50 protein-coding genes, 1 tRNA gene and 1 pseudogene (1 of these 52 running past the window's edge) are annotated in these 46,918 nt (G+C 65.1%); 29 read left to right on the top strand and 23 right to left on the bottom strand.

Going from position 1 to position 46,918, the window contains the following annotated elements:
* Both HV773_RS24130 and hisC read left to right on the top strand, forming a co-directional pair.
* Positions 1-312: the final stretch of an aldehyde dehydrogenase family protein gene (locus tag HV773_RS24130; protein ID WP_129563767.1), read on the top strand. It extends 1,122 nt beyond the left edge of the window; 312 of the gene's 1,434 nt are visible here — the last part of the coding sequence; the start codon falls outside the window, past its left edge; the stop codon is at positions 310-312.
* Positions 305-1,417 (top strand): histidinol-phosphate transaminase, encoded by a 1,113-nt coding sequence (gene hisC / locus HV773_RS24135; RefSeq protein WP_129563766.1) that lies wholly within the window; start codon positions 305-307, stop codon positions 1,415-1,417. Before HV773_RS24130 ends, hisC begins: the two co-directional genes overlap by 8 nt.
* Positions 1,418-1,493: 76 nt before the next feature.
* Here the strand turns inward: hisC and HV773_RS36965 are convergent.
* Positions 1,494-1,664: pseudogene (locus HV773_RS36965) on the bottom strand (homoprotocatechuate degradation operon regulator HpaR); the annotation flags it as partial.
* Positions 1,665-1,853: 189 nt separating this feature from the next.
* On the opposite strand from HV773_RS36965, the gene HV773_RS24140 reads away from it, so the two are divergent.
* Genes HV773_RS24140 through hpaI form a run of 7 tightly spaced genes read left to right on the top strand, consistent with a single transcriptional unit; the run spans position 1,854 to position 7,852 of the window.
* Positions 1,854-2,639 carry a fumarylacetoacetate hydrolase family protein gene (locus HV773_RS24140; protein ID WP_129563765.1) on the top strand — a complete coding sequence of 262 codons (786 nt, stop codon included), beginning with the start codon at positions 1,854-1,856 and terminating at the stop codon, positions 2,637-2,639.
* On the top strand, positions 2,636-3,424 hold the full coding sequence (locus tag HV773_RS24145) for a fumarylacetoacetate hydrolase family protein (RefSeq protein WP_129563764.1): 789 nt from the start codon (positions 2,636-2,638) through the stop codon (positions 3,422-3,424). The genes HV773_RS24140 and HV773_RS24145 overlap by 4 nt, the downstream gene beginning before the upstream one ends.
* 11 nt (positions 3,425-3,435) lie before the next feature.
* On the top strand, positions 3,436-4,893 hold the full coding sequence (gene hpaE / locus HV773_RS24150; protein WP_129563763.1) for a 5-carboxymethyl-2-hydroxymuconate semialdehyde dehydrogenase: 1,458 nt from the start codon (positions 3,436-3,438) through the stop codon (positions 4,891-4,893).
* 21 nt (positions 4,894-4,914) lie between these two features.
* Positions 4,915-5,778 carry a 3,4-dihydroxyphenylacetate 2,3-dioxygenase gene (gene hpaD, locus HV773_RS24155; protein ID WP_129563762.1) on the top strand — a complete coding sequence of 288 codons (864 nt, stop codon included), beginning with the start codon at positions 4,915-4,917 and terminating at the stop codon, positions 5,776-5,778.
* Between the two features lie 28 nt (positions 5,779-5,806).
* Complete coding sequence (locus HV773_RS24160; RefSeq protein WP_129563761.1) at positions 5,807-6,208, top strand: 5-carboxymethyl-2-hydroxymuconate Delta-isomerase; 402 nt, start codon at positions 5,807-5,809, stop codon at positions 6,206-6,208.
* Between the two features lie 21 nt (positions 6,209-6,229).
* Positions 6,230-7,033 (top strand): 2-oxo-hept-4-ene-1,7-dioate hydratase, encoded by an 804-nt coding sequence (gene hpaH / locus HV773_RS24165; protein ID WP_129563760.1) that lies wholly within the window; start codon positions 6,230-6,232, stop codon positions 7,031-7,033.
* Between the two features lie 42 nt (positions 7,034-7,075).
* Positions 7,076-7,852 carry a 4-hydroxy-2-oxoheptanedioate aldolase gene (hpaI, locus tag HV773_RS24170; protein WP_129563759.1) on the top strand — a complete coding sequence of 259 codons (777 nt, stop codon included), beginning with the start codon at positions 7,076-7,078 and terminating at the stop codon, positions 7,850-7,852.
* Between the two features lie 182 nt (positions 7,853-8,034).
* Here the strand turns inward: hpaI and HV773_RS24175 are convergent, their stop codons facing one another.
* From HV773_RS24175 to HV773_RS24185, 3 genes are all read right to left on the bottom strand, one after another.
* Positions 8,035-8,958 carry a dihydrodipicolinate synthase family protein gene (locus tag HV773_RS24175; protein ID WP_174220094.1) on the bottom strand — a complete coding sequence of 308 codons (924 nt, stop codon included), beginning with the start codon at positions 8,956-8,958 and terminating at the stop codon, positions 8,035-8,037.
* A gap of 14 nt (positions 8,959-8,972) precedes the next feature.
* On the bottom strand, positions 8,973-10,700 hold the full coding sequence (locus HV773_RS24180; protein WP_129563758.1) for an IlvD/Edd family dehydratase: 1,728 nt from the start codon (positions 10,698-10,700) through the stop codon (positions 8,973-8,975).
* A 109-nt stretch (positions 10,701-10,809) separates the two neighbouring features.
* Positions 10,810-11,541 (bottom strand): YceH family protein, encoded by a 732-nt coding sequence (locus tag HV773_RS24185; protein ID WP_129563757.1) that lies wholly within the window; start codon positions 11,539-11,541, stop codon positions 10,810-10,812.
* Between the two features lie 299 nt (positions 11,542-11,840).
* Between HV773_RS24185 and HV773_RS24190 the strand changes: the two genes are divergently transcribed.
* Both HV773_RS24190 and HV773_RS24195 read left to right on the top strand, forming a co-directional pair.
* Complete coding sequence (locus HV773_RS24190) at positions 11,841-12,065, top strand: hypothetical protein (RefSeq protein ID WP_129563756.1); 225 nt, start codon at positions 11,841-11,843, stop codon at positions 12,063-12,065.
* 149 nt (positions 12,066-12,214) lie between these two features.
* A complete protein-coding gene (locus tag HV773_RS24195; RefSeq protein ID WP_129563755.1) occupies positions 12,215-12,463 on the top strand; it encodes a hypothetical protein in 249 nt (82 codons plus the stop codon).
* Positions 12,464-12,534: 71 nt separating this feature from the next.
* Here HV773_RS24195 and HV773_RS24200 read toward each other — a convergent pair whose 3' ends face one another.
* Positions 12,535-13,359, bottom strand: a complete 825-nt coding sequence (locus HV773_RS24200) for a DUF2182 domain-containing protein (RefSeq protein WP_129563754.1) — start codon at positions 13,357-13,359, stop codon at positions 12,535-12,537.
* Between the two features lie 16 nt (positions 13,360-13,375).
* The gene (locus tag HV773_RS24205) at positions 13,376-14,140 is read right to left on the bottom strand and encodes a DUF899 domain-containing protein (RefSeq protein WP_129563753.1); all 765 of its coding nucleotides are present in this window, start codon (positions 14,138-14,140) and stop codon (positions 13,376-13,378) included.
* A gap of 138 nt (positions 14,141-14,278) precedes the next feature.
* Here HV773_RS24205 and HV773_RS24210 point away from each other — a divergent pair, with 138 nt between their 5' ends.
* On the top strand, positions 14,279-15,499 hold the full coding sequence (locus HV773_RS24210; protein ID WP_129563752.1) for a helix-turn-helix domain-containing protein: 1,221 nt from the start codon (positions 14,279-14,281) through the stop codon (positions 15,497-15,499).
* Between the two features lie 38 nt (positions 15,500-15,537).
* Complete coding sequence (locus HV773_RS24215) at positions 15,538-16,209, top strand: Vgb family protein (protein ID WP_129563751.1); 672 nt, start codon at positions 15,538-15,540, stop codon at positions 16,207-16,209.
* A 40-nt stretch (positions 16,210-16,249) separates the two neighbouring features.
* Here HV773_RS24215 and HV773_RS24220 read toward each other — a convergent pair whose 3' ends face one another.
* Complete coding sequence (locus HV773_RS24220) at positions 16,250-16,717, bottom strand: nucleoside deaminase (RefSeq protein WP_129563750.1); 468 nt, start codon at positions 16,715-16,717, stop codon at positions 16,250-16,252.
* A 305-nt stretch (positions 16,718-17,022) separates the two neighbouring features.
* Here HV773_RS24220 and HV773_RS24225 point away from each other — a divergent pair, with 305 nt between their 5' ends.
* From HV773_RS24225 to HV773_RS24245, 5 genes are all read left to right on the top strand, one after another.
* Positions 17,023-17,856, top strand: a complete 834-nt coding sequence (locus HV773_RS24225; RefSeq protein ID WP_129563749.1) for an ABC transporter substrate-binding protein — start codon at positions 17,023-17,025, stop codon at positions 17,854-17,856.
* Positions 17,857-17,943: 87 nt separating this feature from the next.
* The gene (locus tag HV773_RS24230) at positions 17,944-18,660 is read left to right on the top strand and encodes an amino acid ABC transporter permease (RefSeq protein ID WP_129563748.1); all 717 of its coding nucleotides are present in this window, start codon (positions 17,944-17,946) and stop codon (positions 18,658-18,660) included.
* A 19-nt stretch (positions 18,661-18,679) separates the two neighbouring features.
* On the top strand, positions 18,680-19,327 hold the full coding sequence (locus tag HV773_RS24235) for an amino acid ABC transporter permease (protein ID WP_129563747.1): 648 nt from the start codon (positions 18,680-18,682) through the stop codon (positions 19,325-19,327).
* Positions 19,324-20,094: an amino acid ABC transporter ATP-binding protein gene (locus HV773_RS24240; protein WP_129563746.1), complete on the top strand. Its 771-nt coding sequence runs from the start codon at positions 19,324-19,326 to the stop codon at positions 20,092-20,094. Before HV773_RS24235 ends, HV773_RS24240 begins: the two co-directional genes overlap by 4 nt.
* Positions 20,095-20,191: 97 nt before the next feature.
* Entirely contained in the window at positions 20,192-20,941 is a 750-nt protein-coding gene (locus HV773_RS24245) for an IclR family transcriptional regulator (RefSeq protein ID WP_129563745.1), read from the top strand.
* 14 nt (positions 20,942-20,955) lie between these two features.
* Here the strand turns inward: HV773_RS24245 and HV773_RS24250 are convergent, their stop codons facing one another.
* The 5 genes from HV773_RS24250 to HV773_RS24270 all read right to left on the bottom strand — a co-directional run bounded on the left by HV773_RS24250 (position 20,956) and on the right by HV773_RS24270 (position 28,299).
* Positions 20,956-22,038 (bottom strand): GGDEF domain-containing protein, encoded by a 1,083-nt coding sequence (locus HV773_RS24250; RefSeq protein WP_129563744.1) that lies wholly within the window; start codon positions 22,036-22,038, stop codon positions 20,956-20,958.
* Positions 22,039-22,166: 128 nt separating this feature from the next.
* The gene (locus tag HV773_RS24255) at positions 22,167-23,537 is read right to left on the bottom strand and encodes an MFS transporter (protein WP_129563743.1); all 1,371 of its coding nucleotides are present in this window, start codon (positions 23,535-23,537) and stop codon (positions 22,167-22,169) included.
* A 255-nt stretch (positions 23,538-23,792) separates the two neighbouring features.
* Entirely contained in the window at positions 23,793-25,367 is a 1,575-nt protein-coding gene (locus HV773_RS24260) for a hypothetical protein (protein ID WP_129563742.1), read from the bottom strand.
* A 238-nt stretch (positions 25,368-25,605) separates the two neighbouring features.
* Positions 25,606-27,483 carry a methyl-accepting chemotaxis protein gene (locus HV773_RS24265; protein WP_129563741.1) on the bottom strand — a complete coding sequence of 626 codons (1,878 nt, stop codon included), beginning with the start codon at positions 27,481-27,483 and terminating at the stop codon, positions 25,606-25,608.
* Between the two features lie 105 nt (positions 27,484-27,588).
* On the bottom strand, positions 27,589-28,299 hold the full coding sequence (locus HV773_RS24270) for a GGDEF domain-containing protein (RefSeq protein WP_129563740.1): 711 nt from the start codon (positions 28,297-28,299) through the stop codon (positions 27,589-27,591).
* Between the two features lie 236 nt (positions 28,300-28,535).
* On the opposite strand from HV773_RS24270, the gene HV773_RS24275 reads away from it, so the two are divergent.
* The 3 genes from HV773_RS24275 (at position 28,536) to HV773_RS24285 (ending at position 30,685) form a co-directional block, all read left to right on the top strand.
* Positions 28,536-29,378 (top strand): alpha/beta fold hydrolase, encoded by an 843-nt coding sequence (locus HV773_RS24275; RefSeq protein ID WP_129563739.1) that lies wholly within the window; start codon positions 28,536-28,538, stop codon positions 29,376-29,378.
* A 104-nt stretch (positions 29,379-29,482) separates the two neighbouring features.
* Positions 29,483-29,567 (top strand) — tRNA-Leu (locus HV773_RS24280).
* A gap of 428 nt (positions 29,568-29,995) precedes the next feature.
* Positions 29,996-30,685, top strand: a complete 690-nt coding sequence (locus HV773_RS24285) for a CBS domain-containing protein (RefSeq protein WP_129563738.1) — start codon at positions 29,996-29,998, stop codon at positions 30,683-30,685.
* A 37-nt stretch (positions 30,686-30,722) separates the two neighbouring features.
* On the opposite strand, the gene HV773_RS24290 is transcribed toward HV773_RS24285, so the two are convergent.
* Complete coding sequence (locus HV773_RS24290) at positions 30,723-31,163, bottom strand: lysylphosphatidylglycerol synthase transmembrane domain-containing protein (RefSeq protein WP_175197015.1); 441 nt, start codon at positions 31,161-31,163, stop codon at positions 30,723-30,725.
* Positions 31,164-31,485: 322 nt separating this feature from the next.
* Here HV773_RS24290 and HV773_RS24295 point away from each other — a divergent pair, with 322 nt between their 5' ends.
* On the top strand, positions 31,486-32,472 hold the full coding sequence (locus HV773_RS24295) for a zinc-dependent alcohol dehydrogenase family protein (protein ID WP_129563737.1): 987 nt from the start codon (positions 31,486-31,488) through the stop codon (positions 32,470-32,472).
* Between the two features lie 61 nt (positions 32,473-32,533).
* Here the strand turns inward: HV773_RS24295 and HV773_RS24300 are convergent, their stop codons facing one another.
* A complete protein-coding gene (locus HV773_RS24300) occupies positions 32,534-33,034 on the bottom strand; it encodes a universal stress protein (RefSeq protein WP_129563736.1) in 501 nt (166 codons plus the stop codon).
* 55 nt (positions 33,035-33,089) lie between these two features.
* Positions 33,090-33,929, bottom strand: coding sequence for a universal stress protein (locus tag HV773_RS24305; protein WP_175197016.1), 840 nt, complete (start codon positions 33,927-33,929; stop codon positions 33,090-33,092).
* Between the two features lie 328 nt (positions 33,930-34,257).
* On the opposite strand from HV773_RS24305, the gene HV773_RS24310 reads away from it, so the two are divergent.
* The 4 genes from HV773_RS24310 (at position 34,258) to HV773_RS24325 (ending at position 35,893) form a co-directional block, all read left to right on the top strand.
* The gene (locus HV773_RS24310) at positions 34,258-34,692 is read left to right on the top strand and encodes an Hsp20/alpha crystallin family protein (protein ID WP_129563734.1); all 435 of its coding nucleotides are present in this window, start codon (positions 34,258-34,260) and stop codon (positions 34,690-34,692) included.
* A 224-nt stretch (positions 34,693-34,916) separates the two neighbouring features.
* Positions 34,917-35,195 carry a DUF1488 family protein gene (locus HV773_RS24315; protein ID WP_129563733.1) on the top strand — a complete coding sequence of 93 codons (279 nt, stop codon included), beginning with the start codon at positions 34,917-34,919 and terminating at the stop codon, positions 35,193-35,195.
* A gap of 62 nt (positions 35,196-35,257) precedes the next feature.
* On the top strand, positions 35,258-35,497 hold the full coding sequence (locus tag HV773_RS24320) for a hypothetical protein (RefSeq protein WP_129564440.1): 240 nt from the start codon (positions 35,258-35,260) through the stop codon (positions 35,495-35,497).
* A 54-nt stretch (positions 35,498-35,551) separates the two neighbouring features.
* Positions 35,552-35,893 carry a hypothetical protein gene (locus HV773_RS24325; RefSeq protein ID WP_129563732.1) on the top strand — a complete coding sequence of 114 codons (342 nt, stop codon included), beginning with the start codon at positions 35,552-35,554 and terminating at the stop codon, positions 35,891-35,893.
* Positions 35,894-35,974: 81 nt separating this feature from the next.
* Here HV773_RS24325 and HV773_RS24330 read toward each other — a convergent pair whose 3' ends face one another.
* The 5 genes from HV773_RS24330 to HV773_RS24350 all read right to left on the bottom strand — a co-directional run bounded on the left by HV773_RS24330 (position 35,975) and on the right by HV773_RS24350 (position 41,898).
* Positions 35,975-36,295: a c-type cytochrome gene (locus HV773_RS24330; RefSeq protein ID WP_129564439.1), complete on the bottom strand. Its 321-nt coding sequence runs from the start codon at positions 36,293-36,295 to the stop codon at positions 35,975-35,977.
* A 188-nt stretch (positions 36,296-36,483) separates the two neighbouring features.
* On the bottom strand, positions 36,484-37,224 hold the full coding sequence (locus tag HV773_RS24335) for a helix-turn-helix domain-containing protein (protein ID WP_227875548.1): 741 nt from the start codon (positions 37,222-37,224) through the stop codon (positions 36,484-36,486).
* A gap of 266 nt (positions 37,225-37,490) precedes the next feature.
* Complete coding sequence (locus HV773_RS24340) at positions 37,491-38,138, bottom strand: response regulator (protein ID WP_129563731.1); 648 nt, start codon at positions 38,136-38,138, stop codon at positions 37,491-37,493.
* Positions 38,135-40,249: a PAS domain-containing sensor histidine kinase gene (locus HV773_RS24345; RefSeq protein WP_129563730.1), complete on the bottom strand. Its 2,115-nt coding sequence runs from the start codon at positions 40,247-40,249 to the stop codon at positions 38,135-38,137. The genes HV773_RS24340 and HV773_RS24345 overlap by 4 nt, the downstream gene beginning before the upstream one ends.
* A gap of 224 nt (positions 40,250-40,473) precedes the next feature.
* On the bottom strand, positions 40,474-41,898 hold the full coding sequence (locus tag HV773_RS24350) for an MBL fold metallo-hydrolase RNA specificity domain-containing protein (protein WP_129564437.1): 1,425 nt from the start codon (positions 41,896-41,898) through the stop codon (positions 40,474-40,476).
* A 211-nt stretch (positions 41,899-42,109) separates the two neighbouring features.
* Here HV773_RS24350 and HV773_RS24355 point away from each other — a divergent pair, with 211 nt between their 5' ends.
* Positions 42,110-42,571 (top strand): hypothetical protein, encoded by a 462-nt coding sequence (locus tag HV773_RS24355; protein WP_129563729.1) that lies wholly within the window; start codon positions 42,110-42,112, stop codon positions 42,569-42,571.
* Between the two features lie 77 nt (positions 42,572-42,648).
* On the opposite strand, the gene HV773_RS24360 is transcribed toward HV773_RS24355, so the two are convergent.
* From HV773_RS24360 to HV773_RS24370, 3 genes are all read right to left on the bottom strand, one after another.
* Positions 42,649-43,698, bottom strand: coding sequence for an Acg family FMN-binding oxidoreductase (locus HV773_RS24360; protein WP_129563728.1), 1,050 nt, complete (start codon positions 43,696-43,698; stop codon positions 42,649-42,651).
* A gap of 62 nt (positions 43,699-43,760) precedes the next feature.
* Entirely contained in the window at positions 43,761-44,573 is an 813-nt protein-coding gene (locus tag HV773_RS24365) for a universal stress protein (protein ID WP_129563727.1), read from the bottom strand.
* Positions 44,574-44,624: 51 nt separating this feature from the next.
* Positions 44,625-45,455 carry a universal stress protein gene (locus tag HV773_RS24370; RefSeq protein ID WP_129563726.1) on the bottom strand — a complete coding sequence of 277 codons (831 nt, stop codon included), beginning with the start codon at positions 45,453-45,455 and terminating at the stop codon, positions 44,625-44,627.
* Positions 45,456-45,635: 180 nt separating this feature from the next.
* Here HV773_RS24370 and phbB point away from each other — a divergent pair, with 180 nt between their 5' ends.
* Both phbB and HV773_RS24380 read left to right on the top strand, forming a co-directional pair.
* A complete protein-coding gene (phbB, locus tag HV773_RS24375) occupies positions 45,636-46,382 on the top strand; it encodes an acetoacetyl-CoA reductase (protein WP_129563725.1) in 747 nt (248 codons plus the stop codon).
* A gap of 157 nt (positions 46,383-46,539) precedes the next feature.
* Positions 46,540-46,830, top strand: a complete 291-nt coding sequence (locus HV773_RS24380; protein WP_129563724.1) for a BON domain-containing protein — start codon at positions 46,540-46,542, stop codon at positions 46,828-46,830.
* Positions 46,831-46,918 lie beyond the last annotated feature (88 nt).

The following is a 46,918-nucleotide window of genomic DNA, read 5'->3' on the forward strand; positions in this document are numbered from 1 at the left end:
CTCGCGCGCGAGGAGGTCTTCGGCCCTGTGCTGGCGCTCATGGCCTACGACGACGAAGACGAGGCCGTGGCCATCGCCAACGGCACGCCTTATGGTTTGTCGGGAGGCGTCTGGAGCGCCGACGCCGCGCGCGCGCTGGCCGTCGCGCGGCGCTTGCGCACCGGACAGGTGGTGATCAATGGCGCGCCGCAGAACCTTGCCGCACCGTTCGGCGGCTACCGGCAATCGGGCATCGGGCGTGAAAACGGGCGCTACGGCGTCGAGGAATTTTTTGAATTGAAGGCCATCCAGGGAGGTTGTACCCATGACTGATACCAACGACTTGACGCTGCGGCTGCCGGCACACATTCTGGAGTCCAGACCTTATCAGCCCGGCAAGCCGATCGACGCACTCGCACGCGAAATTGGCGTGGATCCGGACGCGATCGTCAAGCTCGCGTCGAATGAGAATCCGCTTGGCATGAGCGAGGCGGCACGGGCCGCGCTCGCCCAGGCCGCACACGGAGCCGCGCGCTATCCCGACAACGACTGCCACGCGCTCGTTCAAGCGCTATCGCGCAAGCTCGATGTGCCGGCCAACTGGCTGGTGCTGGGCAATGGCTCGGAGTGCGTGCTGGGGCTCGCCGCGACCGCGTTTCTCGAACCCGGCCGCCACGCGCTCTACGCGCAGTACTCGTTCCAGGCATTCATCAACGCCGTGCAGCGCACTGGCGCGCAGCACAAGGTTGTTGCGGCGCGCGAGCATGGCTGCGATCTGGATGCCATGCTCGGGGCGATCGACAGCGACACGTCGCTCGTCTATATCGCCAATCCCGGCAACCCCACGGGCTCGTTCGTGCCGGGCGCGGCGCTCGAGCGCTTCATCGCCCGCGTGCCGCGTGACGTGCCGGTTTTGCTCGACGAAGCGTATTACGAGTACTTGCCCGACGCCGACCACTACGACAGCCTCGCATGGGTGCGCCGCTTTCCGAACCTGATCGTGACGCGCACCTTTTCCAAGGCCTATGGGCTGGCAGGGCTGCGCGTGGGCTACGGCATTGCTCAGGCGCCGCTGGCCGCGTTGCTCAACCGTATTCGGCCGGCGTTCGTGGTGACGGAGCAGGCCGAACGCGCGGCCGTGGCCGCACTCGACGACGAGGCATTCCTCGCGCGCAGCCGCATGGCGAATGAGCGTGGGCTCGCGCAGTGGTATGCGGGGCTCGACGCGCTAGGTCTGCCGTACTTGCGCTCGCGAGGGAACTTCGTGCTCGCTCAGGTAGGCGATGCCGCCGCGATCAACACGAGGCTATTGCGTCAGGGCGTCATCGTGCGGCCGGTAGGCGTCTATGGGCTGCCCCAATGGCTGCGGATTTCGGTTGGCACCGAAGAGGAGAACGTGCGCTGTCTGGCTGCATTGAAGTCGGCGATGGAGCCGTGAGCGGCAGGCGCGAAGGCTGAACGTGTTGGCGGTCAGCTACCGACGTGTTGCTCACCCGTGGGCGCGGCGCTGGTAACGCTGCGCTCGGGCCCGAAATCGTGCACAGATCGGAGATCTGGCGCGGCTCCAGCGGCCCGCCCTTGTTGAGCGCGCGAATCACGCGCCATTGCTGCTTCGTGAGCCCATGCGCCGTGATCAATGGACGGAATCGCGCCATCATCTTTTCGCGCGCGTGCAAAAGACGCATGGGCAGGTTGCGGTGTGCAACGCGGGTGGACGCGCGGGAGGAATCGGACACGGCGGCTTCGTTCAATACGCGGCTGCCCGGGGCCGGGACCAGGGGAAACCCGCAAAATCTTCATCGATGGTTGACGCTCGATCATCGCAAGCGCAGAATCACTCACATATTAGTGTTTTCGGGAAGGCGAACCACACCATGTTTTCACTGGCCGACCATCTGCTGCATCTCGAAGGCGAGGCCCTGCCGCGCGACGTGAGCGCCGGCGCGACGCGCGCGCTGCTTGCGGGTGGCGCCCGTTGCCGCGCGCCCGTGTCCGGTGCCGTGTACGGGACGCTGCTCAACGACCGCGCCGCGCTGGAAGCCTTGGGCGACGCCGTGAATGCCGCGCCCTACAAAGCGCCGCCGCGCGCGCCCATCCTCTATCTGAAGCCGCGCAATACGCTCGCCGGCCATGGCGCGCGCGTGAGCGTGCCGGGCGCGGAAGGCGTTCAGGTGGGCGCGTCGCTCGGCATCGTGATCGGCCGCACTGCTGTGCGCGTCAAGGCGCATGAAGCGTTCGATTACATCGCGGGCTACACGCTGGTCGCCGACCTCAGCGTGCCGCACGAGAGCGTCTATCGTCCGTCCGTGCGCTTTCGCGCTCGCGACGGCTTTTGCGTGATCGGTCCCACGGTGCAGGCGCGCAGGCATGTCGCCGATCCGGACCGGCTCGCGATCCATGTCGATATCGAGGGCAAGCCGCGCTTCAGCGCGAATACGTCCTCGTGCGTGCGCGGCGTCGCGCAACTGCTTGCGGACGTGACCGACTTCATGACGCTTTCAGCAGGCGATGTGCTCACGCTAGGCATGCCGCACGGCGCGCCCATCGCGCATGCCGGTGCGCGCGCAACGATTTCCATTGCCGACTGGCCCGCGCTCGCCATCGAATTCATCGCGCCGCAAACGGCAGCACACACCGCCACGCAAGGAGCACCAGCATGATGCGAGGACGCGTTGCCTACGCAGGCGCCATCCACGAAGCAAGACCTGAAGGTCCCCTGGAAAACGCGCGCGTGCGCCTTGCCGACGGCCGCGTGCGCGAAGAGCACGAAGTGGTCTGGCTCGCGCCGTTCGAGCCCGGCACGATCTTCGCACTCGGCCTGAACTACGCCGAGCATGCCAAGGAACTGCAATTCACGAAGCAGGAAGAGCCGCTAGTGTTCCTCAAGGGGCCGGGCAGCGTGATCGGGCATCGCGGCGTCACGCGCCGCCCCGCCGACGTTACGTTCATGCACTACGAGTGCGAGCTGGCGGTCGTGATCGGCCGCACGGCGCAGAACGTGAAGCGCGAAGACGCCATGCAGCACGTCGCGGGCTACACCATCGCCAACGACTACGCGATCCGCGACTATCTGGAGAACTACTATCGCCCGAACCTGCGCGTGAAGAACCGCGATGGCGGCACCGTGCTCGGGCCGTGGTTCGTCGACGCCGCCGATATCGCCGACGTCAACGCGCTCGAACTGCGCACCTGGGTGAACGGCGAACTGAAGCAGCACGGCAACACGCGCGACCTCGTCACCGGCATTGCCGAACTGATCGAGTATTTGAGCGGCTTCATGACGCTCGCGCCCGGCGACGTGATTCTCACGGGCACGCCCGAAGGCGTCGTCAACGTGAATGCCGGCGACGAAGTGATTTGCGAAATCGACGGCCTCGGCCGCCTTGTCAACACGATCGCGTCCGACGCCGAGTTCGGCCGCGCTCCCCAGACGCAACAGACGTAAGCGAGAACGCTATGCGCATCGAACACCTGATCGACGGCCGCGCCCATACGGGCCGCGACTACTTCGAAACCGTGAATCCCGCGAACCAGGAAGTGCTCGCGGAGGTCGCGCGCGGCGGCGCGGAAGAGATCGACCTTGCCGTGCGCGCCGCGAAAGGCGCCTTTCCCGCGTGGGCCGCGAAGCCGGCGGCGGAGCGCGCGAAACTCGTGCGCAAGCTGGGCGAGCTGATTGCGAAGAACGTGCCAGAGATCGCGCTGACCGAGACGAAGGACACGGGCCAGACCATTTCGCAAACGGGCAAGCAGCTCGTGCCGCGCGCCGCCGACAACTTCACCTACTTCGCCGAAATGTGCACGGCGGTGGACGGCCACACTTACCCAACCAGCACGCATTTGAACTACACGCTGTTTCATCCCGTGGGCGTGTGCGCACTCATCTCGCCCTGGAACGTGCCGTTCATGACGGCCACCTGGAAAGTGGCGCCCTGTCTTGCGTTCGGCAACACCGCGGTGCTCAAGATGAGCGAGCTTTCGCCGCTCACGGCTTCTATGCTCGGCCAGCTTGCGCTCGAAGCGGGTATTCCATCAGGCGTGCTGAACGTCGTGCACGGCTTCGGCCAGGAGACGGGCGAGCCGCTCGTCGCGCACCCCGACGTGCGCGCGGTCTCGTTCACGGGCTCGACGGCCACGGGCAACCGCATCGTGCAGACCGCTGGCCTCAAGAAGTTTTCGATGGAGCTGGGCGGCAAGTCGCCGTTCGTGATCTTCGACGACGCCGACTTCGAGCGCGCGCTCGATGCCGCCGTGTTCATGATCTTCTCGAACAATGGTGAGCGCTGCACGGCGGGCTCGCGCATTCTCGTGCAGCGCTCGATCTACGCGAAGTTCGCCGCGCGCTTTGTCGAGCGTGCGAAACGCATCACCGTGGGCGATCCGCTCGACGAAAAAACCGTGGTCGGCCCGATGATCAGCCAGGGCCATCTCGCCAAGGTGCGCAGCTATATCGAACTCGGGCCGAAGGAAGGCGCAACGCTCGCGTGCGGCGGGCTCGATGCGCCCGCGCTGCCCGATGCCCTGAAACAGGGCAATTTCGTGCAACCCACGGTGTTCGTCGATGTCGATAACCGCATGCGCATCGCGCAGGAGGAGATCTTCGGGCCGGTCGCGTGCCTGATCCCTTTCGACGACGAAGCCGACGCCATCCGCATCTCGAACGACATCGCCTACGGCCTGTCGAGCTACGTGTGGACCGAGAACACGGGGCGCGCACTGCGCGTGGCCGCTGCCGTCGAAGCGGGCATGTGCTTCGTGAACAGCCAGAACGTGCGCGATCTGCGCCAGCCGTTCGGCGGCTCGAAGGCTTCGGGCGTGGGCCGCGAAGGCGGCACCTGGAGCTACGAGGTGTTTCTCGAACCGAAGAACGTCTGCGTGTCGATGGGCTCGCATCACATTCCGCGCTGGGGCGCCTGAGCCACACTGGAGGAGACCACAATGGGCAAACTCGCGCTGGCGGCCAAAATTACGCATGTGCCGTCGATGTACCTTTCCGAACTCGACGGGCCGCACAAGGGTTGCCGCCAGGCCGCCATCGACGGCCACCGCGAAATCGGCCGGCGCTGCCGCGAACTGGGCGTGGACACGATCGTCGTGTTCGACGTGCACTGGCTCGTGAACAGCGAATATCACATCAACTGCGCGTCGCATTTCGAAGGCAATTACACGAGCAACGAGCTGCCGCATTTCATCAAGAACATGCCGTACGCGTACCCGGGCAATCCCGCGCTAGGCCATCTGATTGCCGATGTCGCCAACGAAATGGGCGTGAAGAGCCGCGCGCATAGCGAGACCACGCTCGAACTCGAATACGGCACGCTCGTGCCGATGCGCTACATGAACGCCGACCAGCACTTCAAAACGGTGTCCGTCGCAGGCTGGTGCGTGTGGCACGACCTCGCCACGAGCGTGCGTTTCGGGCTCGCGGTGCGCAAGGCGATCGAAGAGCGCTACGACGGCACCGTCGCGATTCTCGCGAGCGGCTCGCTGAGCCATCACTTCGCGAATAACGGCACGGCCGAGCAGTTCATGCACAAGGTCTGGGACCCGTTCCTGGAAGAGACGGACCGCCATGTGGTCTCGCTCTGGGAGCGCGGCGACTGGAAGACCTTTTGCGGAATGCTGCCGCTCTACGCCGAAAAGTGCTGGGGTGAAGGCGGCATGCACGATACCGCGATGCTGCTGGGCGCGCTCGGCTGGGACCGCTACGAAGGCCGCGCCGAAGTCGTCACGCCGTATTTCGGCAGCTCCGGCACCGGGCAGATCAACGCGATTTTTCCGGTCACGCCGCTGCCCGCCTGATCCCGTCTAAATTTCGAAGGAGCGCCTCGTGCCGCATCTCACCCTCGAATACAGCGCCAATCTCGCCGACGAGGCGAGCATCGGCGCACTGTGCGCCACGCTCGCGCAGGTGCTCGACGCCCAGCGCGACGCGAGCGGCGCACGCGTGTACCCGCGCGGCGGCATCCGCACGCGCGCACTGCGTTGCGAGCAGTACTTCGTCGCCGACGGCGACCCGCACCACGCCTTCCTGCACGGCTGCCTGAAGATCGGCGCGGGCCGCTCGCCCGAAGTGCGCCGCGCCACCGGCGACGCGCTCTTCGAAGCCATCAAGCAGCACTTTGCCGTGGCGTTCGACGCGCACGGGCTCGCGCTCTCGCTGGAGATCGTCGAGTTCAGCGAAGAGGGCGCGTGGAAGCACAACAACCTGCACGCCCGCCTCAAGACCTGAACGCCAACCACGGAATTCGACATGCTAGATCCGCAACTCATTCGCGAGCTGGCCGCGCAGCTCGACGAAGCCGAACGCACGCGCACCCAACTGCGCCACTTCTCGCGCACCCATCCGTCGATGACGATCGACGACGGTTATGCGATCCAGCGCGAGTGGGTCAAGCTCAAGCTCGCGGCGGGCCACACGATCAAGGGCCGCAAGATCGGTCTCACGTCGCGCGCGATGCAACGCGCCTCGCAAATCGACGAACCCGATTACGCGCCGCTGCTTGACAGCATGTTCATCGAAGCCGGCAGCGACATTCGCGCCGATCGCTTCATCGCGCCGCGCGTGGAGGTGGAGCTCGCCTTCGTGCTGAGCCGCCCGCTGCAAGGCCCCAACGTCACGCTGTTCGACGTGCTCGACGCCACCGCTTACGTCACGCCCGCGATCGAAATCATCGACGCGCGCATCGAGCAGTTCGACCGCGAAACGAAGGCGCCGCGCAAGGTGTTCGACACGATCTCCGACTTCGCCGCGAATGCGGGCGTGGTGCTGGGCGGCCGCCCGGTGAAGCCGCTCGACGTCGACCTGCGCTGGGTAGGCGCGCTGCTCTACAAGAACGGCGCGGTCGAGGAAAGCGGGCTCGCCGCGGCCGTGCTCAATCATCCGGCCACGGGCGTGGCCTGGCTCGCGAACAAGATCGCGCGCCATGACGAACGCCTCGAAGCCGGCGACGTGATTCTGAGCGGCTCGTTCACCGCGCCCATTACCGCACGCGCGGGCGACACCTTCCATGCAGACTACGGGCCGCTTGGTGGCATCGGCTTTAATTTCGTCTGATCGTAGCGTTTTGCCTTTCACGCAGAATCAGTAAGGATTCCCATGCAAACACTTGACAATCCGTTCAAGCGCGCACTCTCGCAAGGGCGCCCGCAAATCGGCCTGTGGGCCGCGCTCGCCGACTCGTACGTCACCGAGCTGCTCGCGAGCACGGGCTTCGACTGGCTGTTGATCGACGGCGAGCACGCGCCCAACGACCTGCGCAGCACACTCGCGCAATTGCAGGCGGCGGCCCCGTATCCCACGCACCCGATCGTGCGACCGGTACGCAACGACGCGGCCGTCATCAAGCAGTTGCTCGACATCGGCACACAAACGTTGCTCGTGCCCATGATCGAAAACGCCGACGACGCGCGCACCGCTGTCGCCGCCACGCGCTATCCGCCGCTCGGCATTCGCGGCGTGGGCAGCGCGCTCGCGCGCGCGTCGCGCTGGAACGGCGCCGCCGATTATCTGCATCGCGCCGGGGATGGGCTCTGCCTGCTGGTGCAGGTGGAGGCGGCCAATGCGCTTGCGCAGCTCGACGAGATTGCCGCGGTAGACGGCGTGGACGGCGTGTTCTTCGGCCCGGCGGACCTGAGCGCTTCGATGGGCCTGCTCGGGCAACCCGGCGCCCCCGCGGTGCGCGAAGCGATCGTCGCAGGCATCCACGCCGTGCGCGCGCATGGCAAAGCCGCAGGCGTGCTGGCCGCCGACCGCGCGATCGCTCACGAATATTTGCAGGCTGGTGCAACCTTCGTCGCAGTAGGCAGCGACGTTGCGCTGCTTGCGCGCAGCGCGAGCGAACTGGCCGCGGCGTTCCGCGAGCCTGCCGCCTGACCGTGCCAGCGAGAGCGTCGCGCACGGCGTCCTGCCCGGCCGCTCATGGGCTGCTCCGGCCCGCCGGATTCCGCGTTTTAATCGAGCGTGAGCCGCTCAATAATGGGCGTTTTGGCACTTTCGTACCGACTTCAAAAGTCTCGCTCCTCCGTGTGCGTTTCTGACAGTTTTTATTTTTGCCATCAAAGTGGGCCTAGTCGCTGCGCGAAGCGCCAGGCCGCCTCGATGCCGAAGCGGCTTGGCGCGAGCTTCACGTCGCGCTCGTGCTCGACCTCGATGCCCATGCGCCACGCGGCAATGCGCTTGCCGTAGCAGATCAGCGTATCGAGCGACTGCATGACGAACACGATCGCGGGCAGCACCTGGCGGTACAGGTCTTCCGCGAGATCGACGTCACCCGCACGGAACGCCTGGTAGATGCGCTGCTGCCAATCGGAGCAGTCGGGCGCGACGATCATGCCCGCGCAGCCCGCGCGCAGGTTGTCGAGCAGTTCCATGCCGCCACGGCCGTTGAACACGGGCATGAGATCGCCCACTTGCGAGACCGTCTCCTGAATCGTGACCGAGGGTCCTTCGCCTTTGAGCACACGAAAGTTCGGGCACTGCGCCGCAAGCGCGCGCAAACGCGCCGGCGAGAGGCCGACGCCCAGATACTCGGGCGCGTTCTGGATGCCGACCGGCACGGTCAGGCCCGCCATCACCTCCGCGAAGAAGTCGAAATAGAACGATTCGGGCCGCGTGGGCTCACCGGGTGGAAGCACGGGCGGCTGCAGGATCAGCCATGCCGCGCCGCGCTCGATGGCGTGCTGCGCGAAGTCGCGCTGGGCCTCGACCGTCGGGCCGCTGATCGTGACCGCGAGCGGCAACGCGCCGCCGCTATCTTCGCGCGCCCAGTCGAGCACTTGTTCGCGTTCGGCGCGCGAGAGCTTGTTGACCTCCGTGGCGAGTCCCAGCATGGCGATGCCGGGCGCGCCGGCGCGCACAACGGCTTCGACCTGGCGGCGCATGGCCGCGCGGTCGAGCCGGTTTTCGCGATCGAAAAACGCGTAGAGGATTGGGTAGATGCCAGCTAACCCGATCTTTGGGTGGGGATGCGCGTTTGCCATCGACGCCGCGCTCATCAGTGCGAATCGCGCGGAACCGCTGCGCCGCTCGCGCCCACGAGGAAATCGAGATCCGCGCCCTGGTCGGCCTGCAGCACGTGCTCGACATAGAGCCGGTAGTAGCCGCGCTCAGGCAGCGGCGGCGCTTTCCATTCGGCCTTGCGGCGCGCGAGTTCTTCATCGGAAACGTCGAGATGCAGGCGGCGCGCCGCGACGTCGAGCTCGATCATGTCGCCCGTTTGCACCAGCGCGAGCGGACCGCCCGCCGCCGCTTCGGGCGACACGTGCAGCACCACCGCGCCATACGCGGTGCCGCTCATGCGGCCGTCCGAGATGCGCACCATGTCGGTGATGCCTTTTTGCAGCACCTTCTTCGGCAGCGGCATGTTGCCGACCTCGGCGAACCCGGGGTAGCCCTTCGGCCCCGCGCCCTTGAGGACCATGACGCAGTACTCGTCGATATCGAGCGACTCGTCGTCGATCTTCTCGTGCAGTTCCTCCACGTTCTCGAACACCACCGCGCGCCCGCGATGGCTGAGCAGCCCGGGCGTCGCCGCCGAGGGCTTGATGACGGCGCCATCGGGCGCGAGGTTGCCCCGCAGCACCGCGATGCCGGCCTTCGGCTTGAACGGCTGGTCGAGCGGCGTAATGACCTCGTGGTTGTAGTTCGGCGCGTCCTCGACGTTTTGCCAGATCGTCTTGCCGTTGACCGTGAGCGCCTGGCGATGGAGCAGGCCGTGCTCGCCCAGTTGCCGCAGCACCGCGGGCAGGCCGCCCGCGTAGTAAAAATCTTCCATCAGGTGCTGGCCCGAGGGCTGGAGATTCACGAGGCAGGGCACGTCCGAGCCGAGCTCCCAGTCGTCGAGCGAGAGCGGCACGCCAATGCGCCGCGCCAGCGCGATCAGGTGGACCACCGCGTTGGTCGAACCGCCAATCGCGGCGTTGGTGCGGATGGCGTTTTCGAACGCCTCGCGCGTGAGGATCTTCGACATCGTGAGGTCTTCGCGCACCATATCGACGATGCGCCGGCCCGCGAGCTGCGCGAGCACCTGGCGGCGCGCGTCGACGGCGGGAATCGCCGCGTTGTGCGGCAGCCCCATGCCGAGCGCCTCGACCATCGACGCCATCGTGGACGCCGTGCCCATGGTCATGCAATGGCCGCGCGAGCGGTTCATGCACGACTCCGCCTCGATAAACTCCGCCTGCGTCATGGTGCCGGCGCGCACTTCCTCGGACATTTGCCACACGCCCGTTCCCGAGCCGATCTCGCGCCCCCGGAAGCGCCCGTTCAGCATCGGCCCGCCCGAGACGGCGAGCGCGGGCAGGTTGCACGACGCCGCGCCCATCAGCAAGGCCGGCGTGGTCTTGTCGCAGCCGACGAGCAGAATCACGCCGTCGATCGGGTTGCCGCGAATCGACTCCTCGACATCCATCGACGCGAGATTGCGAAACAGCATCGCGGTGGGGCGCAAATTCGATTCGCCGAGCGACATCACGGGGAATTCGAACGGCACGCCGCCGGCTTCGTAGACGCCTTTCTTCACGTACTCGGCGAGTTCGCGGAAATGCGCGTTGCAGGGCGTGAGTTCCGACCACGTGTTGCAGATGCCGATCACCGGGCGGCCATCGAACGCATCGTGCGGGATGCCCTGGTTTTTCATCCAGGAACGGTGGATGAAGCCGTCCTTGTCGGCTTTGCCGAACCAGGCCTGGCTTCGCAGGGGCTTGGGAGGGGTATCGTTCATGCCGCGCCTGTCCGTGTGGTTGCGTTGCCGGACGATCATAGAAACGGCGCTATCGCGCGTCAATATTTGGTCCGGCATTCCCCTATGTGGGAAACCAGGCGCTGCGTTATTACTCCTCGCTTGAGCGCTTTTCTATCGAGATGCCCAGTTCCCCGGCCATGCGCTCGACCAGCATCCGCAGATCCGCGACCTCATCGGCGAGGCGCTGCTGCTCGGCCTTGAGCGCCTCGTATTCGTCGAGCGATACGCCGCCCGCCTCATTGCCCATCACGCGCTCGCCCGCTTGCGCGTCGGCCTGCGAGTAAGCGCTTACACTTACCTCGCCGCACAGCAGGTGCATCCAGCGGCTTTCGCGCTCGCCGGGCGCGCGCGGCAGCTTCACCACGAGCGGCGGCTCGCGCTCGGCCAGCTCGCTCAGAAAGGCCTCGACCGACGACACATCGGCGAAACCGTGGAGGCGCGCGGAATTCAGGCGCAGTTCGGCGGCGGTTTGCGCGCCGCGCAGCATGAGCACCGTAAGCAGCGCAACGGCCTGCGCCGGCACGCCAAGCACGCGGTTCAGGTTGTGCTCGAAACGCGGCACGCGGCTGCTGCTGCCTTCGAACACGAGACTCAGCCGCTTGAGATCTTCGATGGCGCTCAGCACCTCGGCCTCGCTCGCGTTCATGACGGGCGTGCGCGCGGTCTTCTGATTGCAGCCCGAGGTGAGCGCATTCAGCGAGAGCGGGTAGGTGTCCGGCACGGTGTGCTGCTTCTCGATCAGCACGCCGACGATGCGCGCTTCAAGCGGCGTGAGCGCACGCAGCGTGCGCGGCGGCGAAGCATCGGCAGGAGTGTTCATAAGCGGGGTCCGGCAGGGAATTATTTAACGGGATTCGATCATACCTGCTCGGCTTGCCCTTGCGTATCGCCGCCATGGCCCCCATATCAGTGGTTTGGCGTTGTACGCGGTGTAATTTTTATTTCATTTTGCAACGCGATGTGGCGATGGCTTTTCTCGAAGTCCCAATATCCGGACCAACAAGCGTGCAGTGGCGCAAATAGTCGGTAACAATCCTTATTGCAGCGCAGCAAAATGATGCCTACACTGATCAAATCCGCTCACGACGTGGAAAGTCATCGAAAGGAGGGCGTGCCAACATGACGTCCGAAACGCCAACACAGTATTCATCCTCAAAGCTGCATGTCTTCGAACAGGAAGGCGGCTGGCATTGGGGCATCACCATCCCGAGGGCCGGTGGCAGCGGTTTCAAGGTCATCGCATACAGCGAGACCACGTTCACGCACGAAACCGAAGCCTGGCGCGACGGCGATCGCGCCCTTGGCGATCTTCGCGAGGGTTCGCTCGCCGTTCTCACCTCGTAAAAAATAGGGTGCGGACCCGCGAGGTTCTGCGCCCCTGCCTGCCATTTGCCGATGCGGCGGCCACGCTGAAATTCGGTCCCTGCTGAACAAACTTTCTGGTCTACTCGGCCTTCTGTCTTGCAAGTCACGCAACCGGAAAAGGTCTGACGATGATCACGCACCCCGAGATCGAGACGCGGCGCAAGCGTTACGCCATGCATCGCCTGAGCCTGGCGATGAAGCGTCTGATTCAGATCGATGCAGATGCCAGCCACGAGCGCGTCATGGCGACGCGCTGGGTGGTCGCGTGGGGCGCCGCCGTGGGCGAGCGGCGTTTTGCGGGGCTGTCGCATGGCGGCGGCGGTCATGCCGCGGGGTCGAGAACCCAGTCCCGGAGCGTTACAGGCTGGTCGCAATAGCGCGGGCAGCGGCTTTCTTCGCTGCATCGGATTTTTAGAGGTTTGCCTCAGGTGCGCCGGTCTTTGCGGCGTCACAGACCGTGCGCCATCGTCGCCACGCCGGCCATAAAGCCGGCTAGCCCAATGATGCGCGCCACGCGCACATGACACGGCGCGATGCGCTCGACAGCGATGACTGCCGTGATAACGGCCATCGCGCGCGGATCCATCACGCCAACCACCAGCAGCACCGCCATCCAGTTGCCGCAGCAGAGCCCGCATTGCAGGCCGAGGCGCAGTCCGCGGTGCAGCGCCATGCGCGCGCTATTGGGCGTACGGGGCGCGTGCGACGCGCATCGGCGCATTGCGCGGCAGCACGCAAGCCGCTGCGCTTTCCATGACGTGAACTGAAGCAGGCTGGCGAGCACGACGAGCGCGCCCGCACTGGCGGGCGCGGCGTGAGCGAGCGTGGGCACGCGTATCGCGATGGCGGCCAGTGCGCTGCCCAGTGGAAATACCGCGAAGCCGGCCAGCATCCAGAACATGAAATAGCCCGCAACGATCCATATAGTTAGCAATCCGGATTGAAGGCTCGACGAATCGCGCCACATTTCGCGCTCGCGCAACACCATCGGCACGAGCACCGGCAGCATCATCGCGGGCATCATCACCGCCCACATGGAGGCAAACGAGGCGGCGGCCTGCCACCACGTTTGCCCGCACATCGGCGTCCAGATGGCCGAGAGCATCCAGCGTCCCGCCATCGGCGTGCCGCTCATCGCCGTCATGTACGCGTAGCGCCGCAGCGTCGCGGCCGCGCTCGCCGCGAACAGCAGCGCCGCCGCGCCGATCAGCATGCGATTCGACGCCGTGCGCTGGGAGACTCTGGACACGCGCGTCATGTCGACGATGTTCATGGCCAACTCCGGGGTTTCAGAGACGGGTGTATTCGTCGTGCCGCTTCCACCAGATGCCCGCTTCGTTGCGCCCGCTGGGCGCGCGGTCGAGCCACTGGTACATGCTCCACAAGCCGTCGAGGCCGCGCGCGTAGGTCGAATACGTGTGGTAGACCACGCCGTCTTCGAGCACGAATGCGCTCATGCCGGGGCGGTCGCGCGTATAGCTGGCGGCGTCGGTGCCGCAGCTCGCCGCGAACTGCGCGACCGGCGCGGGCGGCGGGTCCATGTCCATTGCGTGGCCGCTGCGCACGTAGTTGTATTCGATGCTGCCTTCGCGCTGCTGCTCGGCCGTGAACGAGACGTTGAAGTCGAAGTTGAAGTCGTTGCCGCGCGACGATGCCCACGCGAAGGTCCAGCCCATGCGCTGCCGGTAGGCCAGCAGCTTCGCGAGCGGCGCGCGCGAAACGGCCATGAGCGTCACGTCGTGATTCGCGAGATGGGCGACGCTGCCGGCGAAGCCATCGGCGAGCGCCGAGCATGACGGGCAGCCCGCCGCGTAGTCGGGGCCGAACATGAAGTGATAGACGAGCAGTTGCGAGCGCCCCGCGAAGAGGTCGGGCAGCGTGGCCTGACCCTGTTCGGTTTCGAACGCGTAGGTCTTGTCCACGCGCACCCATGGCAGCGCTTGGCGCTGCTGCGCGAGCGCATCGCTGCGCCGGGTGAGTTCCTTTTCGGCTGCGAGCAATTCGAGCCTTGCCGCGAGCCATTGCTCGCGCGTTCCAGTCGTGTGCGTTGCCATCGTTGCCTCCTGTGTCAATGTCGGCCTGAGCGGACCTCAGTGGACATCAGTGCGTAAAAAAACGCCTGAATGCCGTGGTAGATTAGGTCCGGCCTTGGTACGGGAGGGAGTGACAAGTGTGTCGGGATTCCGATGAGCATGGACTCGTTGATCACAGCGGCGGCGCGCGCGCTCGCCGCCGGTGACCCGCTCGGCGCGCTCAATCGCGTCGCGTTGCGCGACGACGCGCCTGCGCTTGCGCTGCGTGGCATCGCCATGGCGCAGCTCGGCGATCTGGCGCGCGCAAAAGTGCTGCTGCGCCGTGCGGCGCGCGCGTTCGGCGCTAGAGAAGCGGTGGCCCGCGCACGCTGCATCGTCGCGCAAGCGGAAATCGCACTGGCCTCGCGCGATCTCGGCTGGCCCGTGGCTTCGCTCGATGCGGCGCGGGACACACTCGAAGCGCACGGCGACCGCTTGAACGCAGCGCATGCGCGTTATCTGGAGATTCGCCGGCTGCTGCTGATCGGCCGGCTCGACGACGCACAGAGCCTGCTCGCCGACATCGATCCCGCACCGTTGCCGCCCGCGTTGCGCGCGGCACACGCGCTGATTGCGGCGGGCATCGCGATGCGGCGCATCCAGACCCAGGCGGCGCGCGAGGCGTTGGCCGCTGCCGCGCAGGCGGCGCGTCTTGCGCGCATCGCGCCGCTACTCGCGGAGGTCGAGAGCGCGGCGCAACTGCTCGAAGCGCCCGCCGCGCGACTCGTCGCGCGGGGCGAGGCGCGTGCGCTGCTGCTCGAAGAAGTCGAAGCGTTGCTGGCTTCGCCGGCATTGGTGATCGACGCGTGCCGTTATGTCGTGCGCCAGGGCGCGGTGCGGGTGCCGCTCGCGCGGCGGCCCGTGCTGTTCGTGTTGGCCCGTGCGCTGGCCGAAGCGTGGCCCGGCGACGTGCCGCGCGACGCGCTCATCGCGCATGCTTTTCGTATGAAGCACGCCGACGAAACGCACCGCGCGCGGCTGCGCGTCGAGATCGGGCGGCTGCGCGGCTTGCTCAAAGGCGTGGCCGATATCGACGCCACTCAGCAGGGTTTCGCGCTCGCGCCCAATCATGCGCGCGAGGTGGTCGTGCTGGCGCGGCCCGTCGAGGAGCAGCACGCAGCGGTGCTTGCTCTGCTCGCGGATGGAGAGTCGTGGTCGAGTTCGGCGCTCGCGCTTGCGCTGGGCGCGAGCCAGCGCACCGTGCAGCGCGCGCTCGATGCGCTGGCGGCGGGGCGCAAGGTGCAGGCGTTCGGCCAGGGGCGCGCGCGCCGCTGGACCATGCCGCCCGCGCCCGGATTCGCGACCAGCTTGTTACTCCCCGCGCCGCTGCCAGGCGACTAGGATGAACGCATAGACCCCCAGACCGACAGGAGCAAACGATGAAGCGAGCCAATGCCACCATCATTCGCGAGTACGGCCCTTTTCCTGGCGTCGAGCAGGTGAACGGCGTCAGCTGGGACGGCAGCCAGGTCTGGTTCGCGACCGGCGACCGGCTCTCGGCGCTCGATCCGCAGAGCGGCGAGCCGCAGCGCTCGCTCGACGTGGCGGCGCACGCGGGCACGGCTTTCGATGGTCAGCACCTGTACCAGATCGCCGAGGCGCGCATCCAGAAGATCGATCCGCAGACGGGCCGCGTGCTCGCGACACTGCCCGCGCCGGGCAAAGGCGGCGATTCGGGGCTCGCATGGGCCGACGGCACGCTCTGGGTGGGCGAGTACCGCGAGCGCAAGATCCACCAGATCGATCCGCAGACCGGCGAGATCCTGCGCACGATCGAATCAAACCGCTTCGTCACGGGCGTGACGTGGGTGGACGGCGAGCTATGGCACGCCACCTGGGAAGGCGACGAGAGCGAATTGCGGCACATCGACCCGAACACGGGCAAGGTGCTCGAACGGCTCGACATGCCGCCGGGGATCGGGATTTCCGGGCTGGAGTCGGATGGTGGCGAGCAGTTCTTCTGCGGCGGCGGCAACAGCGGCAAAATCCGCGCGGTGCGCCGGCCCAGGCGCGATGCCGCCCATCATGAGGACGATGAAGCGGCTGCCTGAGCGAAGCTTCTACCGATGACTACGCGATGACGACGCCGGGCTATTTTTCCTGGCGTTTTTTCCAGTCCGCATAGAGGTCCGTGTTCGACTCCAGGCGCACCGGATCGTGGCGGATCTTGATCGTTTGTTCTGCGAACGGTTTGGCGAGATCGGCATAAACCGCTGCGGTCGACAATCCATACGGCGCGGCGTCTTCGTTGGAATAGGCGAAATGCACTTCGCCAACGCCGGCCATGCGCATCGCCGCCAGACACATCGGGCACGGATGGCCGCTCGCGTACACGGTGCAGCCCGCGAGACTCGGCGAGCCGAGTTTCTGGCTGGCCGTGCGAATCGCGTTCATTTCCGCGTGCGAGGTGGGGTCGTTCGTGCGCAGGATTTCGTTCACGCCGTTCGCGAGAACCTCGCCGTCTTTCACGATAACCGCGCCGAACGGGCGGCCGCCTTTTTCGACGTTGGCGTGCGCGAGTTCGATGGCTTCGCGTAGAAAGCGCTCTGTTGAGGTCATGGCAGTCCCTCCTTGAACTGTGACGGTACGGTGCGCGCGCCTGAGCCGCGCGCGGGCTTCATTCTATCGTCGGCACTCCGCCACCTTCGCCCAATTCCCTGCGCCCAGCCTGGTGCATTCACCGTGTGCTTTTCGCCCGATTGCGGCCTCACGAGGCGTGAGCGCCGTTCTGGCACGTACTCGCGTATACCCCATTGCCGGGAAATTTTTTCCGTGAAAGACTGCATCAAATCCGGCGCATCAGACTGTCGTCCGATATATCGGACATAAGCGTGGGCCACCTTCTCTCCGATCAGGATCGCAAAATGAAACTCGTCAAACAAAGCGCAAAGTTCGCCTGCATGTTCGCCGTGGCCGGCCTGCTGGCGCTCGCCGGCTGCACGAAGGTGCCCACCACGGGCCAGGACGCGGCGGCGACATCGACGCTGCAAGGGGTGTTGCAGCGCGGGACTTTGCGGGTGGGCGACTGCCTGACGTTCGCGCCGTTCGGCTTCTACAACAAGGACGGGCAGCCCGACGGCTATGACGTGGATCTGGCGAAGGAACTGGCCAAGGAAATGGGCGTGAAGCTCGAGGTGGTGAACACCACGAGCGCCAACCGCATTCCCAATCTGCAGACGGGCAAGGTCGATGTGGTGTTCTGCAACTTCACGCGCAACATGGAGCGCGCCAAGGAAATCGCTTTCACGACGCCCTATGTGGTGGCGAGCGAGGCGCTGCTGGTGAAGAAGAGCAGCGGGATCCAGTCGATCAAGGACATGTCGAACCGCACGATCGCCACCGTCAAGGGATCGACGAACGGCGACGAAGTCCGGGCGCTGAACATGCAGGTGAAAATTCAGGAATACGACAGCTCGGAAGCCGCCATTCTGGCCGTGAAGCAGGGGCAGGCCGACGCGATGATCGAAGACAACAACTTCCTCGCCTATCAGGCCAAGCTCGATCCGGATCTCGCCGTCACCAACGAAGCGCTTGTGCCGCTCGAATACAACGCCTTTGGCGTGAAAGCCGGCGACCAGGTGTGGCTCAACTACCTGAACCTGTTCCTCTTCAACGTCAACGCTTCGAAGCAGAACGCCCAGTTGTACAAGAAGTGGTTCGGCGTCGAGCCGCGCTATTCGCTCAATCCGCAGATGTGATGGCGCATTGCTGAGCACCAGCCGCTCCCGGAGAACGGGAGCGGCAAGCGGCCGACTTTTACCCAGAGGCAGATCCAGAGGCAGAAAATGAGTTATCAATGGCTCACGTTGTGGGGCTACGTGCCCGAGTTCATTCAGGCGGCGTGGCTGACGCTGCAGATCACGCTGCTGGCTTTTTGCCTCGCGCTGGTGCTCGGCCTGCTTTCCGCGCTCGCGTCGATCTCGCGGGTGGGCGCGCTGCGGCTCGTGGCGCACGCTTATGTGGAAGCCATTCGCAATACGCCCGTGCTGCTGCAGATCTTCATCGTGTTCTTCGGCCTGCCGTCGCTGGGGCTGAACCTGGGCGCGTACGTGGCGGGCGTGATCGCGCTCGGCGTGAACGTGGGCGCCTATCTTTCCGAGGTGTTTCGCGCGGGCATTCAGTCGGTGCCGCGCGGGCAGCTCGAAGCGGCCGGCATTCTGGGACTTTCGCGCGCCCAGGTGTTTCGCGAGGTGGTGCTGCCGCAAGCCGCGCGCGCTGTGTACCCGGCCATCGTCAACAACCTCATTCAACTGCTGCTGGGCACCTCGCTGCTTTCGGCAATAGCCTTGCCCGAGCTGACCGGCACGGCAACGGTCATCAACTCGCGCACGCTGCTGTATCTCCAGACCTTCACCATCACGCTGATTGCGTATCTGGTGCTCAGCAACTGCCTTTCGTGGATCGCGGCGCGCATTGGCGCGCGGGTCTTTCATCCGCCGCTCGTCATGAAAAAGCGTGCGCGCATGACTTTTTTCACGGCGCGTGCGCCCCGCCGCTCCTGAGCCGAACCGGAGATCCAGAATGTCGACCGAATTGTTGAGGACCAGCCTTGCGATCCTGCTGCAGGGATTGCTCGGGACCTTGCTGTTGTCCGTGGCGTCCATTGTGGGCGGAACGCTGATCGGGCTCATTGCCGCCGTGCTGCGCTCGTTCGGGCCCTGGGGCACCTCGCGCGTCGCGCAGCTTTATACCGAACTGTTTCGCGGCACGCCCGTGCTCATCACGCTGATGTTCATTTATTTCGGCGTGTCGTATTTCGGCTATGCGATCGATGTGTTCGCGGCCGGTGTGGTGGGCTTGAGCGTGTATCAGGGCGCTTATATTTCGGAGATTTTCCGCTCGGGCATCGAAGCCGTGCCCAAGGGGCAATGGGAAGTCTCGCAGATTCTCGGCCTGAGCAAGACCCAGGCGTTCTTTACGGTGGTCTTGCCGCAGACGGGGAAAATCGTGCTGCCGCCGCTCATCGGTCAATACCTCTCGCTCATCAAGGACACGTCGATCGTCAGCATGATCGGCATGTCCGAGCTGATGCACGGAGGGCAGGCCATCGTCGACCGGGTCGGCAAGCCGGCCGAAATCTACGGACTCGTTGCCGTGCTTTATTTCGCTGTGTGCTTCCCGCTTTCGCAGTGGGTGCGCCACCATGATCGAAGGAATGTGCTGTCATGACCGCTAACGCCACCAACACCGCCGCTGCATCCGCGAAGCCCGTCATCACGCTCGCGGGCGTGAGCAAATCGTTCGGCGCCACCAAGGTGCTCACGGAAATCAATCTCGACGTGCGCTCGGGCGAAGTGCTCGTGCTGATCGGCGCCTCGGGCTCGGGCAAGAGCACCGTGCTGCGCATCATGGCCGGCCTGGAGACGACCGATTCCGGCGAAGTCTGGGTCAACGAGGTGCCGCTGCACGATGCGCGGCGCGCCAAGGAGATTCGCGGGCACGTGGGCATGGTGTTCCAGCAGTTCAATCTGTTTCCTCACAAGACCGCGCTCGGCAACGTGACGCTCGCGCTGATCAAGGCGCTCAAGATGAGCCCCGCCGACGCGCGCAAGCGCGCCATGGAGGTACTCGATCGCGTAGGGCTGGCCGAGCGCGCCGACCACTACCCGAGCCAGCTCTCCGGCGGCCAGCAGCAGCGCGTGGCGATCGCCCGGGCGCTCGCCGTTGAGCCGCGCATCATGTTCTTCGACGAGGCGACTTCGGCGCTGGACCCGGAACTCGTGGGCGAAGTGACCGAGGTGATGCGCGGCCTCGCGCGCGACGGCATGACCATGGTCGTGGTGACGCACGAGATGGGCTTCGCGCGCAAGACCGCCGACCGCGTGGTGTTCATGGACAAGGGCGTGATTGCGGAGCAGGGCGAGCCCGAGAAGATTTTCGTGACGCCGCAGAACGAGCGCACGAAGCAGTTCCTGCATCGCGTGCTCGATCATTGAAGCGGGCTCGGCTTGACGTCTTGATCCGCGTCTCGATCGTGTATGCTCCCGGCCATCTTTTCATCACATGCACCCTGGCGTGCACGGAGTTCAAGTCATGTCGGCACCCGAATCATCGAGGGCCAGAGGGGTGGATCGCGTCATCGGCATATTCAGGCAGTTGCATCTCGCGCAGCGTCCGCTGACGATGCGCGAGTTGATCGAGGCAACGGGTGCGCCGCGCTCGAGCGTCTATGAACTGGTCACGATACTCGCCGAGGCGCACTGCCTTGAAATCGCCGAAGACGGGGCCGTGTTTTTCGGCCGCGAGATGCATTACTACGGCTCGGACTATGCGCAGCACAACGACCTGATCAGCCGCTCGCATCAGGCCATTCTCGCGCTAGTGAGAAAACACGACGAAACCGCGCAACTGTGCACGCTCGAAGGCAACAAATATACGGTGGTGCTTTCGGAGAACAGTTCGCGCCCGTTCAACATCAGTTCGGAAATCGGCGTCAAGGTGCCGATTCCGTGGACCGCGACAGGGCGTCTGTTGCTCGGCCACTTGAGCGTCGATGAAATTCGCGCCCTCATTCCGGAAGAGGATTTCGTGCTCGACAACGGCAAGCGCGTCGACTTCGCGGACTTTCTGCGCGACATCGAGCGCGCGGCCGCACAAGGCTACTGCTGCACCGAAGGCCTTTCCCATACGTTCCGGTACTGCATGGCCGCGCCCATACTCGACCGGTCCGGCGCCACGACGGCGGCGCTGTGCTTCATGACGAGCCGGGACACCGATCCCGCCAAGCGCGAAGTGATGCTGGAGGATCTGATTCGCTCCGCGCAGGCGCTGTCGAAGTTTTGAGGCCGGGGCGGGGCTTACGCGACGGTGCGCATTTCGGCCGTCTCGGCGAATACGGTCTGGCCGTTTCCCTGCGACTTCGCACGATACATGGCGCTATCGGCCGCTCGCATCAGCGTGCGGGCGGTGAGTGGCGTGAGCGGCGATGTGCCGTCCGTGTGCGCCAGCAGGCACACGCCAATGCTGCCGGAAACGGCCACGGGATGCCCGGCGACGGTGTGAAGGGCGCTCAGGATCGCGTGAATGCGCGTGGCAATGCTCAATGCATTGGCCCTGCTGGGGATCTGGTGGGCCAGCACCACGAATTCGTCGCCGCCGAGGCGGGCGAGCGTGTCGCCGCGACGCACGCAACCGGCCAGCGCGGCAGCAAAGCTGCGCAGCAGTTCGTCGCCAACCGCATGGCCGTGGGCATCGTTGACTTCCTTGAAGCCGTCGAGGTCGATGAGCAGCAGCGCGGCCTGGCTTGTTTCGGGGCTGCGCATGGCGAGCGTCCGGCCAATCGCCTGCTCGAGCTGCACGCGATTGCTCAACCCCGTGAGCGGGTCGGTCGCGGCCTGCTTTTCGAGCCGGCGCACCAGCACCGCCAGATAGATCGAAGTAGCGGCCAGGCTGAGCGCGACGCCGAGGCCGGCCATGAAATTCGCGTGCCACCACGGTTGCCAATGCATCAAGCCCGCGATGCCGGTCAGCGCCACCGCGCACGAGAGCCCGAGCATGCGCTGGCCATAACGGCAGCCCGCGCCGACCAGAAACCAGAACACGACCCAGAGCAGCGGGAGCGTGGCCTGGCCGCCCACCGCGAGCAGCGCGATCAGGAGCGCCTGATCGGCGATCGTGGTGAGGGTCAATCTGAGGCGCGAGCGCTCGGGCGCAACCGTTGCGGCAAGGTACGTGACGCCGCCGTAGGCCACGTAAAGCGCGACCAGCGCCGTCGTTTCATAGATGTTTTTCGTGCGATAAACCGAGGCGGCGGCCAGATAGATCAAAAAAACCAGGCCGCCCAGCGACACGCGCAGGACGGCCTGCTCCTTTTCGGGGTTCTTCTGGAATGCGCCCAGAAAACCCTGCCCGGGCCAAGAATGAGAATACGCCTCGCCCATGCCAACTACCCCCGCTCGAATCCTGGTTTTATCGTCCGGCAGTTTACATGGCTTGTTGGCATTGCAACCGATTCTGTTTGGCTTGATTGCGAGTACTGTAAAAACTACCGCATGAGCCGCGTAATCGGTCAAGCGTGCCGGGGCGCATGCCCGCTATCGCCCAGTGACCGTGCATCGTCGTATTCACGCGAAATGTCCTTGTTGGTGTAATCGCCCATGCGCCACGCGGCCACGAGGCTCACCACGCCGCACACGAAAATATAAGCGGCGATTGCATAGCCCGTGTGGTAATACGCGAAGAGTGCGGTGGCAATCAACGGCGCGGGGCCGCCCGCGATCACCGAAGCCAGTTGATACCCGAGCGACGCGCCACTGTAGCGCAGCCGCCCCGTAAACGATTCGGCGATCAACGCGGCTTGTGGCCCGTAAAGCATCGAATGGGGCACTAGCGAAAGCACAATGGCCGCGAAAATCAGCGCCGGATTGCGGGTGTCGATCATCGCGAAGAAAATGAACCCGAATACACCTGCACATGCAGCGCCAATCATATACATGCGCTTGCGCCCAATCAGATCGGAGACGTGCCCAAAGAGCGGAATGGTGAAGAATTCCAGCACCGCGGCGGCCAGCACGGCCGTGAGCATCAGGTCGCGCGAGGCGCCGAGCGTCTTCACGCCATAGGCGAAAACAAAGGCCGTGAAGATATAGAACGGCGCCTGTTCGACCATGCGTGCGCATGCGGAAAGGAGAATGTCTTTCGGCTGGCGGTGGATGACCTCCATCGTCGGCGCTTTCTCGATCTTGTGTTCGGCGAGGAGCTTCGCGAAGATCGGCGTTTCAAGGATGCTCAGCCGGATATAGAGCCCGATTGCAACCAGAATGATGCTCAGGAAGAACGGCACGCGCCATCCCCAGGTGATGAAACTGCTGCCGGAAATCTGGCTGACGGCCAGCACCACCAGGTTCGAGACGAACAACCCGGCTGGCACGCCGAACTGCGGCCACGAAGCGACGAAGCCGCGGTGCTTGTTGGTGCGCGCCCATTCCATCGACATCAGCACCGAGCCACCCCATTCGCCGCCCACGCCGACACCCTGAATGAAGCGCAGCACGGTGAGAATCACGGCGCCCCAGATGCCGATCGACGCATAAGTCGGAACAAAGCCCACGGCGAAGGTGGCGAGCCCCATCAGCAGCAGCGTGACGATGAGTGTGGCCTTGCGGCCGACGCGATCGCCGTAGTGGCCGAATATGGCCGCGCCCACCGGCCGCGCGATGAACCCCACGGCGTAGATCAGAAACGCCTGCAGCGTGCCGACGAGCGGGTCCGATTCAGGAAAATAGAGCTTCGCGAAGACGAGGCCCGTGACAATGCTGTAGAGGAAGAAGTCGTACCATTCGATCGTTGTGCCGATCGTGCTGGCGATTACGGCACGGCGCAACTGGCGATGCGCTTCCTGTTCGGTCAGGAGCGGTACTCCCGGTTTTTCGTCACTCATTTCGCACCCCCAAGGAATAAGGGTGATAGGGTCTGGTGACTCAGGGTGCGCGCGATGGCCTCATCGGCACCCATGTACGCGACGCGTGACAGGCTACGTGCTCCGGGCCGCCAGGGTGGTTCCACAATAATATATCACGTTGTGATGTATTGCGGATTCGATTAAGAGCAGCAAGAAGCGCTCCCGGAGTGTGCGATTGGAGTGGTATTCCGGGTAATTCCTCATTCGATGCAGACGATGTTTGGGCGCTGCCGCTTACGCAACAAGCAGACGTGACTGGGCGGAAGGGATGCCAAGACCACGACGCATGTTATTAACGGATTTGATACAGACGCCGACGCGCTTGGCAACGCTCGCATCGGACATGGTACCGAGCAGCGCGATTTCATCGTCGGTCCATTCGTGGTGCGCGCGGGCGATGCCGAGTTCGGTGCGCTTCTTGTGGATGGCGGTGTTAGACAGGCCCAGACGCTTCGCGACGCCTGCGTCGGGCATGGTGCCGAGCAACGCGATTTGCGCATCGGTCCAGATGTGCCGCGTCCGCGTGGACGCAATGCCGAGCGAGCGCCGCTTGCGGATAACAACATTCGGCTTGATGTCGAGGCGCAGCGCCACCTCGGCATCGGGCATGGTGCCGAGCAGCGCGATATCCTCGCTGCGCCAACGGTCCGATGCCTTGGCTGGAGCGATGCGCAGGCTGCGCCGCTTCAAACGGACGGTATAGGCGCTCAGGCCGATTCGTGCGGCGACTGCCTTGTCGGGCATTGCGCCGAGCAAGGCGAGCTGTTCTGGCGTCCATCGATGGCAACCCGCATTGCCCTGCTGACGCGCCGAGGGAATGCCCAGCGCAAGGCGCTTCAGATTGACCGCTCGGATCGAGTGGCCCGAGCGCGCCGCGACTTCGGCGTCGGAGATCACACCGAGCAGGCAGAGTTGATCAGGAGTCCATGAAAGGGCCGTGCGCCCGACAGGGGGAATGCCCAGGGCATTGCGTTGCTTCTGAACCGCTACGGGGGAGAGGCCGCCAATTCGCTTCGCAACGCGCGCATCGGTCATGGTGCCAAGCAGCGCAATCTCCTTCGAGGTCCAGGGATGACTCTTGACCGGCTCCCGCGTGCTGGGTCCGTATCGTTTGCCATGCCTGCCGGTGAGCACGCGATCGGCGGAACTAGACGGATCCGCAAGCTGTGCAACGAATTGGCCGAAGCGATTGTCGGGTTTCGCTTCTTTGGTCTGCCTGGCGACGCGTTGCTGCTGCCATGAAGGAATGCCGCGCTTCTTTCGCGCATTGAAAACGGTGACGAGGCAGACCTCAAGGCGCTTTGCGGCTTTGGCGTCAGGCATCGTGCCAAGCAGGGCGATCTCTTCCGGGGTCCACTCGGGGCGGTGTCGCGTTTCACCGCGCGCTGAGGGAATGCAGAGTTCCCGCCGCTTGGCGCTGACCATCGACGGCGGTACACCGATACACTTCGCGATTTCCCGGTCGACGCGCTTGCCGAGCATGGCGAGTTCCATTGCGCTCCATTCATGCGGGGAAGGCTTGCGCACCGATGGAATGGCAAGGGCGAGGCGCTTGCGGTTGACGGTTGCCGCATTCGTGCCGATGCGCCGCGCGACCTCCACGTCTGTAAGCGTTCCTAGAAGCGCGATTTCTTGCTGTGTCCAGCGGCGGGGCGGACGTTTTTCACGATTGCCAATGCCGACAGAGCTGTTGTGGCGCGGGTCCGCTGCGGATCGCGGAGTGCTCGCGCGTTGTGCCGGCTTGTCGCGTTGGGTGAGGGATGAGGCGTGGTCGATCTGCGCGATGGTGTGCTCGAAGCGGTTTGTCATTGGACCGCTCCGGAATAGCCGGTTACTGCGTCTTTCATCTGCTGGCACCTCTGTAGGGATAGGCGTTGCGAACACGGGCTCCACCGCTCGCCGCCGCAATCGTCTATCCTGAAAGAGTTGCTTTTTGCTTAAAACACGAAAATTCTTAAAATCGGTTAAATCGACGATGCAAAGCGCATCGAGTGTCAGGATATGTGGATCTCTTTGACCTTCGATAAAAACTGAACAGGATGGCGAATCAACCCTCGTCCCCGACTTTGAACACCGCCACCAGCCGGTCGAGCTCCGCTGCCTGCTGTTTCAAGCTCTCCGCCGCCGCCGCGCTTTCTTCCACCAGCGCCGCGTTCTGCTGCGTCACCTGATCGAGCAATTGCACCGCGTCGCCGATCTGCCCGATGCCCGCGCTCTGCTCGAGGCTGGCCGAGGTGATCTCGCTCATCATGGTGCTCACGCTCCGCACTTGCGAGACCACGTCGCCCATGACCTTGCCGGCGTCGGCAACGAGGCGCGAACCGGTGTTCACGGTCCCGGCGCTATGTTCGATCAGCGCCTTGATTTCCTTGGCGGCCTGCGCGCTGCGCTGGGCGAGATTGCGCACCTCGGAAGCCACCACGGCGAAGCCACGGCCCTGTTCGCCGGCGCGCGCGGCTTCCACCGCCGCGTTGAGCGCGAGAATGTTGGTTTGGAACGCGATGCTGTCGATCACCACGATGATCTCGGAGATCTTGCGCGACGCGTCGCTGATCTGCTCCATCGTGCTCACCACCTGGCCGACCACTTCGCCGCCCTCTGCAGCCGCCGAAGAGGCGCGGCTGGCCATTTGCGCGGCGGTGTGCGCGGTGTCCGAGTTGTTCTTCACGGCGGCGGTGATCTCCTCCATCGACGCGGCCGTGCGTTCGAGATTGCTGGCCTGCTCCTCGGTGCGCTGGCTCAGGTCCGCGTTGCCCGTGGCGATCTGCGTGGAGCCGATCGCGATCGAAGTCGACGAGGCCCGAACGCGGCGCACGAGTGTGTTCATTGACGCGACGAAGCGGTTGAAGGCATCGGCGAGCTGGCCGATTTCGTCGCTGCTTTCGACCTTCATCTGGCGGGTGAGGTCGCCCTGGCCGCTGGCGATTTCCGCGAGCAGCGTGGCGGCCCGGCGCACCGGAGCGGCGATGGCGCGGCCCACCAGCAGGATCACTGCAAGTGCGCCGGTGAGGCCCACGACGGCGGCGATGATGGTCGCCATGCGGATCGCGCGCTCGAACGGCCCGAGCATTTCCGCTTGCGGCACCTCGACCACCACGTAGGCATTGAGCTGCGGAACGAACGAGGTGGCGATGTAGCGCGTGCCGCCCGGCGCCGGGTAGGTCATGTAGCTGTAGCGCTTGCCGGCCAGCAGCGTGGCGGCGGCGTTCGCGGGCATGCCGGGCAGGTCCTTGAGGAAGTGCTTGCCGTCGACCAGCGCGGTGTCGCGATGGATCATGATCGCGCCGTCGGGATGCACGAGATAGGCAAATCCGGTCTCGCCGATCTTGTAGTTCGCGACGCCGGCGGCCAGCGCATCGACGGAAAGCCCCATTGCCGCGACGCCGGTCGGGCCGGTCGTGCCGTTGGCGCCTTCCACGCGCGCATTAATGAACATCATGTAGCCGCCCAGGCTCACGTCGCGATCCATGCTCACTTCGTAGGGCTTGCCCGTGGCGAGGAAGCCCTGGAGCCACTGATCGTGCTCGCCGAGCTTGCGTTGCAGGCCGGCTTCGGTGAAATAGTTGCCGCTCTTCGTGGACGCCCACTGCACGCTCACGGCCTTCTGCTCGGTTTTCACGTTCTGCGCGAGGCGCATCCACGTGGCGGTTGCGGCCTCGGGTTCGCCATCGGCTTCCCATTGCTGGAGAAACGGATCGGTTGCCATGGCCCGCGCGGCGGTGATCGGCCCCGCGAGCTGGCGCTCGATATCGGCGCGAATGCCCTTCACAGCGGTGGGCAACTCGTCCTGCACGACGCGCTCGCGCACGGTGTCGCCAATCAGCCAGATGCTCAGCCCGCTTGAAATGCCGATGAAGATCAGCAAGCAGGTGGTCATGCTCAGAACCAGCTTGTTCTGAATGGAAAGCTTTCGCCAGATGGACATTGAAGGTTCCCGACAACGTTAAACGTGGTTTCGTAAAACGTTATCGGTCGCTGGCGCGAGAACTTGAGTGGGCGACTGATATAGACGGTATGCGGCGCATGCACCCTAAAGAAGCGCGAATTCGATCCTGTCGCGCCCCGCGCGCTTCGCCTCGTAGAGCATCTTGTCCGCGTGGTGATACATGTCACACGGGCTTGCCGGGGCTTCGTAGCCGGCCGCTGCGCCGCCGTCGCGCCATGCCACGCCGAAGCTGATCGTGAGCGCGCGGCCCGTGATCTCGCGCTGCGGCAGCAACAGCGCCTTCACCGCGCGCTGCATGCGCTGCACGATGCGCAGCGTCTCGTGCATGGAATCCACGAACAGCAGCACGCAGAATTCGTCGCCGCCGAGCCGGAACAGGTAGTCGTCCCCGGCACGCAGGCAGCGCATGACGGCTCGCGCCACGGCGCTTAGCACCTGGTCGCCGGCGCCGTGACCGTAGGTGTCGTTGAAAAGCTTGAAGTTGTCGACGTCGAACACGCACAGCGCTGTGGCATGCGTGTGCTCGCGCAGGCGCGCGTCGTTCGCGAGCATCGACTCGAGATGGCGGCGGTTATACGCGCCCGTGAGCGAGTCGGTGATCGACAATTGCTCGAGCGCCGAATTTTCGGCCTCCAGCTCGCGAATGCGCCGGGTCAGGCGCAGCCGCTCGTCGCGCGTGAGCAGGCGCGACGGCTCGCCCATTGCGCGGGCCTTGCGGCTGCGCATCGGCGGGGAGTGCGATCTGGCGCGTGCGACGTAGCCCGCGCGCCTGAGCAGGGCGTTCTGGTTGGACATGTGGTCTCGGCATGTGGTTGGAGCCGGTTTCGGCCATCCTGCCGGGCCCGTCACAACAGCGAGGCTCTGGCGGACGATCCGTGTTTTATCTCATTATCTGTCAGCTATTCGTTGGTTACTGTCAGACATTGTTAATTCGGCGTTGACGATCGATGGGGGTAGAAAATGCACGCCCGTGGCGGTCAGCGGGCATACTGCGACATCTGACCGGACACATCATCGACACCTGAACGAGCATGAGCGAGACGCAAGCCACAACCCAGGACCAACAGGACCCGCAGGAGCATTGGATCGAGACCCCAAAAGGCCGGCTGTTTGCACGCAGTTGGGGGCCAGATGCTGCGCAAGGCGCAGCGAGCGAAGCGGCGGCGCGCCGCGCGCCGATTGTGCTGCTGCACGATTCGCTGGGCTGCGTCACGCTCTGGGGTACATTTCCACAGACGCTTGCGCGCGCAACCAACCGGCGCGTGATTGCGTACGACCGCGCCGGCTTTGGCGCCTCCGGTGCTCGCACAGACCGGCTAACCGCGGCGTTCGTGCGCGACGAAGCGCGGCATGACTTTCCGGCGCTGTGCGATCAGTTGGGGATCGACCGCTTCATTGCCTTCGGCCACAGCGTGGGTGGCGGCATGGCGATCGAATGCGCTGCGCAACACCCACAGCGTTGCGCGGCGCTCGTGACCGAGGCTGCGCAGACCTTCGCCGAAGACCGCACGCTGGCGGGCATCAGCGCGGCGCGCGAGCAGTTTCGCGATCCCGCGCAGTTCGCCCGACTGGCGCGTTATCACGGCGACAAAACACAATGGGTGCTGGACGCGTGGATCGAAACGTGGCTCTCGCCCGAATTTGCCGACTGGTCGCTCGACACGGTGCTTCCGCACGTCCAGTGCGCCACGCTCGCGATCCACGGCAGCCTGGACGAGTACGGCACGCGCGTGCATCCCGAGACGATTGCGGCGCGCGTGAGCGGCCCGGCCCGCGCGGCGATCATGGACGGCGTGCGCCACGTGCCGCACCGCGAGCAGGAAGCGAAGGTGGCGGCGATGGTGGCCGAATTTCTGCAGGGTGTCGAGGGCTGACCCGGCCACGCGGAGGGGATTCGCGCTACCGAAATTTTTTCGAAAATTTTTTTGAGTAGGGTCTTCAAAAGTCGGCAATGAGCCGATACAATCCCGTTCCTCTTGCTCAGGTGGCGAAATTGGTAGACGCACTATCTTGAGGGGGTAGCGCCGAAAGGCATGCGGGTTCGAGTCCCGCTCTGAGCACCAGTAGATTTAAAAGCGTCGCCATGCGACGTGAAGAAAAACCCCGCAAAGGTTCGCCTTGCGGGGTTTTTTGTTTCTGGGGTGGTCTGGGTTTGAACATGGATAGCCGGCGGTATTGGATGGTATTTCAAGCATGCCCGCTACAACCCGGGGAGCACAGGTAACCGTCTATCCGACGGCGGTCGGATGTACCTTCAGATCGACAAGTCCGGCGAAAACTCGCTTCCATCTTGGCACTGTTTACCGGGGGCCGCTCAGCTGCATGGTCATGAGCAGGAACGCGCGCTGGGAGGGTGAGGTTACGGGTTATCGCATCGCTTTGCCGCCAAGCGTTCCCGGCCAGGATTAATTGATCAGCATCAACATAAAGCCACCGTCGAAGCCTACATTGAGTGTCGTCGAAGTGCTGACCTACGTTGAGGAGAACACTCATGCAAGCATCGGACATCATGACCACGGACGTCGTGTCCGTCGTTTCCACTGCGACCGTTTTCGAAGCGGCCGAGCTGATGGCGAAGCATCACATCAGCGGCTTGCCGGTCGTCGACGAAGCCGGAAAGATTGTCGGTCTCGTAAGCGAAGGCGATCTGCTGCACCGCGTGGAGACGGGAACAGGCAAGCCGCAGCGTTCGTGGCTCGCGGAGTTTTTGTATTCAACCCGCAAGCTCGCGGCGGAGTACCTGAAGGAGCATGCGGTCAAGGTCAGCGACATCATGACGGAGAACGTGATTTCAGTGCTTCCGGTCACGCCGCTTGCCGACGTCGCGGACTTGCTCGAGCGGCATCACATCAAGCGAGTGCCCGTCGTGGCGAACGGTAAAGTGCTCGGCATCGTGAGCCGCTCGAACCTGGTGGCGGCGCTCGCGCGTGCAGCGCAGGCCGGCACGGACGCGCTCGCTTCCGACGAGGCGATACGCCAGGGCGTGTTGCATGCGCTCGATGGACATCGCTGGGCGATGCCGGCAGAGAACATCGTGGTGAAGGACGGTGTGGTCCATCTTTGGGGCACGGTGACCTCCGAGGAAGAGCGCAAGGCCATATCCGTGTGCGCCGAACGTGTCGCCGGCGTGAAGGGCATCGAAGATCATCTCGGCTATCCCACGTACTTCACGCCAATGTGAGCAAACGAGCGCGGCTCCGTCGCAGGCAATCCAATCATCAGGTATCGCGCTCATCGTGCGGCGGCGGCGCCGTGGCGGCGGCTGCGGGTGCAGCCGCCGCTGTTGCTTTGCGCCGGCCCGCGCGCAGCTCGATGCGCGCCAGCCAGACGCCGGGCAGCATCGGCAGCCAGAAGGTGAACCCACGCAGCAGGAGCGTTCCCGCGAGGGCTGCTTCGATCGGTACGCCGAGCATTTGCAGCATGCCCACTGAAGCCGCTTCGAACGTGCCAAGCCCGACTGGAACCGGGCCGATGGTCGCCACCATCGACGCGACCGCGAAGCTTGCGAATGCCACCCAAAATTGCGCTCGTGCGCCCACCGCGCTTAGCGTGAGCCAAAGTGTGCTCGCGTCGAGAAGAAAGATTGTGAGCTGAAGGGCGACGGTGCGCACGAGCAGGCGCCGACGAACAGATCGCAGGTGAACAGAACGTCTGTGCATTCCGATTCTTCGCACTGGCCCATGGCTTGCTCCCGGATGGTGCGGCGAGACCGGGCCGCTACTGGTGCGGTATCGGCAAAGAAGGCTTTGTTTGCCGCATGACCAGTGCGCGGTTCTGCTCTCGTCACGCCTTAAGTATTGGTTTCGGGGCGGGCGGCAACAATCAGCGCTAGTTGAAACGGGCGTGTGATGTCTGCTGATGATGTCGGAAATTCCCTACGTTGAAGGCGTGTGATGCTGATATCGAATCGGGAGTAGATGGAAGGAGGAGAATGGAGTGTCAGTGCCCAGGCACTCACTGCAGATCGACGGGAGATCGACGATGCGAGCCATGCTGTTCGACGGTGCGAATCCACAGTTGCGGGAGACGGATGTGCCGGACCCCGTTCTCGCAGCGGGCCAGTTGCTGATCGACGTTCATGCGTGCGGCGTATGCCGCACCGACCTCCATGTGGTCGACGGCGATCTGCGGGACCCCAGGCGCCCAGTGATTCCGGGGCACGAAATCGTCGGCACGGTGGCGGCGCTCGGCGCGGGCGTCACGGGTTTCGCGCCGGGCGACCGCGTGGGCGTGCCGTGGCTTGGCCATACCTGCGGGCACTGCCGCTATTGCCAGCGCGGGCGTGAAAACCTCTGCGACGCGCCCGGCTTCACGGGTTACACGATCAACGGCGGCTATGCTGAGCGCACGGTCGCCGACGCCCGCTATTGCTTCCATTTGCCGCGCCAGTACAGCGATATCGAAGCAGCGCCGCTTCTGTGTGCCGGGCTGATCGGCTACCGCACGCTCGCGATGGCGGGTGACGCGCCCTGTATCGGCATCTACGGATTCGGCGCGGCGGCGCACATTGTGGCGCAGGTCGCGCGGCATCAGGGGCGCACGGTGTATGCGTTTACGCGCCCGGGCGACCACGACGCACAGTGTTTCGCGCGGCGCCTCGGCGCGCAATGGGCGGGCGGCAGCGACGAAACGCCGCCCGAACCCCTCGATGCCGCGCTACTGTTCGCGCCCGTGGGCGCACTGGTGCCCGCAGCGCTGCGCGCGGTGGCCAAGGGCGGCACGGTTGTCTGCGGCGGCATTCACATGAGCGACATTCCGTCGTTTCCGTACGCGTGGCTGTGGGAGGAGCGGCGCATCGTCTCCGTGGCGAACCTCACGCGCGAAGACGGCTCGGCGTTCATGGCCATCGCGGCGAAGCACAAGATCGAGATCGAGACGACGGCCTATCCGCTCGCGCGGGCGAACGACGCGCTCGCGGACCTGCGCGCGGGCCGCTTTACGGGCGCTGCGGTGCTGACGATTCGCTAGAGCGCAGGGGCCGCTGCAACGATTGCAGCCGGGCGACGGCGCGTTCGCCCGTGCGCGAGACTCACGCCGTCACGCTTGCCGGGCGGTCATCGGGTGTCGTCGCCCCGGGCGCCGCTGCCCGCCCAGGCACGAGCAGCACGGGACGGCACGCACTGCGCAGCACCCGCTCTGCGACGCTGCCGAGCACCAGCCGGCGCACGCCGCGGCGCCCGTGCGTGCCCATGACGATCAGATCCGCACCCCAGTCGGCGGCGGCGCGTTCGATGCATTGCGCGATGTCTTCCACGCCCAGCTCGATTTCAACCGTGCGCGGCGCGCCTTTCACGCCCGCGCGTGTCATGCGCGCCTGGGATTCGGTGCTGACGAGCCGGCTCTCCTCGACGTACGCATCGCGGACGATCGACGGATCGAAGCCCGGCACGTCGTAAGCGAGCACCGGAACGTCGATCACATAGAGGGGTTGCAGTTCCGCGCCACTATCTCGCGCCAGCTGGATTGCGGCGTCGAGCGCTGCTGAAGCGGTCTGGCTGCCGTCTAGTGCAACGAGAATGCGGGAAAACATGGTGTGCCTCCGGGCTCGGCAGGGAACTTGGGAACAGGGGTATGTGTGAGACCGCTCAGTGGGACATGAGCACCGGCAGCGTCATCGTTTGCAGGACCGTGCGCGTCGCGCCACCCAGCACCGTTTCCTGTAGCCTCGCGTGGCCGTACGCACCCATCACGAGCAGGTCGAAACCGCCATCCGCCGCGTAGCTGAGCAGGGCCTCGCCCGTGGACTCCGATGCGCTTCGGTCGAAGCGGGCGATGTCGACGGTGTCCGCGCCATGGCGTGCGAGCATGGCCGCCAGGTCCGTGCACGAAGCTTCGGAAACCGCGGACGTGAAAGTGCTCGATGTGGCGACAATCGTGACGTGCGCGGCGCGCGAGATGAAGGGAATCGCATCGTGAACCGCGCGCGCTGCCTCGCGGCTGCCGTTCCACGCAATCAGCACGCGCTCGCCGATCGATTCGAAGTAGCCGGTGTACGGGATCACGAGCACGGGGCAGCCGGCGCCCAGCACGACGGACTCGACGAAGTGATCGGCCACGTAGGCTTCAGGTTCGTTCAGATCGGTTTGTCCGATGACGGTCAGATCGGAGCTACGGCTGCGCTGCGCGACGGCGGCGATCGGATCGTCCTCGGCGGACAGCCACGTGCCCTCGACCTGCGCGCGCGCAAGCTCCGCATGGAACAATCGCTCGATTGCGGCGCGCTGCTCCGCCCGGAGCCTGCGGTGCGCTTCGTAGTAGTCGGCCGTCCCTGCCATGACGTAGAAATCGCGCGGGTTAGGCTCGAAGGCCGCGAACTGGCCGTTCAGATGCGCACCGTACGTGCGCGCGAGCTTCAAGGCGAGCGAGAGCCGTGCGCTGGCGCGCGGGCTCGTATCGAGATGGACCGTCAAGCTCTTGTAGGTCATGGCAGGGCTCCGGGAAAGGGGAGTGGCAATCGCGGCCCAGCCCGAAGCGGGCGACGAATTGATTCGAGTCTAGGAATGGGCGTCCCATCGCCCTTGATTTAAATCAAGCGTCTGCTCGTGCCGGACGACCGCACGACAGCGCTGCGCCAAAGCGCCAGGCGTGAGCGCGAGCATTGAGCCAGATCAATTGAGAGAAGCTGCTTGTTCCTGGATTGAAGACGGAGCGCGCCGCAGCGTGTGGTGCGCAAGGTGTGGGCGCAAGCCCCGGCAGCCGCGCGGATCGGCGAGTGGACCGCGCGACGAGTCGCAGCTCAAAGGAGACATGGCGATGAGCTATCTGACACGTTACGACCCGTTTTCGATCGAGCCGGTTTCGGACCTCTTTCAGGGGCTGTTTCGGCCGATGCGCGGCTTGCTCGCGGCGGAGGACAACGATCTGGCGGCGATGAAGCTCGACGTGACCGAGAGCGATCAGGCATACACCGTCAAGGCGGAATTGCCGGGCGTGAACAAGCAGGACATCGACGTGAAGATCGACGGCAATGTGGTGTCGATACATGCGAAGGTCGAACGCAAAACCGAGCAGAAGGAAGGCGAGCGGGTCATCCGTCGAGAGCGCTATAGCGGTGCGTTTGCGCGTTCGTTCTCGCTGGCGGTCGATATCGACGAGAGCACGGCGAGCGCTCAGTATCAGGACGGTGTGTTGTCGCTGACGCTGCCGAAGAAAGCGCCGACCGAGCATAAGCGTCTGCAGGTCGAATAAGCGCTGCATGGCTTGAAGGGGAGGTCGGCGCATCGACCCGTGCGGGGCTGCACGGCGTGTGCCAATGAAGCGCAGAGGTTACGCTCTGCGCTTTTTATCTTTCCACTGCTGGGTGCGTTCCCCATTGAATTGATATGCGTCAACGGGCGCGGCGAGCAGCACCTTATCCTGAATTTAATCGCCCATTGGATGGCTTGCCGCTGAAGCGGCGAGGAGAGCAGGTCATGGAAATTTCGTTCCCCCGGATGGCGCCTCAGTACGATTCGGCGTGCTACACCCTGGTGTTTCCCGTTCAGGTGGACGGCAGGTGGATCCACTGCGGCATCACCGCTGAGGCGCTAGAGGATCATTTCGGCGCTTCATCGATTCGCGAGGCGGATCTCGTCGATGCATTCCGCGCACATCGCAGCGCCATCGAGGAGGCCGCGGCTACGCTGATCGAAGCTACGCACGGCGTGCCGGTTCTGCTGCACAGCGGCGTGTTCCGCGTTTGTGGCGGATGACTGACACCCGCTACGACATACACCACCAGATGCGCCATCAGGCACCAGACGGAGATCGGATCATGACACTCACAGGTACAGTCAACTCAGGCACATGGATCGTCGAAGCGGTCACGGCGCCCGCGCCGCAAGGCGGTTTTGCCTGCCGTATCAGCATTACGCAGAGCGAGCCGGAACGGCCGTTTGGTCATGCGTTTGCGCATCATCGATCCTTCGATACGGAGGCCGCCGCCGTGCTGGATGGCCTGCGAGAAGGCATGTTGTGGGCCGACCTCAAGAACTTGCATGCGTTTCACGTATAGGTCGAATGCAGGGCTGGAAGCTAAAGAGGAAGACGGGGCAGGAGGGCCTGGGCGATGGGACTGGGAATGCAAATTGTCTATCTGGGCTTTGCGGGCTCCGCTGCCATCGAGGCGGAAGCTGGCGTGCAGCTTTTGCGTCTCGAGCGGTTCGGCGGCTTGCTCAAGGCCTGTCATCTTGCAATCGAGTCGGTGCGCAAGGCGGGTCGTGCAGATGCCTACGATGTGCGGCTCGATCTCCTTTCGGCTGCTAGCGAGCTCAAGCCCATCGTGCATTGCACCGGCGATGATCCGATTGCCGCCATGCGCGAGGCCTTCGATGCCGCCGAGCACGAACTGCGGTTGGCCGGCGCTTCAAGCCGTGCTGCAGAAGACGGCCGCGTGCGGCGCGATCATTGAGATTGGGAAGATCGGGCGACGCCGATCTTCCCTCGTGCGTTCCTGTTCGCGAAAATTGGTGCGACTGGCTACTGGGCTTGGCTACTGGCTCAGCACCCACTGGACGAGCGTGCGCGCGTCTTCGGCCGAAAGCGGGCCGCCGCGGTCCTCGGGCAGCGGCATGGCCATGTCGCCCCAGTGAGCCTTGCCGCCATGCCTGAGCTTTTCCTCGAGCATCGTGCTTGCATTGGGCTTGTCGCGGTAGCGCTCCGCGATCTGGTGGAACGACGGCGCAAGAAACGGTGCGTCCGACGTATGGCAGAACATGCAGTGTTGCTGATCGATCAGATCGGACGGCTCCGGAAGCTCGGCGAACGCGCTGGCCGCTTGCAGACAAACGGCAAGGGCCGCGGCCGCGCGCATAAGGATCGAACCTGTCGGAATGCCGCCCGGTGAGCGCGGCCGCGCAATAGCGGCATGAATATGTGGGTGGGGCATGGCGGGTCTCCTTGAGTGGCGCTCAGGCCGCAAAGGGTGTCTGTCTCGATTCATGCTCTCATTGCCGTGCGCCATGCCGTTGACATGAGTCAACTGGATAAGTACGCCGCGGATCACACCCGCGCGAGACCTTCCGAATCGACGATGCGGATCTGCTTGCCGCTCGGCTCGACCAGCCCGTCACGGTGAAAGCGCGAAAACATCCGGCTCACGGTTTCGAGCTTGATGCCGAGAAAGCAGCCGATTTCCTCGCGGCTCATCTTCAGATTGAACTGCGCGCCGGAGTAGCCGCGCGTGCGAAAGCGCGCAGCGAGGTCGAGCAGGAAGGTCGCTAGCCGCTGCTCCGCCGTCATCGTGCCCAGCAGCATCATGAGACTCGATTCGCGCACGATTTCCCCGCTCATCAACTGGTAGAGATGGCGTTGCATGCGGCGGCTTTCGCGGCAGAGCGTCTCGAACTGGCCGAACGGAATGATGCAGACCGTGCTGTCTTCGAGTGCGATCGCATCGCAGTTGTGCGTGCCGCCACATACGCCGTCGAGGCCGAGCGGCTCGCCGGGAATCTGGAAGCCCGTGACCTGCTCGCGGCCGTCGCGATGCATGACGACCGTCTTGAACGAGCCGGTGCGCACGGCGTACAGGCTCTGGAATGCATCGTGTGTGCGAAACAGGGCTTCGCCGCGACGCACGTTGCGGGTCGTGAGGACCACGGTATCCAGTTGCTGAAGTTCGGTGGAGGTGAGGTCCGCGGGCATGCAGACCGCCCGCAGCGAGCAGGTGGAGCAGCGCGAGGCGGCGCGGCGCGGGGCCGCTTCCCGCACCGCGGGCTGCAGCGTGATCACCGGCCAGCGCATCGGCGCAGGAACAGGCATGGAGGAATCGCAGGCGGGCTCGGCATACATGACAGTCTCCAGTTCATCGCCCGAGGTGCGTGCGTGGTTCACGCAGTTTCGGGCGAATCAGTTTGGCTTCCATGGAGGCAGTATCGGCGACGCCATCTCGAAAATAAATCGGCGGCGATGGAAAGCAGCGTACGCAGGATAGAAGCCGTGTAGGGCAATTCCTACAGATGTGCGACGACGCGACGCTGAAGCCTGCGGCGATACACCGCAGGGAAGGGTCAGGGCTCGTCCTGATCGTCGAGCAGCTTGTGGCGCAGGGCATAGCGCACGAGGGCGGCCTCGTGCGGCATCTCCATCTTTTCGAGAATGCGCACCTTGTAGGTGCTGACCGTCTTCGCGCTCACGCACAGTGCCTGGGCGATTTCGCCGATGGTTTCCCCGTTGGCGAGGCGCCGGAACACCTCGAACTCGCGGTCGGAGAGCCGCTGGTGCGGCAGGGTGTCGGCCGGCTCGTTCAGGCTTTGCGCAAAGCGCTCGGCCATGGCCATGCTCACGTAGACGCCGCCCGTGGCGACCTTCGTCACGGCGTTCACGAGTTCCGCGCTGGCGCTTTCCTTGGTGAGATAGCCCGAGGCGCCGGCCTTGAACGCGCGCACCGCGTATTGCTGCTCGGCATGCATGGTCAGCACGAGAATGCGCAGCGCTGGCTGTTCGTCCTTGATCTGCTTGATGAGATCCACGCCGCTGCGCCCCGGCATGGAAAGATCGAGCACCAGCACCTTCGCATCGCGCTCGCGCACGAGCGCAAGCGTGGTGGCGCCGTCGCAGCCTTCGCCCACGACTTCGAAATCGTGTGCGTCCTCGAGGATGCGGCGCAGACCGTCACGCACGAGCGCGTGGTCGTCGGCGAGGATCACCTTGATCATGAAGCGGTCTCCTCGGACACGAGGGCATCGATCTCGAATGTGATGGAAATGGCAAAGCCTTCCCCGGGCGCCGTATCGATCTCGACGACTCCGTTGAACATATGCGCGCGCTCGCGAATGCCAAGCAATCCGAATGATTTGTCATGGCGGTCGCGGCGCAGCGGGTCGCCGAGAGCGTCCCGCGCGCCGCGGCCATTGTCGGCGATGCGCAGGGCGCAGTGCTGGCTATCGACTTCGAGTGTCAAGATGACGACGCTTGCTTCGGCGTGGCGCGCGACGTTGGTGAACGCTTCCTGGATGATGCGAAACAGCGCGGAGGCCGCAGCGCTCGAAAACGCCGTGTTGCCGGTGTGGATGTGCCGCTGCACGGTGATGCCATAGCGGCTCGTGAAATCGTTCGCGAGCCATTCGATGGCCGGCACGAGCCCGAGGTCGTCGAGCATGACGGGGCGCAGGTCGGAGGCGATGCGCCGCACCGCCCGTACGGTCGAGTCGATCAGCTTGCTCATGCCGTCGAGGCGCGCGGCGATGTCGTCGCCGACGGCGCCGCCGAGCCGGTGCGCGAGCGTGGAAAGATCGATTTTGAGCGCCGTGAGCTGCTGGCCGAGATCGTCGTGAAGCTCACGGGCGATACGCGTTTTTTCGGCTTCGCGCACGTTCTGCAGGTTGGCCGAGAGTTCGCGTAGTTCTTCGCGCGAGCGCTTGAGCGAGTTCTCCGCGCGCAGCCGTTCCGTGATGTCGCGCAGCATGACCGTATAGAGCTTGCCGGAGGCATCGCGGATCTGCGAAATCGAGGCCTCGACGGGAAATTCCTCGCCATTGGCGCGCAGGCCGAACAGCACGCGCTGCTGGCGGCCCATCTGGCGTTCGGTGACGCCGGTGGCGCCGAACTGGTCGACGTGGCGTGCGTGGGCTCCGCGAAAGCGCTCGGGAATGAAGCGCGAAAGCGGGGAGCCGATCGCTTCCATGGCGGAGAGCCCGAAGACGAACTCGGCGGCGGGATTGAAGATCACGACGCGCTGCGTTTCGTCCACGGTGATGATGGCCTCCATCGACGAACGGATGATGCTCATCATGCGCGCTTCGTTCAGACGCGCTTCGTTCAGGCGAGCATCGGTTTCGGCGGGGTCGGGCACGAGGGCGGGAGCCGCCCGCGCGAGGCGGTATGCGAGCGCGGCACAGAGGGCAGCCGCGACGGCGCCGGCGAGCAGAACGGCTGCGGCGCAGGTGGCCGCGCCCGTGACGAGCGGGCTGCCGTTCGTGCTCGCATCGAGCGTGAGGGTGGCGCCGCCGTACGCGATGGTGTCGCGGTGCTCGAAGCGCGCGCCGGGCGTGACTTCGGCGTCTTCGGTCGGCGCGCTGCGGTAAACCTCGACAGCCGGCTGTCCTGCATGGACGGCTAGCGCGAGATCCGGTTGGGCGGCGAGTATCGGTTCGAAGAGCCGCTGTGCGTCGAGCGACGCAACCGCGAATCCCGCGAGCGGCGGCTGCGCGACGTGCGCAGCCGCCGTCGAGGTGTAGACGGGCAGATAAAGCATCAGGCGAGGCGGGGCGGCATCCGAGGCCGGCTCGGCTGTGAGCCCGGCCTTGCCGGTTTGCACGGCGTAGCGGCGCGCCACCACGCTTGCGATGCTCTGGGCAAACGCATTGCCGGGCGCGGCGGCGGGCCCGGCCCATAGGGGAGCGGAATCGGGCTGCGCGGGCGCCGCGTTTTGCTGTCCTGAGGGTTGCGCAGAGGGCTGCGAAACATAGCCCAAGGCGACGACTGCGAGGCGTGAGTTTTCCAGGTCGGCAGCGGCGACATTGCGCTGCCAGTCTTCGGCGTTGGGGGCTGGGGTTTGCGCGAGCCACCCGCGCGCGCCACGCAGCATGGCTTCGTCGGCGATAAGCGCCTGTTCGACGGTCTCGCGCAGCGCGGACGCGCGGCGGGCAAAGCGCTGTCCGGCGGCGATCTGCCATTGCTGCGCGACAAACGCCGCGACGGCGACCGCGAGCGTCAAAACGACGATGAACGCCAGCACGGATGCCACACCCGGCTGGCGAACCCGGACAAGGAGCGTGCGCGCCGCGCCGTGCGTGATGTTCTCGTGCGGCTTAGCGCCTGTGCTCATGGCAACGGTCCAAAACGAAATTAAGTCTGTATGGAACGGATGCGTGAGCCATGCGTGTGAAGTAGCGACTGCATGTGAGAAAGCCCGATGCACGACATCGCAGGGGCTGCCTGGCACAATTTTACGTGCGGCGCAAACGCGTGTCCCAAAAAACTTGCACGTTGTGCGGCGCAGCGCGCAGTCCCGCCTCGCGGGCTGATGCGCGCCGCTCGGGGAAAGCCCGCTTATGCCACCGGCCGCGTTGCATCGGCGGGTTCGTGGGGTGGGCATGGGCGCGCACGAACGGGGTTCTCGGGAAGTTCGATCGTCTGGCCTTGCTCCGGCACGCAGCAGTCCCAGTGCAGCGTTTCGGCGATGCGCCGGCGCAGCGCGTCGGCCGCCGCAGGCTCCCCGTGCGTCACGAACGTGCGGGTGGGCGGGCACGTCATGCCGGCCAGCCAGCGCAACGTCTCCCGGTAGTCCGCATGCGCGGAGAGTGAGGAAATTGAAGCCACTTCGGCGCGCACACGCACGTAGTCGCCGTGCAGCTTGATGGTCGGTGCGTGCGCTTCCAGCGCCGCGCCGCGCGTGCCGGGCGCCTGGTAGCCCACCAGCGCGATGGTGTTGCGCGGGTCGGGTGCATAGAGGTTCAGGTGATGCAGCACGCGCCCGCCCGTGGCCATGCCGCTGCCCGCGATGATGACCATCGGCCCGTTGCGTGAAGCGATGGCCTTCGAGTCGTCGACGCTGCGCGTCATGAACGCCGCGTGGTCGATGGCGTGCAACTGCGAGATGGTCAGCCGGTGCTCGCGCATGTGGTGGCGATAGAGTTCCGTGACGCTGATCGCCATCGGGCTGTCGAGATAGACCGGAACGTTCGCCATGCGCCCCGCCTCCTTGAGGTGCGCGATGTAGTAAAGCACCTCCTGGGCGCGTCCGACCGCGAAGCAGGGCATCACCACGATCCCGCCGCGCGCGAAGGTGCGCGCGAACATTTCGGCCAGCTCGTTTTCGGGATTGAGGGCGGGGTGAAGCCGGTCCCCATAGGTCGACTCGACCACGAGATAGTCGGCATGCACGGGCGGCACCGGCGCGCGCATGAGCGGGTCGTCGGGGCGTCCGAGGTCGCCGGAGAACGCGAGCACCGTATGCCCGCTGCACAGCACGACGCTCGCGGCGCCGAGGATATGCCCGGCAGGCAGAAAGCGGAAAATCAGATTCTCGCCGAGCGAGACCGGCACATCGAACTCGCGCGGGCCGATGAGCCGCAGCGCCGCCTCGGCGTCTTCGAGCGTATAGAGCGGCTGGGCGGGATGGTGCTTCGAAAAGCCGTGGCGGTTCGCGAACGCGGCGTCCTCCTCCTGCAGGCGGGCGCTGTCGCGCAGCATGACTTCGCACAGGTCGGCGGTGCCCGGCGTGCAATAGACCGGTCCGCGGAATCCATGGCGCACCAGCACCGGCAGATAGCCGCAGTGATCGATATGCGCATGCGTGAGGATGACCGCGTCGAGCGTATCGGCCGGAAATGGCAACGGCTCCCAGTTGCGCAGCCGCAGGTTCTTCGTGCCCTGGAACAACCCGCAGTCGATCAACACCCGCTTGCCTTGCGCTTCCAGCAGGTAGCGCGAGCCCGTGACCGTTTGCGCCGCGCCCAGAAAAGTCAGCTTCATCATGCTCTCCTCGCCATGCACCCATTCAGGGTGCGTCTGGGGTTCATTGGAGCGTACTTCGTTACCACGCAATTGACCTGGATCAGGGCGGAAGCCATTGGCGGGCGAGGGCCTCGCTTGAGCCAGATCAATCTGGCTGGACCGGACGATTCGTACATTGGGGCGTGCGGCTCGCCGTCGCGAGCCGGTATTCCGGGTAGGAGTCCGAGCCATGATTCATGGATCGCGTTTGCGCCGGGCGCTGGTCCCGGTCCTGCTTACGGCACTGCTTGCGGCGTGCGCGACCGATGCGAGCCGCGAGGCCTTCCGTCACACGGAAACCGGCCTGGAGGCCGCACGTGAGCAGGCGGTGATCCATTGCGCGGCGCCCGGCGATTGTGCGCAGGCATGGAGCCACGCACGGGCGTTCGTACAGTTGCATTCGCCCACGCGGATCGAACGGGTCACAGACGAGACGATCGAAACGCGCATGCCGCACGAATTCGGCGTGGCGTATTTCTGGGCGGTACGCGAGACAGCGGCTGATGGAGCTACGACCGTTCGCCTGAAGGGCATGTGCCGGGGCATGTACAGCAGCTTCGACAATGGGCCGGGATGGCTCTACCGCTCCTGCGCGGCGCAGTTGCGCGACACCCAGCTAGAATTCGCGCACGAGGTAGGCGGCGCGCAATGAACGAGTCGGGGCGCGCCGGTTTTGGGGCCGGTTTGAAGCTGGTTTGGCGGCTGGCAAACCCGCGAATGCTCAGGCGCTCAGGACATGACCTCTTCGAGCGGGCGTCGCGGCGTCGCCGCGTCGGGCGTTCCGTGACCGATGCGCAACAGCAGTTGTGGAAAGTACGGGCCCTGCAGCCCCATCAGCGTGCCGAGCCGGGGGCGCAGCTCCGGTACTTCGATGGGCTGGTTCAGATACGAAGTGCACAGACCGTGGAGGGTCGCCAGCAACAACACCCGTTCGAGCGCCTGGCCCGTGGCGAGCCAGGCCTGCGCATTGTCGACGCCGGTCGCGAGACACAGCAGCAGCGGTGACCCGGCCGCCAGATCGCGATGCGTGGCTGCCACGCCGCCGCCGAGATCGAACGTCCGGATCGCCGAGGCCACGAGCGGTTTCGCGAAATCGAGCAGGCCGCCGATTCCGGCCGCGTAGGCCGGCATGCCGTCGCCGGTGCGGCGCGGGTGGATCCATTTCGCGAGCTCGCGCCTGAAGCGCGGATCGGCGAACTGCTGCCGGTCGGCTTCGGCAACGAGGTCGGCGACCGCGTTGCGCGGCTCGCTCGCGCTCACGCAGGCGACCTCGATACCTTCGGCGCGCGCGGCGTCCATCAGGTGCCGCTCGATTGTGGCGTCGACCGCCTCGGACGAGAATGGATGGCGCGTGGTGACCCGCTCGTAAATCGCGCTCACGAGCGGCGACAACTCCGGCGCTGTGGTGCGCTCGCGCAGCAGATGCACCTCGGCGAGCACATCGGGGTCGGTGCTCGACGGGAAAAGGGTGATCGCGTAGCCCATGCCGAGGCTCGCGATCGCCACGCGCAGATTGAAGAGCGCCGCGCCGCAGCTGATGATGAGTTCGCGATCGTACGGGTCCACCACGGGCAGCGCGCGCAACCGGTCCGCGCACAGCATCACGCGATCCGTGTCTAGCACGAAGCGCCAGGGCTGGCTGTTGTGGCTCGACGGTGCAAGCGTCGCATGACGCGCGACGAAGCGCATGGCGAATGCGCGCGTGTCCTCCGGTGCGCTTCGGGGTGCTTCCTGGCAGGCGCTGCCTCTGGCGGCGATTGCGGCTGGATTGTCGAGCATGGTCAGCTCCTGTCGTGAAGACGCGCAGCAGTACGCAAGACGCACCGACGCGCAATGGTGAATCAGTGGGACATCAAGACCGGGACTGTCATGGTTTCGAGCAGGTTGCGCGTCACGCTGCCAAGCACGCGCTCGTGGATGCGCGAATGCGCGTAAGCGCCCGCCACGATCAGGTCGGCGTGCAGGTCGCTCGCCCGGCTCAGCAGCGCCGTGCCCGTCCTGACGCCCGGGTCGCGGGCGCTTTCGTGAAACGATGCGCTGACGTCGTGCAGATCCAGCCATGCCGCGGCATCCGCCGCCTCTTCTTCGGCGCGCATGCGTTTGGTGCCGTGACGCGCGGCGACCACCTCGATCGAGACGCAATTGGCGCGACGCAATAGCGGCAAGGCATCCGAGGCCGCGCGCGCCGCTTCGCGGCCACCGTCCCAGGAGATCAGGATGTTTTGCGCGACGGTCGGGAAAGAGCCGGAATGCGGCACCACGATGGCGGGCCTCGCGGCCGTCATCAGGAGATCGGTGAGGAAGTCGCTGGACAGGTCGATCGCGAGGTCGTCGCGTTCGCGCTGCCCGAGCACGAGCAGGTCGGCGTGACGGGCATGCAGCACCGCGGTCGCGGTGTCGCCGGGTTGCGGCGCGCGCCATTCGACCATGCAGCTCGCACGCGCGCCCGCATCGAGAAACGCTGCTTGCGCTTGCTCGCGGCGTTGCTCCAGCGCAGGCGCGCTGCCCGCTGCCGGCGTGCGCGGATGCGGCATCGGCAGATACAGACCGATGAGGTGCGCGTCGAAGCGCCCTGCCAGATCGAGCGCGAGTGCCAGACGCGCTTCGCGTCGCGCCGAATCGTCGAGATGGACGAGCAGAGTTTTGTAGCCCATGGCGTTTTCCCTGAATATCAATGGCGAGGCTCACACGGCGAAGCGGTCCGCTCAATGCGACATCAGCACCGGTACCGGCATCGAGCCGAGCACTGTCTGCGTCACGCCGCCGAGCAGGAGCTCTTTCCAGCGCGCGTGACCATAGGCGCCCATCACGATCAGATCGCAGCCGGTCTTTGCGGCGCGCGCGAGCAGCGCGTCCGCAACCGTGATCGTCGGCGGCGGATGCAATTCCGTGACGTGCACCTCGAGCCCGTGACGCGCGAGGACGAGGCCGATGTCGGCGCCCGGAATGCGCTCCCGGTCCTTGCGCGAGGGCGTAAAGGTCACGAGCTCGGTTCGCTCGGCTAGGCGCATGAACGGCAACGCGTCATATAGCGCGCGCGTGGCCGACTGGCCCGCATCCCACGCGACCATGACGCGCTCGCCCACCGTGGAGCCGCTGCCCGCATAGGGCACCCACAGGACCGGCCGTCCCGCGCTCAGCGTCACGCGCACCTGCAGCCGGTTGGCGAGCGACACGTCGGGGTTCTCGGGGGCACCTTGACCCAGAACGATCAGGTCTGCGAAGCGGGCGCGCACCAGCAACTCATGCTGTGCGTGATTCGCGGTGCGCCAGTTGCCTTTCAATTCCGCATCGGCGAGGCGGGCGAAGAAGTGATGCTCCAGCGCACGGCGGCGCGCTTCGTGCTCATGCCGGCATTGAGACCAATACTCGGTGTCCAGAATGAATGCGTAGGCCGCCTCGTGCTCCGGCACGACAGGCGCGAACAGTGCGCTGAGATGGGCGCCGTGCCGCTTGGCAACGCGTAGCGCGACATCGAGGCGCGTTCGCGCGCTATCGCTTTCGTCCAGGTGAACCAGGATGTTGCGGTACTCCATGATCGGCGCTCCACGGTGGATGCAACACCGAAGCGGTGTCTCGTGCGGCTCAGTCTAGGCGCCGAAGCCCGGTCGCAATTGACCTGAGTCAATCGTGAGCAGAAGGCGGAACCTACAGTGGGGCCTTGTTCCGGTCGCGCCGAATCGCGGCCGGTCGCCAACCAGCGAGGAGGATGGATCATGCGTAGTGAACGCGTTGCTTTTGTGAGCGGCGGGATGGGCGGTCTGGGCGAGGCGATCAGCCGAAGGCTGCACGATGCGGGCCTGACGGTCGCGGTTTCGCATTCGGAGCACAACGATCACGTGGTCCACTGGCTGGATCGCGAGCGCGCGGCGGGCCGCACGTTCCACGCGTTCGGGATCGACGTGGCGAGCTACGACTCATGCGTCGAGTGCGCGCAGCGGGTCCTGTCGCAACTGGGCGCGGTCGACGTTCTGGTCAACAACGCCGGCATCACGCGCGATGCGAGCTTCCTGAAGCTCGCGAAGCGCGAATGGGATGAAGTGATGCACACGAATCTCGATGGCGTCTTCAATCTCACCCGGCAGTTCCTTCCCGGCATGGTGGAGCGGCGCTTTGGCCGCGTCGTGAACATCAGCTCGGTGAACGGTTCGCGCGGCGCATTCGGTCAGACCAATTACGCGGCGTCCAAGGCCGGCATCCACGGCTTCACGATGTCGCTGGCGCTCGAGGTCGCGAAGCACGGCGTCACGGTGAACACCGTCTCGCCCGGCTATCTAGCGACCGCCATGGTGGAGGCCGTGCCGCAGGACATCATGGAAAAGCGCATCCTCCCGCAGATTCCGCTGGGCCGGCTTGGGCGTCCGGAAGAGGTGGCGTCGCTGATCGCCTACCTTTGCTCCGACGACGGCGCATTCGCGACGGGCGCCAACTTTGCCGTCAACGGCGGAATGCACATGCATTGACCGCAAACGTCTGAAAATCAGCCCCGCGCGCCGGATCGACGCAGTGACGACAAACCGGCGCGCGATCCGCCAGTTGATGCAGATCAGTCGCAAGGCTGCGCCCCATGCGAAGCTCGCAGCGAGGGTCCGTTCGGGACTGGCTTCGATGGAGACGGCGATGAAAACCGATTTGCAGCTCAAGCACGACGTGGAAGCGGAACTGGAGTGGGAGCCAGCGGTCGCGGCTTCGAATATCGGCGTGGAGGTGAAGGACGGCGTCGTGACGCTTGCTGGCCATCTCGCGAGCCTGAGAGAAAAGATCGCGGCGGAGCAGGCGGCGCAGCGCGTGGGCGGTGTGCGCGCGCTGGTGGTCGAGCTGGATGTGCGTTTGCCGGGCGACGATATGCGCACCGATGCGGACATCGCACACATCGTGCGCGAGGTGCTTACTGACCAGTTCAATAAATAGTGCGTATATTGGATCAAGCTGCGTAGCGAACATGCTTCTCCTGAAACAGGTTGCGGATAACATGAGGCTGCTTCTGCCGGCGATGCAG

Origin of the sequence: Paraburkholderia caffeinitolerans (genome assembly GCF_902859945.1) — a bacterium.
Classification (GTDB): Bacteria; Pseudomonadota; Gammaproteobacteria; order Burkholderiales; family Burkholderiaceae; genus Paraburkholderia; species Paraburkholderia caffeinitolerans.

Coding starts and splice junctions, on each gene's coding strand:
- hisC (WP_129563766.1), top strand. CDS start 305: ATGACTGATACCAACGACTTGACGCTGCGGCTGCCGGCACACATTCTG.
- HV773_RS24140 (WP_129563765.1), top strand. CDS start 1,854: ATGTTTTCACTGGCCGACCATCTGCTGCATCTCGAAGGCGAGGCCCTG.
- HV773_RS24145 (WP_129563764.1), top strand. CDS start 2,636: ATGATGCGAGGACGCGTTGCCTACGCAGGCGCCATCCACGAAGCAAGA.
- hpaE (WP_129563763.1), top strand. CDS start 3,436: ATGCGCATCGAACACCTGATCGACGGCCGCGCCCATACGGGCCGCGAC.
- hpaD (WP_129563762.1), top strand. CDS start 4,915: ATGGGCAAACTCGCGCTGGCGGCCAAAATTACGCATGTGCCGTCGATG.
- hpaH (WP_129563760.1), top strand. CDS start 6,230: ATGCTAGATCCGCAACTCATTCGCGAGCTGGCCGCGCAGCTCGACGAA.
- hpaI (WP_129563759.1), top strand. CDS start 7,076: ATGCAAACACTTGACAATCCGTTCAAGCGCGCACTCTCGCAAGGGCGC.
- HV773_RS24175 (WP_174220094.1), bottom strand. CDS start 8,958: ATGGCAAACGCGCATCCCCACCCAAAGATCGGGTTAGCTGGCATCTAC.
- HV773_RS24180 (WP_129563758.1), bottom strand. CDS start 10,700: ATGAACGATACCCCTCCCAAGCCCCTGCGAAGCCAGGCCTGGTTCGGC.
- HV773_RS24185 (WP_129563757.1), bottom strand. CDS start 11,541: ATGAACACTCCTGCCGATGCTTCGCCGCCGCGCACGCTGCGTGCGCTC.
- HV773_RS24190 (WP_129563756.1), top strand. CDS start 11,841: ATGACGTCCGAAACGCCAACACAGTATTCATCCTCAAAGCTGCATGTC.
- HV773_RS24195 (WP_129563755.1), top strand. CDS start 12,215: ATGATCACGCACCCCGAGATCGAGACGCGGCGCAAGCGTTACGCCATG.
- HV773_RS24200 (WP_129563754.1), bottom strand. CDS start 13,359: ATGAACATCGTCGACATGACGCGCGTGTCCAGAGTCTCCCAGCGCACG.
- HV773_RS24205 (WP_129563753.1), bottom strand. CDS start 14,140: ATGGCAACGCACACGACTGGAACGCGCGAGCAATGGCTCGCGGCAAGG.
- HV773_RS24210 (WP_129563752.1), top strand. CDS start 14,279: ATGGACTCGTTGATCACAGCGGCGGCGCGCGCGCTCGCCGCCGGTGAC.
- HV773_RS24215 (WP_129563751.1), top strand. CDS start 15,538: ATGAAGCGAGCCAATGCCACCATCATTCGCGAGTACGGCCCTTTTCCT.
- HV773_RS24220 (WP_129563750.1), bottom strand. CDS start 16,717: ATGACCTCAACAGAGCGCTTTCTACGCGAAGCCATCGAACTCGCGCAC.
- HV773_RS24225 (WP_129563749.1), top strand. CDS start 17,023: ATGAAACTCGTCAAACAAAGCGCAAAGTTCGCCTGCATGTTCGCCGTG.
- HV773_RS24230 (WP_129563748.1), top strand. CDS start 17,944: ATGAGTTATCAATGGCTCACGTTGTGGGGCTACGTGCCCGAGTTCATT.
- HV773_RS24235 (WP_129563747.1), top strand. CDS start 18,680: ATGTCGACCGAATTGTTGAGGACCAGCCTTGCGATCCTGCTGCAGGGA.
- HV773_RS24240 (WP_129563746.1), top strand. CDS start 19,324: ATGACCGCTAACGCCACCAACACCGCCGCTGCATCCGCGAAGCCCGTC.
- HV773_RS24245 (WP_129563745.1), top strand. CDS start 20,192: ATGTCGGCACCCGAATCATCGAGGGCCAGAGGGGTGGATCGCGTCATC.
- HV773_RS24250 (WP_129563744.1), bottom strand. CDS start 22,038: ATGGGCGAGGCGTATTCTCATTCTTGGCCCGGGCAGGGTTTTCTGGGC.
- HV773_RS24255 (WP_129563743.1), bottom strand. CDS start 23,537: ATGAGTGACGAAAAACCGGGAGTACCGCTCCTGACCGAACAGGAAGCG.
- HV773_RS24260 (WP_129563742.1), bottom strand. CDS start 25,367: ATGACAAACCGCTTCGAGCACACCATCGCGCAGATCGACCACGCCTCA.
- HV773_RS24265 (WP_129563741.1), bottom strand. CDS start 27,483: ATGTCCATCTGGCGAAAGCTTTCCATTCAGAACAAGCTGGTTCTGAGC.
- HV773_RS24270 (WP_129563740.1), bottom strand. CDS start 28,299: ATGTCCAACCAGAACGCCCTGCTCAGGCGCGCGGGCTACGTCGCACGC.
- HV773_RS24275 (WP_129563739.1), top strand. CDS start 28,536: ATGAGCGAGACGCAAGCCACAACCCAGGACCAACAGGACCCGCAGGAG.
- HV773_RS24285 (WP_129563738.1), top strand. CDS start 29,996: ATGCAAGCATCGGACATCATGACCACGGACGTCGTGTCCGTCGTTTCC.
- HV773_RS24290 (WP_175197015.1), bottom strand. CDS start 31,163: ATGCACAGACGTTCTGTTCACCTGCGATCTGTTCGTCGGCGCCTGCTC.
- HV773_RS24295 (WP_129563737.1), top strand. CDS start 31,486: ATGCGAGCCATGCTGTTCGACGGTGCGAATCCACAGTTGCGGGAGACG.
- HV773_RS24300 (WP_129563736.1), bottom strand. CDS start 33,034: ATGTTTTCCCGCATTCTCGTTGCACTAGACGGCAGCCAGACCGCTTCA.
- HV773_RS24305 (WP_175197016.1), bottom strand. CDS start 33,929: ATGACCTACAAGAGCTTGACGGTCCATCTCGATACGAGCCCGCGCGCC.
- HV773_RS24310 (WP_129563734.1), top strand. CDS start 34,258: ATGAGCTATCTGACACGTTACGACCCGTTTTCGATCGAGCCGGTTTCG.
- HV773_RS24315 (WP_129563733.1), top strand. CDS start 34,917: ATGGAAATTTCGTTCCCCCGGATGGCGCCTCAGTACGATTCGGCGTGC.
- HV773_RS24320 (WP_129564440.1), top strand. CDS start 35,258: ATGACACTCACAGGTACAGTCAACTCAGGCACATGGATCGTCGAAGCG.
- HV773_RS24325 (WP_129563732.1), top strand. CDS start 35,552: ATGGGACTGGGAATGCAAATTGTCTATCTGGGCTTTGCGGGCTCCGCT.
- HV773_RS24330 (WP_129564439.1), bottom strand. CDS start 36,295: ATGCGCGCGGCCGCGGCCCTTGCCGTTTGTCTGCAAGCGGCCAGCGCG.
- HV773_RS24335 (WP_227875548.1), bottom strand. CDS start 37,224: ATGCGCTGGCCGGTGATCACGCTGCAGCCCGCGGTGCGGGAAGCGGCC.
- HV773_RS24340 (WP_129563731.1), bottom strand. CDS start 38,138: ATGATCAAGGTGATCCTCGCCGACGACCACGCGCTCGTGCGTGACGGT.
- HV773_RS24345 (WP_129563730.1), bottom strand. CDS start 40,249: ATGAGCACAGGCGCTAAGCCGCACGAGAACATCACGCACGGCGCGGCG.
- HV773_RS24350 (WP_129564437.1), bottom strand. CDS start 41,898: ATGAAGCTGACTTTTCTGGGCGCGGCGCAAACGGTCACGGGCTCGCGC.
- HV773_RS24355 (WP_129563729.1), top strand. CDS start 42,110: ATGATTCATGGATCGCGTTTGCGCCGGGCGCTGGTCCCGGTCCTGCTT.
- HV773_RS24360 (WP_129563728.1), bottom strand. CDS start 43,698: ATGCTCGACAATCCAGCCGCAATCGCCGCCAGAGGCAGCGCCTGCCAG.
- HV773_RS24365 (WP_129563727.1), bottom strand. CDS start 44,573: ATGGGCTACAAAACTCTGCTCGTCCATCTCGACGATTCGGCGCGACGC.
- HV773_RS24370 (WP_129563726.1), bottom strand. CDS start 45,455: ATGGAGTACCGCAACATCCTGGTTCACCTGGACGAAAGCGATAGCGCG.
- phbB (WP_129563725.1), top strand. CDS start 45,636: ATGCGTAGTGAACGCGTTGCTTTTGTGAGCGGCGGGATGGGCGGTCTG.
- HV773_RS24380 (WP_129563724.1), top strand. CDS start 46,540: ATGAAAACCGATTTGCAGCTCAAGCACGACGTGGAAGCGGAACTGGAG.